The following is a 55631-nucleotide window of genomic DNA, read 5'->3' on the forward strand; positions in this document are numbered from 1 at the left end:
GGAGCGCGGCTATCTGGTGCGCCGGGCCAAGGCCCTGCGCGCCACGCGGCTCGGCAGCGCCCTGATCGCCTCGCTGCCCGACGCGGTGGGTCGCCCCGAACGCACGGCGCTCTGGGAGCAGCGCCTGGGCAGCATCGCCGACGCCGGTGATGACCCGGCTCCCTTCCTGGCCTCCCTGGTGACCGACCTGCATGGGCTGCTCTCCTCCGCCGATGCCGGCCGCCTGCGCCAGGCCCTGGCGAACGCCCGCGGCGAGGAACCGGCGCCCGCCGGCCGCCCGTCGGCGAGACGCCGAGGCAGCACCGCCCGGCGCCGAGGGACGGGGACGGGCAGCAGCCGCCCGACCCGCAGGAGGCGTTCCTCATGACCGAACTGAATCGCCACTGGGTCGTCGGCCCCGGCGCCCTGGGCCGGTTGATCGCCCTTCGCCTGGCGACCCGAGCAAGCGAGGGCGTGGAGGTCGCGCTGCTGGGGCGGCGACGGCTGGCCGCCACTCAGACCCTGGTGACCCCCGAAGGGACATCGCTGACCCGGGCGCTGACGATGGCGACGGTCGATGCCCCGCCGCCTCGCCCCCCGGACGTGGTGCACCTGGTCACCAAGGCCTACGCCGCCGACGCGGCCCACCGGACCCTGGCCGCCCACCTGCCCCCGGGCACGCCCCTGGTGCTGTGGCAGAACGGCTTCGACTGCCAGCCGCGACTCACCGAGCGCCATGCCGGTCCGGTGCTGTGCGCCACCACCACCGAGGGCGCCTTCGTGGCAAGCGACGACCGGGTGGTCCATGCCGGCCATGGCCAGACCCTGGTCGGCGCCCTCGACGGCGGACACCGGGCCCTGGCCGATGCGCTTGCCCGCCGACTCGACGGGGCGGGGCTTCCCGCCCGGGCGGTGGGCGACATTCACGCTCGTCTCTGGCAGAAACTTGCCGTGAATGCCGCCATCAATCCGCTGGTGGCGCGCTTTCGCATCCGCAATGGCCAGCTGCGCGACCGCCCCTTCCGGCCGATGGTGGAGGCGGTAATCGTCGAGGTCGCCGGGATCATGGCGGCGGAGGGCGTCGCCCCGCCGGAGGGCGAGGGGCTGGACGGCTGGCGAGTCCTGGTTTGGCGGGTCGTGGCCGGCACGGCAAACAATCGCGCCTCGATGCTGCAGGACGTGCTGGCCGGCCGACCCACCGAACATCGGGCGATCCTCGGCCCGCTGCTTGCGGCCGCGGCGCGACATGGGCAGGAGGTTCCGCAGATCGCCGCGCTGCAGGCCGAGCTGTGCGGCCTGGCCACGAACCTGGCAGCCCCCGCCTCCCCTTGCTAACCTGACAGGATCACACCAATTACGCAGCAGCCCTGCCACCGCCCGGTGGCAGCAGGCCGACGCAAGGACAGGGAACATGAAACCGGGTCCCACCCTCGCCGCCCTGGTGGCCGGTCTGGCGATCGCCTCGTCACCGCTCGCCGCTGCCGACGAAACCCCCGCCTACGCGGGCCAGAACACCGACCTGATGCACCTCGACAACGGCATGGTGGTCGATGGTCGAGACATCGAGACGCCGGACGGCTACACCTCCGGCTTCCGGCTCATCGCCGGCTTCAATCCCCTGCGCCTGCCTCGCCTCGACCTCGGCGCCGAATTCAGCTATCGCGAGAGCGACGAGGTGCCGACCCGCCTCGGCGACCAGCAGATGCTCCTCAACACCGTCAGCCTGGGCGGCAGCCTGGTGGCCGGCGTGCGCCTCGGCCATCTCGGCCTCTACGCCAAGTCTGGCCTGGTCGGCTGGGAGGGCGACCCGGTGATGCCCGGCCAGGACGTCGCGCGCAGCGGCACGACCCGGGTCCAGGGCCTGGGCGCCCGGCTACAGTTCGACCGGCTGGTGAGCCGCCTGGAGTTCGAGGAGTTCGACGCCCCCGACATGGCCCACCTGAACCTGGTGACCGCCTCGCTGCATTTTCCCTTCTAGCGTCAAGCCAGCCTACTTCCATAATGAAAGGAGCAAGCCAAGGGTTTCCTTGAGACTTGCTCCTTGAAGCCTGCGGCTGTCCGACGGCCCTACCCCGTGTTGCGCAGCCCGGCGGCGATGCCCGCCATGGTGACCATCAGCGCCCGTGACAGGTCGGCGCTGATCGCCCCGTCGGCATCCCGGTTGCGCTGCAGCAGCTCGGCCTGCAGGCCGTGCAGCGGGTCGATGTAGGGATTGCGCACCTCGATGGCCTGGCGGATCAGCGGCGTGTTCTCCAGCAGCTCCTGCTGCTGCAGGATCGACAGCACCACCTCGTGCAGGCGGGAGAAGCGCCCCCGCAGCCGCTCGCCGAGCGCCTTGAGCGACGGCTCGTCCACCAGGCGATGCTCGTAGTAGGCGGCGATGCCCACGTCGGCCTTGGCCAGCAGCATCTCCAGCATGTCCAGGTAGGTGCCGAAGAAGGGCCAGTTGTCGCGCATCTCCTGCAGCACCTCGAGGCCACCCTCCCCCTCCAGGCGGGTGGCGAAGGCCTCGCCGCTGCCCAGCCAGGCCGGCAGCATCAGGCGGATCTGGGTCCAGGCGAAGATCCAGGGGATCGCGCGCAGGGTCTCCACGCCGCCGTCCTGGCGCCGCTTGGTGGGCCGCGAGCCCAGCGGCAGGCGCCCCAGCGAGCCCTCCGGCGTCACCGAGCGGAAGTAGGGCACGAAGTCGGGATCCTCGCGCACCACGCCCACGTAGGCGCGGTGGGCCACCTCGGCCAGCCGGTCCATCTCCTCGCGCCAGTGGGGCTCCGGGGCCGGCGGTGGCAGCAGGGTCGCCTCGAGTACCGCGCAGGCGTAGATCTCCATGGAGCGCAGCGCGATCTCCGGCTGCCCGAACTTGAAGCGGATCATCTCGCCCTGCTCGGTCACCCGGAGGCTGCCGTTCACCGACCCCGGCGGCTGGGAGAGGATGGCCGCGTGGGCCGGGCCGCCGCCCCGCCCCACGGTGCCGCCGCGGCCGTGGAACAGCGTCAGGTCGACGCCGTGGCGGTCGCACACCTCGACCAGGGTCTCCTGGGCCCGGTACTGCGCCCAGGCGGCGGCCAGCTGGCCGGCATCCTTGGCGGAGTCGGAGTAGCCGATCATCACCTCCTGGCGATCCCCGGTGAGCGCACGGTAGCCGGGCAGCGCCAGCAGCCGATCGATCACCTCGCCGGCATGGTTGAGGTCGTCGAGGGTCTCGAAGAGCGGCGCGATGGGCAGGGTGACGCGGCCCCCCACCTCCTTCATCAGCAGCGCCACGGCCAGCACGTCGGACGGCTCCCCGGCCATGGAGATGATGTAGGTGCCCAGCGCCTCGGGCTGTTCGCTGGCGATCACCCGAAAGGTGTCGATCACCTCGCGGGACTCGGTGGAGCACTCCCAGCGGCGCGGGATCAGCGGGCGCCGCGAGGCGAGCTCCTCGAGCAGGAACTGCTGGCGCTGCTCCTCGCTCCAGTCGCGATAGTGGCCGAGCCCCAGGCAGTCGGTGAGCTCCTCCATCACCTGGGCGTGGCGGCTCGCCTCCTGGCGCAGGTCGAGCTTGGTCAGGGTCACGCCGAATACCGCCACCCGGCGCAGGGTGTCGAGCAGGGCCCCGTTGGCAATGGTGTCCAGGCCCACGTCGCACAGCGAGCGGTAGCAGGTCAGCAGCGGCGCGTAGAGCTGGTCGCGGCTCTCGATGATCGGGCCGTCGTCGAAGCTGCGCCCCTCGAGGCACGCCTTGGCCCAGTCACGGGTCGCCTCGACCCGCGCCAGCAGGCGCTTGATCAGTTCCCGGTAGGGCTCGGCCACATCGCCCACCTCGGCCCTGAGGGCGCTGTTGGCCTTCCACATGGAGAGCTCGGCCTTGAGCTGCTCGAGATCGCGCAGGTAGAGGTCGGCGGCCATCCAGCGGCCCAGCAGCAGCACCTCGCGGGTCACCCGGGCGGTGACGTTGGGGTTGCCGTCGCGATCGCCTCCCATCCAGGAGGCGAAGCGGATCGGCGCGGCATCCAGCGGCAGGCGCTCGCCGGCGGTCTCCAGCAGCAGGTTGTCCAGGTCGCGATGGAAGTCGGGCACCGCCTGCCACAGGGAATTCTCGATCACCGCGAATCCCCACTTGGCCTCGTCCACCGGGGTGGGCCGCTCGTGGCGGATCTCGTCGGTGTGCCAGGCCTGGCTGATCAGCTCCTCCAGGCGACCCTGGGCGCGCAGGCCGCGCTCCGGGTAGTCGCCGGAGGACTCGATGGCGGTGAGGCAGTCGTCGATGGCGTCGTACTTCTGGATCAGGGTGCGACGGATGACCTCGGTGGGGTGGGCGGTCAGCACCAGCTCGACCCGCATCCCGGCCAGGGTCTCGACCAGCTTGCGCGGGGCATTGCCGGCCTCGCGGGCGCGCTCGAGCAGCTCCGAGAGGACTGGCTGCGACCCCGGCCGGTAGTCCTCGACGCGGCGGAAGCGCGCCCGGTAGTGCTGCTCGGCGATGTTGGCCAGGTTGAGGAACTGGTTGAAGGCGCGAGTCACCGGCAGCAGGTCGCGATCCGGCAGCCGACGCAGGTAGTCGATCAGCTCGCGCTGGCTCGCCTCGTCGCCCTGGCGGCCGCGCTTGGCCAGGCCGCGGATGGTCTCGATCTTGTCGACGAAACCGCGGCCCAGGTCATCGGCGATGGTGCGCCCCAGGCTGTCGCCCAGGATGCGGACGTTGTCGCGCAGCGATTCGTGCAGGTCGTGGCTCATGACCGCGTCTCTCCGGCAGCCTCTCCGCCATCGGCGGAGCGGGAAGTGGATGGGGGTTCAGCAGGGCTGGGCTCGCGGCCCTTGGCGGCCTGCCAGTGGTGCTCCATGGCCTCGAGGCCCGCCTCGTGGAGGGGGACCCCCTCGGCGCCCAGTGCGGCCTCCACGTGGCGGAAGCGGCGCTCGAACTTGGCGTTGGTCGCGCGCAGGCACTGCTCGGGGTCGGCCTTGAGGGTGCGCGCCAGGTTGGTCACGGCGAACAGCAGGTCGCCCACCTCCTCGGCGGCATGGTCCCGGTCGCCCTCGGCCAGCGCCTGCTCGACCTCGCCGAGCTCCTCGCGGATCTTGGCGATGACGCCGCGGGCGTCGGGCCAGTCGAAGCCGACCCGAGCGGCACGCTTGGAGAGCTTGGCCGCCCGGGAGAGCGCCGGCAGGGTGCGCGGGACATCGTCCAGCACCGAGTGCGGTGCCTCATCGGAAGCCCGGGCGGCACGCTCCTCGGCCTTGAGGCTCTCCCACCGCGAATGCACCTGGCGGCTCTCGATCTCCTCGGCGGAGACGCCCGGCGGGCGCCGCGAGGCCAGGCTGCCGTCGGGAAACACGTGGGGGTGGCGGCGCAGCATCTTGGCGGTAAGGGTATCGACGACGTCATGGAAGTCGAAGCGGCCCTCCTCCTCGCCGAACCGGGCGTAGTAGACCACCTGGAAGAGCAGGTCTCCGAGCTCCCCGGGAAGCTCGTCCCAGGCGCGCCGCTCGATGGCATCGGCCACCTCGAAGGCCTCCTCGAGGGTATGGGGCACGATGGAGTTCCAGTCCTGCTTCAGGTCCCAGGGACAGCCCTGCTCGGGGTCGCGCAGCACCGCCATCAGTTCGAGCAGGTCGGCGAGGTCATGGCGGCGGCTCATGAGGCCTTCCCCCTGCGCTTGCCGGGCTTGCCGCCGCTGCGCAGCCGGCGCACCTCGATGACGTTGGAGAGCTGCTGGATGCGCGAGAAGAGCCGACCCAGGGTCTCCAGGCCATCCACCTCCACGGTGATCGCCATGCGGGCGATGCCGTCATCGGTATCGGTGAGGGTATTGACCGCCAGCACGTTGACCTTCTCGTTGCCGAGCACGCCGGTGACGTCGCGCAGCAGGCCGGAGCGGTCCCAGGCCTGAACCTCGATATCGACCGGGTACTGGGTGCGGGCCCGCTCGCCCCACTCCACTTCGATGATCCGCTGGGGCTCGTCGAGGCGCAGCTGCAGGATGTTGGGGCAGTCCTGGCGGTGCACGGTCACGCCGCGGCCCTGGGTGATGAAGCCGACGATGGGCTCACCCGGCACCGGGTGGCAGCAGTTGGCCATGCTGGTCTTGAGGTTGCCGACCCCCAGCACGGTGATGTCCGACCCGCTCCCCTTGCCGGGGGCACGCCGCGGCTTGGCCAGCAGCCGGTCGAGCTGCTCCTGGTCGTCACTCTCGCCGAACAGCTGCTGGGCCTGGTGCAGCACCTGGCCGATGCGCAGGTCGCCGGCCCCGAGCGCCGCATACATGTCCTCGGCGCCGGTGTAGTTGACCTTGCGGGCGAGGGTCTCCAGGTCCATGCCCTCCACATCCAGCCGCTTCATCTCGCGCTCGAACAGCGCGCGCCCCTCCTCGACGTTCTGGTCGCGGGCCTGGTGCTTGAACCAGGCCTGGATCTTGGCCCGCGCCCGGGAGGTGCGCACATAGCCGAGGCTCGGGTTGAGCCAGTCGCGGCTGGGGCCGCCCTTGCTGGCGGTGAGGATCTCCACCTGCTGGCCGGTCTTGAGCTTGTAGGTGAGCGGCACGATGCGGCCGTTGACCTTGGCGCCGCGGCAGCGGTGGCCCACCTCGGTGTGCACCCGGTAGGCGAAGTCGATGGGTGTGGCGACCCGGGGCAGGTCGATGACGTGGCCGTCCGGGGTGAAGACATAGATGCGGTCCGGGGCGACATCGCTCGAGAGCCCCTCGCGGATGTCGCCGAAGTCGCCGACCTCCTCCTGCCACTCGAGCACCTGGCGCAGCCAGGCGATCTTCTCCTCGTAGCTGGTGCTCTTGGCCTTGGTGTCGTGGCCCTTGTAGCGCCAGTGGGCACAGACGCCGAGCTCGGCCTCGTCGTGCATGGCGAAGGTGCGGATCTGGATCTCCAGCACCTTGTTCTCGGGGCCGATCACCGCGGTGTGCAGCGACTGGTAGCCGTTCTTCTTGGGGTTGGCGATGTAGTCGTCGAACTCGTTGGGCACGTGGTGCCAACGCGAGTGGACCAGGCCCAGCATGGTGTAGCAGTCGGCCACCTCCGGCACCAGGATGCGCACCGCGCGGATGTCATGGACCTGGGAGAAGTCGATCCGCTTGCGCTTCATCTTGCGCCAGATCGAGTAGATGTGCTTGGCGCGGCCATCGACGTCGTAGCGGGTGATGCCCTGGGCCTCGAGCAGGCCCTTGAGGGTCTCTACCACCTCGGCGATGTAGCGGTCGCGATCGAGGCGCTTCTCGGCCAGCTGGCGGGCGATCGCCTTGTACTCGTCCTCGTGGAGGTAGCGGAAGGAGAGGTCCTCCAGCTCCCACTTGAGGTGCCCGATGCCCAGCCGGTGCGCCAGGGGGGCATAGATGTCGAACACCTCGCGGGCCACGCGCAGACGCTTCTCGCGGGGAGCGTCCTTGACCTGGCGCAGGGCGCAGGTGCGCTCGGCGATCTTGATCAGGGCGACGCGCACGTCGTCGATCATGGTCACCAGCATCTTGCGCAGGTTGTCCTGCTGGTCGTGCTGGCCCATCTCGTGGCTGGGGGTCTGGGAGGCGCTGATCGCCGCCATCTGCAGCACGCCGTCGATCAGCGCGGCGACCTCCTCGCCGAACTGCTTGCCCACCGCGGGAAGCTCGATCAATCCCTCGCGCACGGCCCGGTAGAGCACCGCCGCCTCCAGGGTGGCCTGGTCGAGCCTCAGTTCGCCGAGGATGTCGGCCATCTCCAGGCCCATGCGGAAGCTGGAGCCGTCGGCCAGCCAGCTGCGGTGGGGACGGTCGGCGTCGCGCTCCAGCCGCTCGGCCAGGCGACAGGCCTCGCGCAGCGCCTCGGGGTCGCGCAGCTTGACGTCCTCCTGCAGACGCGCGATCCACAGGTCGATATCGACACGCCCCGTCTCGGTGAGGGGCTGGTCCTCACGGACTTTAACCATCGGGTGACGCTCCTTGCGGCGGCTGCCCGGTCCGCGGGTGCACGAACAGCAGCATCGATTCCAGGTGTGACGTATGCACGAACATGTCGGCCACGGCGATGCGCGCGAGCCGGTAACCGCCATGCACAAGGTGTGCCGCATCCCGGGCCAGGGTCGCCGGGTCACAGGAGACGTACAGCACACGGGAAACGGGCGAGGCGACCAGCGCCCGGCAGGCCGCCTCGGCCCCCTCGCGGGGCGGGTCCAGCACCACCGTGGCCGGAGAGGTCTCCGCCAGCAGCGACGCCACGGCCCGGGGCTGCCCCAGGTCGGCCTGGCGGGCGTCCACCTGCAGGGCGTGCGCCGGCGAATTGGCGCGGGCATTGGCCGCCAGCCGCTCGACCATGGCCGGGCTGCCTTCCACCGCCGTCACGGCGGCACCGACGGAGGCCAGCGGGAGGCTGAAGTTGCCGACTCCGGCGAAGAGGTCCAGCAGGGGCGACCCCGCCAGCCCGTCCAGCCACGAGAGGGCCGTGGCGATCATCATCCGGTTGACCTCGGCGTTGGCCTGCAGGAAGTCCCCGGGGGCGAAGCCGAGCGTCAGCTCACCGGCGGCGCCCGGCACCCGGCAGGTCAGCGACGGCGCCGGGGTGAGCCACGTCAGCGACGGCGACTCACGGCCCAGCCAGCGGGCCAGGTGCAGGTCATGCCGGGCGGCGAAGGCCTGCCAGCGCCGGCGGTCGGCCTCGTGCTCCTTGAGCTGGCGGACCACCAGCACGCGCCCCTGGTCGCTGGCGAGCAGCTCCAGGTGGCCGACCCGACGGGGCGCCTCGAGCGCTGCCAGCTGCTGGTGCAGCGGCGCCAGCAGGGCGTCGAGCTCCGGCACCAGGATGGTGCAGTCGGTGATGTCCACCAGGCGGTGGGTGTGGCGGGCACGAAAGCCCAGATGGACCCGCCCCTCGGCGTCGACCTTGACCCCGAGGCGCGCACGTCGACGGTAGCCCTCGCCGGCACCGGCCAGCCGCTGCGGCTCCCCGGGGGCCTCGACGCCCTGCCTGGCGAGCAGGTCGACCAGCACTTCGGCCTTGTGGCGGCGCTGGGCCGCCATGGACAGGTGCTGGAGGTCGCAGCCGCCGCAGCGCCCGAAGTGATTGCAGGGCGGCGCGACTCGCTCCGGCGAGGCCTCGACGATCGCGCGCACGTGGCCCTCGTCGAAGCGCTTGCGGTGGCGATGGATCGCCACCTCGAGTCGCTCGCCGGGCAGCCCGCCCTCGACGAACAGCGCCTTGCCGTCCGCCCCATGGGCCAGGCCGCGCCCGTCGTGGGCCAGCCGCTCGATGGTGACCCGGTCGTCGTCGGCCGGTGGCACCGGTGCGCCGCCGGTCGGCGCTGCCTGGCGCCGCTGCAGACCGGAGACGCCGGAGCGCTCCCGCCGCGGGCGCCGCTTGCCCAGCATGGCCATATCAGGCTCCCGGGGCGAACAGGCCGGTGGAGAGGTAACGGTCGCCGCGGTCACAGACGATGAAGGCGATGACCGCGTTCTCGACCTCCTCGGCCACCCGCAGGGCGCCGGCCAGGGCGCCGCCCGACGAGACGCCGGCGAGTATGCCCTCCTCGCGGGCCAGGCGGCGCATGTGCTCCTCCGCCTCGCGCTGGCCGATGTCCAGCACCCGGTCGACCCGGGAGGCCTCGAAGATGCTCGGCAGGTACTCCGCCGGCCAGCGCCGGATCCCGGCGATGCTGGCACCGTCCTCGGGCTGCAGGCCGATGATCTGCACCTCGGGGTTGCGCTCCTTGAGCGCCCGGGAGACCCCCATGATGGTGCCGGTGGTACCCATGGAGCTGATGAAATGGGTCACCCGGCCGCCGGTCTGCTCCCAGATCTCCGGGCCGGTGCCGCGGTAGTGGGCCAGGGGGTTGTCGGGATTGGCGAACTGGTCAAGCCGCTTGCCCTCGCCGCGGGCCAGCATCGCCTCGGCCACGTCGCGGGCCTCCTCCATGCCGCCGCTCTTGCTCACGGTGATCAGCTCGGCACCGAAGGCGGCCATGGCCTGCTTGCGCTCCTCCGAGGCGTTCTCGGGCATGATCAGCACCATCCGGTAGCCCTTGATGGCGGCAGCCATGGCCAGGGCGATACCGGTATTGCCGGAGGTCGCCTCGACCAGGGTGTCCCCGGGGCGAATCTCACCGCGGGCCTCGGCCTGCTCGAGCATGGAGAGGGCCGGGCGGTCCTTCACCGAACCGGCGGGGTTGTTGCCCTCGAGCTTGGCCAGCAGCACGTTGTTGCGGCCGGCGGCGATGCGCTTGAGGCGGACCAGCGGCGTATTGCCGACGACCTCCTCGATGGTCGGGAAATGCATGCAACCTTCCTTGTGGAAACGTCTTTTCTCCATTATATCCGTGCCGAACCGGGGTGGACAGGCATCCTCGCCCGCTGTGTCATACTGTGGCCGAACCGACGCCGAAGAGCCCGCCGATGTCACTCAAGATCCGCCTGATGCTGACCATCCTGGTGCTGCCGCTACTGCTGCTGGCCGGCACCCTCGTCGCCTCCCTCGCCCAGCAGAAGGCGACCCATGAGGCGCTGCTGCGGGAGCGGCTGACGGACGCCGCCGCGCTGCTGGCGCCTCCCCTCGGCGAGGCGCTGCAGGCCGGGGATGTCGCTCACCTCGAGGACGTTGCCAAACGGCTGCTGCGCCTCGACGAGGTGCATGCCCTGGGGCTGCTGGATGACCGGGGGGAGACGCGCCTCGAGCTGGGCCACCTGCGGGCCCTGCCGCCCGCGCCACGCGATGCGGCGACCCACCTGGAGAGCGACGGCACCCGCTGGCGACTCCAGACGCCGCTGCCCGGCGATCAGCCCGCCTGGCTGGTGCTGGACGTGGATGCCGGCTCCCTGCTGCTGGCCCACTACCGCCGGATGGGGATCGCCGGGGTCCTGCTGACGGTGGCGGGTTTCGGCCTGCTGCTGGTGGCCAGTGCCACACTGAGGCGCCTGCGTCGGCCCCTGGCCGATGCCGATACGGCGCTGGGCCGGCTGGCCCGCGGCGGCACCCCGGCACCCCTGCCCCCCTCGCCGCCCGAGCTGGCCGGCCTGACCGAGCGGGTCAATGCGGTGGCGAACCACCTGGCCCAGGTCCGCATCGAGATGCAGCGCCAGGTCGAACAGGCCACCGCCGAGCTCCAGGAGTCCATGGAGACCATCGAGGTGCAGAACATCGATCTCGACATGGCCCATCGGCGGGCCGTGGAGGCCAACCGCGTCAAGTCGGAGTTCCTCGCCAACATGAGCCACGAGATCCGCACGCCGCTCAATGGCATCGTCGGCTTCTGCCGGCTGCTGGGCCGCTCCTCCCTGGATCCGCGCCAGCGGGAATGGCTGGACCACGTCCAGCGCGCCTGCAACAACCTGCTGATGCTGGTCAACGACGTGCTGGACTTCTCCAAGCTGGAGGCCGGCCGCCTGGAGCTTGAGCAACGCCCCGTGGACATGGTGGCCCTGGTGGACGAGGTGCTGGGCCTCCAGGCACCCCAGGCCCACCAGAAGGAGCTGCAGCTGCTCGGGCTGGTCTATGACGATGTCCCCGCCTCGCTGACCGGGGACCCGTTGCGGATCCGCCAGATACTCACCAACCTGGTCAATAACGCGGTCAAGTTCACCGAGCATGGCGAGGTGATCGTGCGGGTGATGGTGGACCAGGCCGAACCCGGCCGAGTCACCCTGAGGGTCAGCGTCACTGACACCGGCATCGGCCTCTCGCCGGAGCGGCAGCGCCGCCTCTTCCATGCCTTCCAGCAGGCCGAGCCCAGCCACTCGCGCGAGTTCGGCGGCACCGGGCTGGGGCTGACCATCTGTCGCCAGCTGGTCGAGCAGATGGGCGGCAAGATCGGTGTGGAGAGCACCCCCGGCAGCGGCAGCTCCTTCGCCTTCACCCTGCCGCTGGAGGGCAGCGAGGAGGAGCGTCGGCCGGAGCTCTCCCTGGCCGGTGAGCGGGTGCTGATCGAGGAGCCCCATCCGGCCACCCATCGCGCCATGCGCCACCTGTTCGGCCGCTGGGGGGCCCAGCCGGTGGACGGCCCGCTGGACAACGCCCCGGGCCGCGGGCCGGCGCTGCTGGTGGCCAGCCTGCCCGCCGCGCCCCTGGCGCCGGCGGAGATGCAGGCCTGGCAGCAGCGCCTGGACGACCTGGGCTGCCCTGCTCTGCTGCTGGTCAATGCCAGCCCGCTGGACCTGCCGAGCCTGAGCCTGCCCCATGGGGGCGAGATCCTCAGCAAGCCCCTGTCGCGCACGACCCTCGTCCAGGCCGTTCGGCAATGGCTGGGGCCGGCCACCCTGATCCCGACGTCGGAAGGCACCGAGCCCGCCGCCCCGTCGCCGGTGAAGCTGCTGGCCGTGGATGACACCGAGTCGAACCGCCTGCTGCTGCGCGAGCTGATCCGGCGCCCGGGGATCGAGGTCGACCTGGCGGCCAGCGGCGAGGAAGCCCTGGGTATCGCCCGCGGGCAGCACTATGATCTGGTGCTGATGGACATCCGCATGCCCGGCATGGACGGCATCGAGACGACCCGGGCCCTGCGGCGACTGGACGACACCTGGGCCCGGACCCCGATCGTCGCCGTCACCGCCCATGTCCTCGAGGAGGAGCGCCGCCGACTCCGGGCCAGCGGGCTGGACGAGGTGCTGGTCAAGCCGGTGGACGGCGACGACCTGGCCACCCTGCTGGCCCATCACCTGGGGCCGGGGCTCCTCCCCCCGCCGGACGGGGGCGAGGCGCCCGATGAGGCCCGGGAGGAGGACGAACTGCCGACGGTGGACATGGCGCTGGGGACACGGCTGGCCGGCGGCCGCGAGGGGCTGGCAAGGGAGCTGTTGACGCGGCTCGCCGCCTCGCTGCCGGAGAGCGAGGCGGCGATCCGGGCGGCCCTGGAGGCCCGGGAGGACACCGCGCTGCTCGACGCCATCCATGCCCTCAACGGCGCCTGCCGCTACTGCGGCGCCCCGCGCCTGGGACTGATCGCCGAGACCCTGGAGACCCGCCTGCGCTCGCGGGGGCGCCAGGCCGTCCTGCCGCTGCTCGATGACCTCTTCGCGGCCATGGCCGCCCTGCGGGACTGGGCCACGCAGGAGGAGACTCAGCCCTCCAGCACCACGAAGGCGATCGCCAGCGCCTCCTCGTCGGAGATCGACAGGTGAACTGCCCGCACCCCCGCGGCCATGGCCAGTTCGTGAGCCTTGCCGGCGAGCACCAGTGACGGCCGACCCAGGGCATCGTTGACGACCTGGATCTCGGTCCAGCGCATGCCGCGGCGCAGCCCGGTCCCCAGCGCCTTGACGAAGGCCTCCTTGGCGGCGAAGCGCTTGGCCAGGAAGGCGGCCGGGGCCGGGTGATCGCGGAAGCGATCTAGCTCCACCTCCCCCAGCAGGCGCAGGGCGAAGCGCTCGCCATGGCGCGCCATGGCGCGCTCGAAACGTGCTACCCGCGCGATGTCGGTGCCGATGCCGAGGATCATGGCTCAGTGCGGATGATCATGGTCGTGATCGTGGGCTTCCAGCGCCGCCACGAACCCCGCCTCCTGGCCGGCGATGGCCAGGCGCTTCATCTCGGCCACGGCCTCCTTGAGCCCCACGAACAGCGCCCGCGCGATGATCGCGTGGCCGATATTCAGCTCGTGGAGGCCGGGAATGGCCGCGATGGCCTCGACGTTGTGGTAGTTCAGGCCATGGCCGGCATTCACGGTGAGCCCCAGCTCCAGCGCCATCTCGGCCGCGGCGGCGAGACGGGCATGTTCCCTGGCCGCCGCCTCGCCGGTGGCCTCGGCATAGGCGCCGGTGTGCAGTTCGACCACCGCGGCCCCGGCCTCCGCCGCGGCCTCGATCTGCTCGGGCACGGGGTCGATGAACAGCGACACCTCACAGCCGGCCTCGGCGAGGCGCTGGCAGGCAGCCTGGATGGCCTCGAAGCCGCTCACCACGTCCAGCCCGCCCTCGGTGGTCAGCTCCTCGCGCTTCTCCGGCACCAGGCAGACGTGGGCCGGGCGTACCGCCTCGGCCAGGGCGATCATCTCCTCGGTGACCGCCATCTCGAGGTTCATGCGGGTGTTGAGCACCTCGGCCAGCAGCCGGACATCGCGCTCCTGGATATGGCGGCGATCCTCGCGCAGGTGCACGGTGATGCCGTCGGCACCCGCCTCCTCGGCGAGCAGCGCGGCCTGGACGGGATCCGGATAGCGGGTACCGCGCGCCTGGCGCAGGGTGGCGATATGGTCGATGTTGACGCCGAGCAGGAGTCGGGGGGGATGCATGGCGGGCTCCGGGTCAAGGGGCAAGGAATCAAGGAATCAAGAAACAAGGTTAAGCGCCAAGCAGCCAAGCAGCCAAGCGGCAAGGCCCTCACGGCTACTGCCTGGCTTCCTCGTGGTCTCGACGGCGCTGGGCAAGCTGGCGCATCAGCTCGCGGGAGCGCAGTGGGCGTGCGCCCAGCAGCGGGGCCAGCGCCGCGCGGGTCACCGCCTTGGCGGGGCCGGCGAGCCCCGGCTCGCCCCAGTCGCCGGCGGCCAGCAGGCGCAGGGTGCGGCCATCCAGGCCAGGCTCTCCGGGCAGAAAGGCCCGGCTGCCGGCGTCGAGGACATAGCGACGCTGGGGGTCCAGGGCACGACCGTCGGGCTCGCTGAAGCGCGGCAGCGCGTCCAGGGCATCGAGCAGCGCCACCTCCAGGCGGCGCAGCGCCGCGGCGCGCCCTTCCGGCCGCGGCAGCGCCTCGAGCAGGGCCCCGTAGAAGGCGAACACCTCGGGGACCGGCAGCTCCACCGGCAGCGTGCGGGTCAGCAGCTCGTTGGCATAGAGGCCGCACAGCAGCCCCTCGCCGGCCAGCAGCGCAGCACCGCCGCGACTCTCCATCAGGCGCAGACGCTTGAGCTCGCCACTGCCGGTCCAGGTGACGTGCAGCGGCGCGAAGGGCTGCAGACGGCCCCGCGAACGGCTACCGGGGCGCTGAACCCCCTGGGCCACCGCCCTCACCCGGCCCTGCGCCAGGGTGAGCAGGTCGACCAGTGCACTGGTCTCGCGGTAGGGCCGCTTGTGGAGCAGGAATGCCGGTTCAGGGGTCATTCAGTCGAGGTCATAGCCCAGGCTCTTCAGCGCCCGCTCGTCGTCGGACCAGCCGCGCTTGACCTTGACCCACAGGTTGAGCATCACCTTGGCGCCCAGGGCCCGCTCCATGTCGAGGCGCGCCTCGCGGCCGATGCTCTTGATGCGCTCGCCGTTCTCGCCGATCAGGATCTTCTTCTGCCCCTGGCGCTCCACCAGGATCAGGGCGCTGATGTGCACCACCCGCCCCTCGTCGCGGAACTCCTCGATCTCCACGGTCATCTGGTAGGGGAGCTCGTCGCCGAGCTGGCGCATCACCTTCTCGCGTACCAGCTCGGCGGCCAGGAAGCGCTGGCTCCTGTCGGTGACCTGGTCCTCGGGGAAGAAGTGGACGCTCTCGGGCAGGTGCCTGGCCACCTCGGCCTCCAGCTCCGGCACGTTGGTCCCGTGCTTGGCGGAGATCGGCACGATGGCGGCGAAGTCGCGGCGCGCCCCGACCTCCTCGAGCCAGGGCAGCAGGCTGGCCTTGTCCTGCAAGCGATCGACCTTGTTCACCGCCAGGATCACCGGGGCCTTAACGTGCTCGAGACGCTGCAGCACCACCTGGTCCTCGTCGGTCCAGCGGGTCCGGTCGATGAGAAACACCACGCAGTCGACGTCGCGCAGGGCCTGGGTCGCCGCCTGGTTCATGAAACGGTTGATCGCCTTGTTGCGATCCTTCGCCATGATGTGGATACCGGGGGTGTCCACATAGATGAACTGCACCTCGCCCTCGGTCTTGATGCCCGTCACCTGGTGACGGGTGGTCTGGGGACGTCGGGAGGTGATCGAGATCTTCTGGCCGAGGATCCGGTTCATCAGTGTCGACTTGCCGACGTTGGGACGGCCGACGATGGCCACGAAGCCGCAGGTCGTGCTCATGGGCGTGCCCCCTGTGGGTTTACCTTGCCGGGCTCGAGCCGGGCCAGTGCCTGCTCGGCGGCCTGCTGCTCGGCATGGCGACGGCTGGCGCCGACCCCGGTGGTGTGCTGATCCAGCATCTCGACGTGGCACTCCACGGTGAAGGTCTGGGCGTGGGCCTCGCCCTCCACGGTGACCACCTCGTAGCGCGGCAGCGGCGCCTGGCGAGACTGCAGGAACTCCTGCAGGCGTGTCTTGGGATCCTTCTGGGTGTCCTGGAGGGTGATGCCTTCCAGTCGTTCGGCATACCAGGAGAGGACACGGGCCCGCACGGTCTCCATGCCGGCATCCAGGTAGATGGCGCCGATTACCGCCTCCACGGCATCCGCGAGGATCGACTCGCGGCGATGGCCGCCGCTCTTCATCTCGCCCGAGCCCAGGCGCAGGTGGTCGCCGAAGCCCATCTCGCGGGCCAGCTCGGCCAGGGTCTGCCCCTTGACCAGGCGGGCACGCAGCCGCGACAGCTGGCCTTCCCGGGCCTCCGGGAAGCGCTGGAACAGCGCCTCGGCGATCACGAAGTTGACGATTGAGTCGCCGAGAAACTCGAGTCGTTCGTTGTTCTGGCCGCCGAAGCTGCGATGGGTCATGGCCAGCTCCAGCAGGGCTGGGTCGCTGAAGGCATGGCCGATTCGTCGGCTGAAGGCGTTGAGGGAGTGGCTCACGAAATTCCTGTTATCTGATGACTGAGGGGCCGCTGTCGGGGTAACGGACCAGGCCCGCCACCGGGTGGCAGGCCCGGCAGGGCCGAGGGGCCGGAGACCGCGGGGTCAGTGGATGCGGCGCATCTGGGTGAAGCTGGGAAGTCCACCGTCCCAGTGCATCCACACGGCGAAGGCGCGCCCGACGATGTTCTCCTCCGGCACGAAGCCCCAGTAGCGGCTGTCGTTGGAGTGGTCGCGGTTGTCGCCCATGGTGAAGTAGTGGCCTTCTGGCACTACTACCTCGCGCATCTGCGGGCCCGGGTCACGGGGATTATTGTAGATGCGGTGCTCCACCGCGCCCAGCCGTTCGGCCAGCAGCAGCTCGCCGGGAGCGCCCCCGGGCGCCTCCTCGAGCAGCGACTTCGGCACCGCCTCGCCGTTCACGTAGAGCTGCTTGCCCTCGTAGCGGATGCGGTCGCCGGGCAGGCCGACGACCCGCTTGATGAAGTTGACCGACGGCTCGCTGGGGAAGCGGAACACCATGACGTCCCCGCGCTCGGGCTCGTTGAACTCGACGATGCGCGTGTGCACCACCGGCAGGCGCAGGCCGTAGGTGAACTTGTTGACCAGGATGAAATCCCCGACCTCGAGCGTCGGGCGCATCGAGCCGGAGGGGATCTGGAAGGGTTCGACGATGAAGCTCCTGAGCACCAGCACCACCAGCAGCACCGGAAAGAAGGAGCGCGAGTAGTCGACCGGCCACGGCTCCTTGAGCACCTTCTCCCGGGCGCGCTCGTCGAGGCCCTCGGTGGTGCCGGCCTCGACCGTCACCAGGTTGCGCCGACGCGCCGGACGCCACCAGACAAGGTCCAGCAGCCAGATGAAGCCGGTGACGGCAACCGCCACCACCAGCAGCAGAGAGAAGTCCATGCGGTTTTCCGTCCCTAGCGTTTTGAATCGGAGCCCTGCGGCTCAGTCATTGACCTTGAGCACGGCGAGGAAGGCATCCTGGGGAATCTCCACCCGGCCGACCTGCTTCATGCGCTTCTTGCCCGCCTTCTGCTTCTCGAGCAGCTTCTTCTTGCGGCTGACGTCGCCGCCGTAGCACTTGGCGGTGACGTTCTTGCGCAGCGCCTTCACGGTGGAGCGCGCCACCACCTGACCGCCGATGGCCGCCTGTATGGCCACGTCGAACATCTGGCGCGGGATCAGCTCCTTCATCTTCTCGACCAGCAGGCGGCCGCGGCCATGGGCGTGGTCGCGGTGGATGATCACCGCCAGGGCATCGACCTTGTCGCCGTTGATCAGCACGTCGAGGCGGACCAGCTTGGCGGCCTGGAAGCGCTCGAAGCTGTAGTCCAGGGAGGCATAGCCCTTGGAGATGGACTTCAGGCGGTCGAAGAAGTCCATCACCACCTCGCTCATGGGCAGCTCGTAGGTGAGCTGGATCTGGCTGCCGAGGAACTGCATGTCGAGCTGGGTGCCGCGACGGTTCTCGCACTCCATGATCACGTTGCCGACGAACTCCTGGGGTACCAGGATGCTGGCGCGCACGATGGGCTCGCGCATCTCCTCCACGTCGGCCATGTCGGGCAGCTTGGAGGGGTTGGAGACATACATCAGCTCGCCGTTCTTCATGGCCAGCTCGTAGACCACGGTGGGTGCCGTGGTCAGCAGGTCCAGGTTGTACTCGCGCTCCAGGCGCTCCTGGATGATCTCCATGTGCAGGGTGCCGAGGAAGCCGACCCGGAAGCCGAAGCCCAGCGCGTCGGAGTTCTCCGGCTCGTACTCCAGGGAGGCATCGTTGAGGGCCAGCTTCTCCAGGGCGTCGCGGAAGTCCTCGTAGTCGTCGGCGCTGACCGGGAACATGCCGGCATAGACCTGCGGCTTGACCTTCTGGAAGCCCGGCAGGCGCTCGACATCGGGGGTCTTCGCGTGGGTGATGGTATCCCCCACCGGGGCGCCCTGGATCTCCTTGATGCCGGCGACGATGAAGCCCACCTCGCCAGCCCGCAGGATTCCGGTTTCCTTGCGCAGCGGCGTGAAGATCCCCACCTCGTTGGCCTGCCAGTCGCGACCGGTGGACTTGATGCGGATCTTCTCGCCCTTCTTCAGGGTGCCGTCGAAGATCCGTACCAGGGAGACCACGCCCAGGTAGTTGTCGAACCAGGAGTCAATGATCAGCGCCTGCAGCGGGGCATCGGGGTCGCCCTTGGGCGGCGGGATGTCGCGCACCAGGCGCTCCAGGAGCGCATCGATGCCCATGCCGCTCTTGGCCGAGACCTGGCAGGCATCGGTGGCGTCGAGGCCGATGATCTCCTCGATCTCGTGGGCGACCTTGTCCGGGTCGGCCTGGGGCAGGTCCATCTTGTTGAGCACCGGCAGCACTTCGAGGCCCTGCTCGATGGCGGTGTAGCAGTTGGCCACCGACTGCGCCTCGACGCCCTGGGCGGCATCCACCACCAGCAGCGCCCCTTCACAGGCATAGAGGGAGCGCGAGACCTCGTAGGAGAAGTCCACGTGCCCCGGGGTGTCGATGAAGTTGAGCTGGTAGGTGTTGCCGTCCTGGGCGTGGTAGTCCAGGGTCACCGACTGCGCCTTGATGGTGATGCCGCGCTCCCGCTCCAGGTCCATGGAGTCGAGCACCTGCTCCTTGAGCTCGCGCTCGGTCAGGCCACCGCAGTTCTGGATCAGGCGGTCAGCCAGGGTCGACTTGCCATGGTCGATGTGGGCGATGATCGAGAAGTTGCGGATATGCTTGAGCTTGTCGGATGAGGTGTCTTGGGACATCGAGTGATTTCTGCCTGCTGGGTTCGGGCCGGGGCCGGGCAACGTCGGAGATGCCGCCATGGGCCGGGAATGGGCGCCATTGTACCGGCATGCGCCGGCCAGATACAGCAACCCGACGGCAGGGGCCGTCGGGTTGCAGGCCGGACGCAGGCGGGAGTCAGTCGCCGGCGAGGCGCAGGGCCACGAACAGCGAGCGCCCGTCGCGGAACAGGCGCACCGGCACGGCGCGGTCGTTGGGCAGGTCATCGACCAGCGACATCAGTTCGCCGGCGCTGGAGACAGCCCGATGGTCGATGCTGACCAGCACGTCGCCGGGACGGATGCCGGCGGCGGCAGCGGCACCGCCAGGGTCGACGTCACGGACCCGCACGCCGCCCTCGATGCCGAGCTGCTCGCGCTCGGCGCCCTCCAGCTCACCCACCGCAATGCCCAGGCGCGCCTGACGGCTCTCCTGGGGGCGGCTGGCGGTGGCCTGCTCGGCGTCCGGCCAGTCGCCCAGGGTCACGGAGAGCTGGCGGCGCTCGCCGTCGCGCATCAGCTCGAGCGCCACCTCGCTGCCCGGGCTGGTGCGGCCGATCAGCCGCGGCAGGGTGCTGGAGTCGTGGACCCGGGCACCATCGACCTCGAGGATCACATCGCCGGCGCGCAGGCCGTCTCGGGCCGCCGGACCCTCCGGGTCCAGGTCGGCGATCAGCGCCCCGCTGGGGCTGTCCATGCCGAAGGACTCGGCCAGGTCGCGGGACACCGGCTGGATCATCACGCCCAGCCAGCCGCGGCGCACCTGCCCGTCGTCACGCAGCTGGTCGGCCACGTCCATGGCCACGTTGATGGGAATGGCAAACGACAGGCCCATGAAGCCGCCGCTGCGGGTGAAGATCTGCGAGTTGATGCCGATCACCTCGCCCTCCAGGTTGAACAGCGGCCCCCCGGAGTTGCCCGGGTTGATGGCCACGTCGGTCTGGATGAAGGGCACGTAGGCGTCCCGCGGCAGGGTACGGTCGATGGCGCTGATGATGCCGGCGGTCACCGAGTGGTCGAAGCCGAAGGGGGAGCCGATGGCGGCGACCCATTCGCCGACCCTCAGGGTATCCGAGTCGCCCATGGCCAGGGTGGGCAGGTCGTCGGCATCCACCTTGAGCAGCGCCACGTCGGTACGCTCGTCGGCGCCTACCAGCTCAGCCGAGAGTTCGCGGCGGTCGTTGAAACGCACCAGGATCTCGTCGGCGGCCTCGACCACATGGGCGTTGGTGAGGATGTAGCCGTCGGCGCTGATGATGAAGCCGGAGCCCAGCGACTGCCGCTCCTGGGGCCGGCCGGGGGCCGGAGCGCCGCCGGGCGGCATCGGGAACCGGTCGCCGAAGAAGTGGCGGAAGATCTCCGGGATCTCCTGCTCGCCGAACCCCTGGAAGGGGTTGTCGCGGCTCTGTACCACCCGGGTGGTGGAGATGTTGACGACGCCAGGGGCGGCCTCCTCCACCAGAGCGGTGAAGTCGGGCAGCTCCCGCGCCATGGCCGACTGCCAGGCCAGCAGGGAGGCGGCCAGCAGCATCCACAGGGAGAGGGTTCGGGTCATGCGCTTCATGGAAAACTCCTGCGAATGGTCCAGGGAATGGCGTATCGGTCAGTCATCACCGGCGCCGGGGGATCACGCCCGCCAAGTCGGGCAAACCATGGGGTCGTAGGGAGGTAGGTGGCGTCCCGGCAGCGGAGTTCCAAGCCCCCCGAGGAGCCTGACGGCCGGCAGCACGCCGACGCCGGATCATCGGGCCGCCGCCTCGCTATCGCCGCGCCACTCCAGGGTGTCGGCAACGCGCAGCAGCACCCGAGGCGGGAGCTCGCCCATCACCACCACCTGGCGAGCCTGCCCGCCGAGGTCGCGATGCCGGACGGCGGCATGGGACACCCCGAGGCGGTGGAGGCCCGGCGCCAGCAGCTCGACCTCCTCGACCGGTGACACGAAGAGACTGAGGGTCGAGAGGCCATCGCTGTAGAGCCGGTGCGCCACCTGGTCGCCGTGGCGGGCGCTGCGCGTGTCCACCGGCTGGGGAGTGAAACCGGCGGGCAGCCAGCCGATCCGCCAGGGGTCATCGGGCGGCTGGCGGCGGCGGTCGAGGGTGATGACGCCCTCGTGGAGCCGGGGGGGCTGGAGCTCGGTAAGCTGGAAGGTCTCGACCACACGCCCCGTCTCGTCGAGCAGGGTCTGCTTGAGCGGCAGGCCGGTGGCCGCATCGAGCCACAGGCGATGGCCGAAGCGCAGACTGTCGAGGGGCGAGATCTCCAGGCGACGGGCGCGTCGATTGGCGATGCGCTCCTCGCCACCCAGCTGCAGGCGGTAGAGGCTGTCGAGGTGGGCGGCGATGCCGACCGGCGAGGCCGGCGCATCGCCACCCTCCCCCGCCCAGCTCAGCCGTCCGATGCGGCCCCGCCGCTCGAAGACCATGGGCGGCCCGTCGAGGAAGCGGGCCACCCCCCGCTCCACGCCATCACGAATATCATGGGAGAGCGCCAGGGTCCTGACACCGTCATGGCCGATGCGCACCGCATTGGCCTCGAAGACATAGCAGTGACCGGCCCAGAGGCTGAGTTCGAACCACTCCAGGGCCGACTCGGGCGAGGGGCGCTCCTGTAGCTCGCGGCAGTCGAAGCTGTCACCGGCAGGGACGTCCTCGGCCGCCAGGGCCTGGAGGGCGGGGCCGGCGAGCAGCCAGCCCGCGGCCATCAGGAGGGTCCATCGGGGGCGGATCAACCGCTTCATCGGCTCCGCTCCCCTGTCAGCGCTGGCCCAGGTTGTCGCCACCGGAGGCGCGCAGCAGCGGCATCCAGGCATCACCGCTGCGATAGGCAGAGCCCTCGGCATGGCGATCCAGGTAGGACTGCAGCAGCCGGGCCTGCTCCTCGTCGGCGAGCAGCGACTGCCGGTGGCCGGGCGCCATGAACATGGGAGGCTCGGCACCCGCTCCGACGGTCATCAGGCCCGAACCGCCGCCCGTCTGGGGCAGCTGGAACAGCGGCAGGTCGACCAGCGAGGGGCGCGACGCGTCGCCGCCGGCATTCGCCGGGGAGGCCGAGGCGGGGCTGGCTTGGCCGGCCGGCACGCTGCCGGCGATCTCCGATTCGCCAACGCCGGGTGTGCCGCCCCCCGGCACGCCACCGGAGTAGAACTGCACCCCGGTGATCACCATCAGCGACACCGCCGCGGCGATCCCGGCACTGCGGGCCAGCGGCAGGGAGCGCCGGGGAGCCGCAGGGGCCTCCTCCAGCCGCGGGCCGGGCTCCTCCTGCAGGCGAGCCATGATGCCGGCGGAGAGATCGGCCGAGACATCCACGTCCGGCTCGCGGCGCATCAGACTACGCATCAGATGGTAGCGTCGCCACGCCTCGGCGGCGTCCGGCTCGTCCTCGAGCGACTTGAGTACCCGGCGCAACTCGAGCTCATCACCTTCGTTGTCCATCAGGGCAGAAAGCGATTCCCGTGCGTTCTGACTCATTCTTCACACCTCACAGTGGCAAGGCGCCCCGCCTTGCGTCCGTTGACAGCCTGGTATCGGCATTCCCGGCCCGAGCCGGGAATGACGACACCCGAGATCCACCGGCGGCGGATCGATCACTGCTTCTGACGTCACTGACGCCGGACAGTTCAGCAAAACGTCAAAAACCTTGCAGCCGGCTCCCGCCGGCTGACTCACTCCTCCACCGCCTCGCGATTGCGGGCCGTGGTCACCAGCGGCTGGATATGCTGATCGACGGCCTCCCGAGCGCGGAAGATCCGCGAGCGTACCGTGCCCACCGGGCACTGCATGATGTTGGCGATATCCTCGTAGGAGAGTCCCTCGAGCTCGCGCAGGGTGATCGCCGTGCGCAGGTCATCCGGCAGGTTGTCGATCGCCTCGTAGACCGCGGCCTCGAGCTGGTCGCGGGCCATCGCCGCCTCCGGTGTCTCGGTGTCCGCCAGGCGCCCGCTGTGGTCGACGATCTCGGCGTCGACGATATCGAGGTCGCTGCCCGGCGGCCGGCGCCCCCGAGAGACCAGGTGGTTCTTGGCGGTATTGATGGCGATACGGTACATCCAGGTGTAGAAGGCGCTCTCGGCGCGAAACTTGCCCAGCGCCCGGTAGGCCTTGATGAAGGCCTCCTGGGCCACGTCCTGCACTTCAGCATGGTCGTGAACATAGCGCCCGATCAGTCCGATGATCTTGTGCTGGTACTTCCTTACCAGCAGGTCGAAGGCGCGGGTATCACCCTTCTGGGCGCGCTCGACGAGCTGCTGGTCGGTCTCCCTGGTGCCCATTCACACCCTCCCCGCCGGGAGGCGGAAGCAAGGGGCGGGCCGTCTCGCATGGACGGGTAGAACGTGCCTGACGATGAAATGCATAGCGTCAACCTGAAGCCCTGGGGCAGCTGAAAGTCGAAGGCCGTAGCCGGAGTCGCACAAGTGTTCCCGTTTCTCGCCCATCCATCAAGCCGAACCCTGCCGAAATACGCCCGCGCTGGGACAGCCGAGGGCCCGGCGGGTTCCCCCGCGATTGATTTTTCCTCCCCCCGCGGGTGATAGTAGGCCCCACTATTATTCGCCATCAGCGCAGACACGACACAGGTAGCACAATGTCAGAGCAGCAGGTCCATAACCTCAACGTCCTGGCCCAGGACGTCCTGATCACTCCCGAGGCCCTCAAGCAGGAGGTCCCCCTCACCGAGGCCGCCGAGCGCACCGTGATCGAGGGTCGCGAGACCATCCAGCGCATCCTCGACGGCGAGGACCCGCGCCTGCTGGTGGTGGTGGGCCCCTGCTCCATCCACGACGTGGATGCCGCCCTGGACTATGCGCGCCGCCTGCGCCGCCTGGCCGACGAGGTCAAGGAGAGCCTCTACATCGTGATGCGCGTCTACTTCGAGAAGCCGCGCACCACCGTGGGCTGGAAGGGACTGATCAACGACCCCCACCTCAACGGCTCCTTCGAGATCGAGGAGGGCCTGCATATCGCCCGCCGCCTGCTGGTGGACCTGGCCGAGATGGGCCTGCCGCTGGCCACCGAGGCGCTGGACCCGATCTCGCCGCAGTACCTGCAGGACTGCATCAGCTGGTCGGCGATCGGCGCCCGCACCACCGAGTCCCAGACCCACCGCGAGATGGCCTCCGGCCTCTCCTGCCCGGTGGGCTTCAAGAACGGCACCGACGGCAGCCTCGACGTGGCCGTCAACGCCCTGCAGTCGGTCTCCCATCCGCATAACTTCCTGGGCATCGACCAGGCGGGCCAGGTGGCGATCATCCGTACCCGCGGCAACGCCTACGGCCACGTGGTGCTGCGTGGCGGCAACGGCAAGCCGAACTATGACAGCGTCAGCGTGGCCCTGGCCGAGCAGGAGCTGCGCAAGGGCGGCGTCAAGCCCAACATCATGATCGACTGCTCCCACGCCAACTCCAACAAGGACCCGGCGCTGCAGCCCCTGGTGCTGGAGAACGTCACCAACCAGATCCTCGAGGGGAACCGCTCGATCATCGGCCTGATGGTGGAATCCAACATCGGCTGGGGCAACCAGAAGGTCCCCGAGGACCACAGCCAGCTGAAGTACGGCGTCTCCATCACCGATGCCTGCATCGACTGGGACACCACGGTGAATGCCTTCAGGGAGATGGACCAGAAGCTCGCCCCGGTGCTGGCCGCCCGCGCCCGGGCCGCCTGAACCGAGCCCCCGAAAAACGCTAAAGGCCCGCCGATCGGCGGGCCTTTAGCGTTTCAGGGAGGCTGTCGAGGGCCGGCGGCGCCGGGGTCGGATCAGGCCTCGGGGACGCCGTCGATCTCGCGCACGAAGGGCGGCAGCGCATCGAGCAGCGCCCGGCCGTAGCGCCGGGTCAGCACCCGGCGATCGAGCAGGGTGATGCGCCCGCTGTCGGCCTCCTTGCGGATCAGCCGGCCGCAGGCCTGGACCAGCTTGATGGAGGCATCCGGCACGCTGATGCGCATGAAGGGGTTGCCGCCGCGACTCTCGATCCATTCGGCCAGCGTCGCCCCCACCGGGTCGTCGGGCACCGCGAAGGGCAGCCGGGTGATCACCACGTGGGTGAGGTAGTCGCCGGGCAGGTCGATGCCCTCGGCGAAGCTCGCCAGGCCGAAGATGATGCTGCCCTCCCCGGCATCGACCCGCGCCCGGTGGCGGGTGATCAGCTCGCGCTTGGGCAGCCGGTCCTGGGCCAGCACCCGCCCGGCCAGGGCCTTCGGCAGCGCCTTCTCCACCGCCCGCAGCTGCGCCCGGGACGAGAACAGCATCAGTACCGCCTCCTTCTCCCCCAGCCCCCGGACGAAGTCGACGATGGCTCGCTCGTGCCCCTCGCGATCGGCGGGGTCGACGGCCTCGCGCGGCACGCTGAGCACCGCCCGGGAGTAGTCGAAGGGGCTGGGCAGGCGCTGGTAGCGGTAGCGGTTGGCCAGCCCCGCACGCTCCTGCAGGCGCTCGAAGCGCCCCAGCGCCGTCAGTGTGGCCGAGGTGACCACAGCGCCGAAGGTGGCCCCCCACAGGCTCTTCGCCAGGGTGTGGGCCGCCGAGACGGGGCTCGCCGAGAAGGTCAGCTCGGGGTCGGCACCGAAGCGCTCCAGGGTCAGCCAGCGCGCCCGGGGCGGCTCGCCCTCGGGGTCGCCTTCGGCGAACGCCTGCCACAGGGCGTGGGCCTCCAGCGCCCGGCCGTGGAGCAGTGCCACCAGCGGCAACCACGCCTCGGCCTGCTCCCGGGGCAGCCCGGTGTGCTTGTCGGGGTCGAGGCTCTCGCGCAGGATGTCGGCCATGCTCTCCAGGGTGCGGGAGAGCTCGGCGAAGATCACCAGCAGGGCCCCGGCCAGCTCGCGCAGCGCCTCCGGGGCGCGGCCCATCTCGAAGCGATGCTGGCGCCCCTCCTCGCCATCGGCGAGCCCCTCGGGGCGCCCAGCCAGCTGGTGGCCCCGGGCAAAGGCCTCGCCGAGCTTCGGCTCCAGCGCCTCGATCGCCTGGGGCAGGCCGGCCAGCAGCCGCGCCAGGGTCGGCTGCACGGCCAGCGCCTGGTTCAGTTCGGTCAGCGACTTCTTCAGGGTCCGCAGCCAGCGCAGCGCGCCACCCACCGCGAAGCGGTGGGTGAAGTGGTTGAGCGCCTTGTCCGGCAGGTGGTGCCCCTCGTCGAAGACATGGATGCAGTCCCCCGGGTCAGGCAGCACCACCCCGCCGCCCAGGGAGAGGTCGGCCAGCACCAGATCGTGGTTGGCGACGATCACGTCGGCGGTGTCGAGGTCGCGGCGCGCGCGGAAGAAGGCGCAGGCGCCGAAGTGGCCACAGCGGCGGTTGGTGCACTGGCGGTGATCCACGGTGAGTCGCCGCCAGTGGGCATCCTCGATGGCCTCAGGCCAGCTGTCGCGATCACCGGCCCAGCGGCCATTGCCGTAGGCCTCACCCAGCGACGCCACCAGCGCCTGGAAGTCGTCGCCACCGCTGTCCAGGGCCTGCTCGAAGAGCGACAGGGTGGGATTCTCCTCGCCGCCGTCGAGGGCCTGGTCCAGGCGAGCCACGCAGACGTAGCGGCCGCGCCCCTTGGCCAGGGCGTAGTCGAAGTCGATGCCGCTATGGGCCTTGAGGGCCGGCAGGTCCTGGTGGAGGACCTGCTCCTGCAGGGCCACGGTGGCCGTGGCCACCACCAGGCGCTTGCCGCGGGCCTTGGCCACCGGCAGCGCGGCCAGCAGGTAGGCCAGGGTCTTGCCGGTGCCGGTGCCCGCCTCGAGCACGCAGACATGCTCGTCGCTGACGCGCCTGCCGGCCTCGTCGGCCTCGATGCCGGCCAGGGTGCGGGCGATCTCGGCGATCATCAGCCGCTGGCCGTAGCGGGGGGTGAGGTCGAGGCCCTCGAGCACGCGGCGATAGGCGGCCTGGATCTCGCCCTTCAGGGCCTCGTCGAGCATGGGGTCAGAGCAGGCCTTCCGGCGGATGCTCGCAGGGCAGCTTGTCGCCGATGAAGCGCTCGATCTCGGGCAGCGAGAAGGCGTCTTCCTCGCCGACGAAGCTGATCGACACCCCCTTGGCGCCGGCACGCCCGGTGCGGCCGATGCGGTGGACGTAGTCCTCCGGGTCTTCCGGCAGAGTGTAGTTGATCACGTGGCTGACGTCCTCGATGTGGATCCCGCGGCCGGCCACGTCGGTGGCGACCAGCACCTGGATCTCGCCTTCGCGGAACTGCTCCAGGGTCTTGATGCGCTGGTTCTGGGGCACGTCGCCGGAGAGCATGGCGGCATTGATGCCGGCCTTGCGCAGCAGTTCGTCGAGCTTGCGCACCAGGTCGCGACGGTTGCCGAAGACCATCACCCGGTCGAAGCTCTCCTGCTTGAGCAAGTTGACCAGCAGGCGCTGCTTGTCCTCGTCACCGACCAGGTAGACGCGCTGGTCGATGTCGGCGGCGTTCTCCACCGTGACCGCGATATCGACATGGGTCGGCTCATGGGTCCACTGGCTGGCCAGGTTGAGGATGTCCTCGGTGAAGGTGGCCGAGAAGAGGAAGGTCTGGCGCTCCTCCTTCTTCGGCGTGTGGCGGATGATCCGTTTGACGTCGGGGATGAAGCCCATGGAGAGCATGCGGTCGGCCTCGTCCAGCACCAGCACCTCGACCTGGGTGAGGTCGACGTCACGCTTCTGGTGGAAGTCGAGCAGCCGTCCGGGCGTGGCCACCAGAACGTCGAGGCGGCCGCCGAGGCTCTCGCGCTGCTTCTGGTAGTCCATGCCGCCGACCACGCTGGCCACCTTGAGGTCGGTGAAGCGCGCCAGTGCCTTGGCGTCCTTCTCGATCTGCAGGGCCAGCTCGCGGGTCGGGGCGACGATCAGCGCCCGCGGTGCGCCGGTCTTCTGGCCGTTGGGCGCCTCCTCCTCGAGGAAGTAGGCGAGGATCGAGATCAGGAAGGCGGCCGTCTTGCCGGTGCCGGTCTGGGCCTTGCCGACCACGTCGCCACCCAGCAGGGTGTGGGTCAGCGCCTCGGCCTGGATCGGCGTGCAGTACTCGAAGCCCAGGGCATGGATGGCCCGCATCAGCGGCAGCGGCAGATCGAAGTCATGGAAGCGCCACTTGCCCGCCACGGCAGGCACCTGAAACTGACGCAGGTCCCAGCCGGACGACTGGCGACGGCGCGGCTTGCGACGACGGCGCTTGGGCTTGCGATCCTGGGCCGGTGCGTTGATCTGTTCCGACTCGCTCATAGGCTTGCTGTCTAGTCCGTTTCGGTGGATAGGAGGCATGACACGATCGCCCATTGTAACAGCCTACGGCGCCAAGGGCGCGTCTCGTGCGCGCAGGCGCCTGTGGCGACGGCCGCCGGACTGGTAGAATGCCCGCCAGACCAGAGGAGTTGTTTCCATGACCCGTCGCAAGAAGACCCGCTCGCTGGCCGACAAGGTGCAGATCCGCACCGGCCGGCGCAAGGACTACAAGAAGTGGCGCCACGAGAACCCCGATCAGGTGACCTCGTCGACCCGCTACACCCAGAAGAAGCGCCAGCAGCGCAAGATCCAGGCGGCCCGCAAGCTGGCGCGCCAGGAGGCCGGCCAGAGCATCGCCATCCACCCCGAGCAGGGCCGCGACACGGGGAGCTCGGAGCAGTGATGCGGCTGGTCTCCTTCAACATCAACGGCATCCGCGCCCGGCTCCACCAGCTGGAGGCCCTGGTCAACGCCTCGCGTCCGGCGGTGATCGGCCTGCAGGAGACCAAGGTCCAGGACAGCGAGTTTCCCCGCGAGGCCGTGGAGGCGCTGGGCTACCGGGTGTTCTTTCACGGCCAGAAGGGACACTACGGCGTGGCGCTGATGGTCGACCCCGCCCAGTGCGGCGAGCCCGAGTGGGTGCGGCTGGGCTTCCCCGACGATGGCGACGAGGCCCAGCGCCGCATGATCGGCGCGTGCGTGCGCCCGGGTGGCGGCGAGCCGCTGACGGTGTGGAACGGCTACTTCCCCCAGGGCGAGAATGTCGAGCACCCGCTGAAGTTTCCCCACAAGCGCGAGTTCTACGCCCAGCTCAGGCGGCTGCTGGAGGGCCAGCATCGCCCCGACGAGCGCCTGGTGGTGATGGGCGACTTCAACATCTCCCCCGCGGACATCGACATCGGCATCGGCGAGGTCAACCGCAAGCGCTGGCTGCGCGACGGCAAGACCAGCTTCCAACCGGTGGAGCGCGAATGGCTCGACGGCATCAAGGCCTGGGGCCTGGTCGACAGCTACCGGGTCCGCCACCCGGCGGTCGACGACCGCTTCAGCTGGTTCGACTACCGTTCGAAGGGCTTCGATCGCGACCCGAAGCGCGGCCTGCGCATCGACCATATCCTGGTCACCGCGCCGCTGGCCGAGAAGGTGACCGAGGCCGGCATCGACTACCACCTGCGCGGCATGGAGCGGCCCTCCGACCACGCCCCGGTATGGACCGACTTCGCACTGTGAGCCGGTGAGAAGGGTCGACCCATGGGCCAGCGCGGCCGTTTGGACCGGGCGGGATGAGCCCCTATAGTAGGTCTCCTGCCCGCCACCCCAGGGATCGCCCCCATGCCCGACACGCGCCTCGACGCCTTCCGCCTCTCGCCCCTTCCCGAGATCCACTTCGGCCGCCAGGCCATCCACCGCCTGCCGGCGCTGATCGCCCTGCACGGCCGGCGCCTGCTGCTGGTCACCGGCCGCCGCTCCTTCATCGACTCGCCCCGCTGGCCGACCCTTCGCTCGGCGCTGGCCGAGCAGGGACTGAGCTGGGCCCAGGTCAGCATCGACGGGGAGCCCTCGCCCCGCCAGGTGGACGAGATCGTGGCGGCGCATCGCGACGGGGGCATCGACGCCGTGGTGGCCATCGGCGGCGGCAGCGCCTTGGATGCCGGCAAGGCCGTGGCCGGGCTGCTGCGCACCGGGACCTCGGTCATGGATCACCTAGAGGGCGTCGGCCGGGGCCTGCCCTACCCCGGGCCCGCGGCACCGCTGATCGCCGTCCCCACCACCGCGGGGACCGGTAGCGAGGCCACCCGCAATGCGGTGCTGAGCGAGCGGGGGCCGGGCGGCTTCAAGAAGTCGTTCCGGGACGACCAGCTGATGCCCCGAGTCGCCCTGGTCGACCCGGACCTGCTGGCCGGCTGTCCCGCCGACCAGCTGGCCGCCAACGCCATGGATGCCTTCACCCAGCTGCTGGAGTCCTATGTCTCGGCGGGCGCCAGCCCGCCCACCGACGCGCTGGCCTGGTCCGGGATGGAGGCCTTCCACCAGGCCCTCTGGACCGCCCTGGACGACGATCCCGACCGCGCCATGGAGGGCTACCCGGGGCTCGCCTACGCCTCGCTGATGTCCGGCATCACCCTGGCCCAGGCGGGGCTGGGGTCGGTGCACGGCCTGGCCTCGCCGCTGGGCGCCCTCTTCCCGATTCCCCACGGCGTGGTATGCGGCACCCTGCTGGCCGAGGCCACCGCGCTTAACATCGCGGCACTGCGCGAGCGCGATGAGGCCCCCGGGGCCCTGGCCAGGTATGCCCGCGTGGGCCGCCTGCTCGCCGACTCGCCCGAGCTGGGTGAGCAGGCGGCCTGCAACGCCCTCGTAGCGACCCTGCGCGACTGGACCCGCCGCCTGTCGATGCCGCGACTTGGCGCGTTCGGCATGACCCCCGCCGACCTGGAACGAGTGGTGGCCGGCGCACGCGGCGGCAGCATGAAGACCAACCCGCTGGTACTCAGCGATGAAGAACTGACCGCCCTGCTGGCCAGCCGCCTCTGAGAGAGCGCCCACGGCATCAGCGCAGCCGGAACTCCAGGCGCTGCCGCGCCCGGCGCAGGCGGCCATCCGCCTCGAAGCGCCATGCCGCCACGGCCGACTCGGCGGCCTCCTCGAAGGCCCGGCGCGGCCGGGCCTCCACCACCCGGATGCTCGAGGGATCGACGCGACCATCGGGCTGGATCAGGAACTCCAGTTCCACATGGCCCTCCAGTCCGCGGCGCTGGGCGCGACGCGGATAGCTAGGCGGCACCCGGCTGACCGGGACGGCCTCTCCCACCTCTACCGGCACCTGGCTGGCATCGCCCTGCGACCCGGCCGCCTCGGCGTCGGGGGCCGACGCGACAGCCGGCTCGGCGACGGGCGCCGACTCGCCTGGCGCCCGGGCCGCTGGCTCGGGCCTTGGCTGCGGTTCGGGCCTTGGCTGCGGTTCGGGCCTTGGCTGCGGTTCGGGCTCGGGCTGCGGCTCGGGCTGAAGTTCGGGCTCGGGCTGAGGTTCGGGTTCGGGTTCCGGTTCCGGCTCCGGCTCCGGCTCCGGCTCCGGCTCCGGCTCCGGCTCCGGCAGGCGAATCTCCGCGGGCCGCCGGGTCAAGGGGTCGGGCTCGGCGGCGGAAACGGGCGGCCCGGCCTCGGGTGCCTCCGGGGCATCCGACTCGGCGGGCTCCGAGTCCTCCGCCACCGAAGCCAGCCTTATCGGCATCGCCGGGTCCAGCCGCTCGACCGCCTCCCGCGGCGGCGCTACCAGCAGGGCCAGCAGCCAGAAGAGCCCCAGTGCCATGGCGCCACCACCCAGCAGCGAGAGCAGCGTGCGGGTCATGGGCCGCCTCGGGTGGCTGCCACCGCCATCTCCTCCACCCCCGCCTCGCGGAGGCGATCCATCACCTCGATCAGCAGGCCGGTGGTGGCCTGGCGATCGGCCTGGATCACTACCCCGCCGTCATCGCCGAGCAGGGCGGCCACCGCCTCCCCGACCCGATGGGCATCCACCGGACGGCCGTCGACCCAGACGGCCCCCTCGGGGGTGATCGCCACCATCAGCTGAGCGTCGGGCCGGGGGCTCGCCGCGCTGGACTCGGGACGCTGGATTTCCACCCCGCTCTCCTTGATGAAGCTGGTGGTGACGATGAAGAAGATCAGCATGATGAAGACCACGTCCAGCATCGGGGTCAGGTTGACCTCGCCGGCGTCGCCCTCGGCGGCGAGATTGCGGCGTCTACGCATGGGTTTCCTCCACGGCCCGAGCCAGGCGGTCATGCAGCCGCTGGTCCTCGCGCCGGATGATCTGTTCCAGACGGCTGGTGAAGAGCAGTCCCACCACCGCCACCGCCATGCCGGCGAGGGTCGGCAGGGTGGCCCGCGATACGCCATCGGCCATGGCCCGGGCCTGGCCGGTCTCGGTGAGCGCCAGGCTGTCGAACACTGCGATCATGCCGGTCACGGTGCCGAGCAGCCCCAGCAGCGGACAGAGTGCCACCAGCAGCCTGAGCCAGGGCAGCGGCCGGCGCAGCCGGGCAATCAGCTCCCGGGTCCAGGCCTCGCGAAGCGTCAGGCTGCTCCAGCTCAGGTGGTCGCCACGTGCGGCCCAGCGGCGGAGCAGCGCTCGGCGGGCGCGGCGGTAGCCGAGGCGAAAGAACAGCACACGCTCCAGTGCCAGGCTGAACAGCAGGGTCGCCACCAGGGCGATCACTACCAGAATGGCACCGCCGGCCTCGACCAGCCGCTCCAGGGGCTCAAGCCAGAGCGGCAGCACGGTGGCCACTCCCGTTCGCGGTCGTCGCGGCGCTGCCGCGCTGCTCCAGCCGCTCGGCCAGGGCCGCACTGGCCTGTCCCTCCACCACCCCGGCCAGGTGGCGGCTGCGACCAGCCAGGGCGGTATGGGCAAACAGCAGCGGCACGGCGGTGACCAGGCCCAGCACGGTGGTGACCAGCGCCTGGCTGATCCCGCCGGCCATCAGCTGGGGGTCGCCGGTACCGAAGACGGTGATCGCCTGGAAGGTGACGATCATGCCGGTGACGGTGCCCAGCAGGCCCAGCAGCGGCGCCACGGCGGCGAGCAGCTTGACCAGTGGCTGGCCCCGCTCGAGGCGCGGCAGTTCGGCCAGCACCGCCTCGTCGAGGCGGGCCTCGAGCGCCTCCGGCACGGGATCATCGGGAAGGGACTCGAAACGCGCGAGGACTCTCCCCAGGGGGTTGTCGTCGCGCAGCCGTGCCAGGTCGCGGCGCTGGCGGCGCATCGTCCAGCTGACACGCAGCAGGTAGCCGTACTGCAGGAGCGCCACCAGCAGGCCGATGCCCCCCAGGCCCACCACCACGTAGCCCACGGCGCCGCCCTGGTGGAAGCGCTCGACCAGGCTAGGTCGCTGGGCCAGGGCCTCGATCACCTGGCCACCGGTGGGATCCAGCGCCAGGGTCTCGCCCTCGCCGGCCTGGAAGGCGATGAGGCTTCCGGCCACCTCGGGCGGGGTCCGGGCCAGGGTGGCGAGGCTCGACTCATCGGCACCACGCTGCAGCAGTTCGCCGTCGCTGAAGGCGAGCAGGTCACCCAGGCGAACCCCCTCCCGTGAGGTGATCTGGCCCCCGGCATCGGCCACCGGCGCGGTGAAGCGCACGGCGCGACCGGTCTCGGCGGTCAGGGCCATCAGCGCATCGCCCAGGCCCTCCAGGTGCTCGCGGGTCAGCACCTCGGCCTCGTCCAGCCGCGGCGGCAGCGCCGTGCCCCCCACCGTCAGCCAGCTGTCGGCCAGGGCATCGCGAAGTTCGCCGCTGTGGCGGACCAGCACTCCGAGCACCGCCGCCAGGTCGTCGCCCGCCTCGCCCTGGCGAGCCTCCAGCTCGGCGCGCCGTTCGGCCAGCGTCGCCTCACGGGCCTGAAGGGCCGCATGACGCGTCGCGGCCTCGGCATGGGCCGCGCGCGCCTCGTCCAGGGCCGCCTCCAGGGCCTCGTCGTCCTCCAGCAGCCCTTCCAGGCGCGCCAGCTCCCGGGCCTCGGCCGCCTGTCGCTCGGCGCGCAGCGTTTCCGGCGGCTCGACCTCTCCCCAGGCCTGGCTGCCCGGCACCAGCAGCAGGGCCATGGCCAGCACGCCACACCATCCTTGCCAGCGGGTCATGGCAGTACCTCCCGGTCGGATGCCGAGGACGCGGCCAGCGAGACGGAGAGCGGCAGGTGCAACAGCTCGGGAGCACGCCGATCCCGGGCGATGTGCAGCCCATGGCGCAGCTGGCGACGCGCCGGCTCGTCCAGCGCCACCCAGCGCCCCTCCTCGGCACGCCAGACCCCACCCTGGCGACTGTCGGGCGTCAGGTAGTAGAGGCCGATCCGGCCCAGGCGCAGGAACTCTACCTCGCGGCGCGTCTCGCCCTCCTCCAGGGTGCCTCGCCAGGCGTCGAACTCGCGACCGTAGTCGAGCTCGGTCCGCCAGGCGGCCAGAACTGACGCCAGGCGCTCGGCCGCCGACGCGTCGGGGTCGCCCATGCTCCTCTCGAGGCTGGCCGCCCGAGCCCGCCGCTCCTCGACCAGGAACGGCAGGTCCCGGTCAACCCAGCGCGCCAGGCGCTCCACCAGGCGGCGCTGCAGATCGGGCAGCGCCTCGCGGGTCTCGCCCAGGGTCGCCAGAGCCGCCTCGCGGCGGTCCAGGGCCTCGGCCTGGCGTTCGAGCCGCGGAGCCAGCTCGTCACTGCGGGCACTCAGCTGGCGCGTCTCCCGCTCCAGCCGGCGCAGCTCCTCGAGCCGCTCGCGCACGTCATCATCGGCGGCCTCGATCCGCGACTCCAGCTCGGCCTGGGTGCGCTGGCCCTCTGCCTGCTGCTGCAACGCGTCGGCACTGGCCGGCGCGACCAGCAGGCAGAGGGCCACCCCCCACAGCAGCGACCTTGGACGTATCTCCACGGATTGACTCCCCTGGTGGTAGAAAAAGGTGGTAGGAAAAGGTGTTCGGTAAATGCCGCTGTCGGCAGCGGCATGACGATGCCACGAATGATAACAATTATCAATCGTGGCGTGGTGAACATCGCGCCCTGCCTCCGGGGCAGGGGATGAGGCTCCCCTGATACGCAAAGGGCCCCGCCATGAGCGGGGCCCTTTGCCATGCGGAGGGTGCCCGGCCGGGCACCCTCATTGCAGCCATGCGGTGTCGGTGGTTCAGCCGGTGGCCTGCTGGTAGCGCCGCTCGACCTCGTCCCAGTCGACCACGTTGAAGAACGCGGCGACATAGTCCGGGCGCTTGTTCTGGTACTTCAGGTAGTAGGCGTGTTCCCAGACATCCAGCCCCAGCACCGGCGTGTTGCCCTGGGAGATCGGGCTGTCCTGGTTGAGGGTGTTCTCCACCACCAGTTTCCCTTCCGGCGTGACGCTCAGCCAGGCCCAACCGCTGCCGAACCGGCCCAGTGCCGCCTTGGTGAAGGCGTCCTTGAAGGCGTCGAAGCCCCCCAGATCGGCCTCGATCGCCTCCGCGACCTTGCCCTTGGGCGAGCCACCGCCGTTGGGCGACATCATCTGCCAGAACATCGAGTGGTTGGAGTGGCCACCGCCGTTGTTGATCACCGCCTGGCGCTTTTCCTCGGGGACCCGATCCAGGCTGGCGAGCAGTTCGTCCACCGGAACCTCCTCGAGGCCGGTGCCCTCCAGGGCGCCGTTGAGGTTGTTGATGTAGGTCTGGTGGTGCCGGGAGTGGTGGATCTCCATGGTCATCGCATCGATGTGCGGCTCAAGGGCATCATAGCCGTAGGGCAGCTCGGGTAGTGTATGCGGCATAGTGACTCCTCCGTGAATGGACTTAACGAGGCAGTCGCCTCGTGACCTCAACTACACAGGATGGCAGACACGGGCGTGTGACGCTAATAATTCCCGTTATCGCTGATATAGACGGGGGTTATGGCCCATCCCCCGACACAACGACGCCGGCACCATCCGGTGCCGGCGTCTTGCCCCCATGACACGTGGGGAGGCGTTAGCTTGCTCTCGAGCTCCGGCAGGGCCTCGAAGAGATCGGCTACCAGGCCGCAAATGTGGAGAGCGTCTTATCAGAGCACTTAAGGGAAGATCCCTATCGTCGTTACAGCTTGCTCTCGAGCTCCGGCAGGGCCTCGAAGAGATCCGCCACTAACCCGTAGTCGGCGACCTGGAAGATCGGCGCCTCCTCGTCCTTGTTGATCGCCACGATCACCTTGGAGTCCTTCATGCCGGCCAGGTGCTGGATGGCACCCGAGATGCCCACGGCGATGTAGAGGTCCGGGGCGACGATCTTGCCGGTCTGGCCCACCTGCATGTCGTTGGGCACGAAGCCGGCATCCACCGCGGCCCGGGACGCACCGATGGCCGCACCCAGCTTGTCGGCGATGCCGTCCAGCAACTTGAAGTTCTCGCCGTTGCCCATGCCGCGGCCGCCGGAGATCACGACCTTGGCCGCACCCAGCTCGGGACGATCGGACTGGGCCAGCTCTTCCTTGACGAAGGTGGACAGGGCGTTGTCGGCGACGAAGTCGACGGCCTCCACGCTGGCGGAACCGCCCTCGCCCACCGCGTCGAAGCCGGTGGTGCGCACGGTGATCACCTTGAGGGTGTCCTCGCTCTGCACCGTGGCGATGGCGTTGCCGGCGTAGATCGGGCGCTTGAAGGTATCGGCAGACTCAACGGCAATGATCTCGGAGATCTGCGCCACGTCCTTGAGTGCGGCGACACGGGGCAGCACGTTCTTGCCGGTGGTGGAGGCACAGGCCAGCACGTGGCTGTAGTCCGCGGCAAGCTCCGCGATCAGCGCCGCGGTGGGCTCGGCCAGCAGATGGGCATAGGCGGCGTGGTCGGCCACGCGAACGCGGGAGACGCCGTCGAGCTTGGCGGCGGCCTCGGCGATCGCGGAGACGCCCTCGCCTGCCACCAGCACGTCGATATCGCCGCCGATCTGCTGGGCGGCCGCGACCACATGGGCGGTGGCGCCGGCCAGGGCGCCGTCGTGATGTTCGGCGAGTACCAGGATGCTCATGAGATCCGCTCCTTTCAAAGCACTTTGGCTTCGTTCTTCAGTTTGTCGACCAGCTCATCCACGGAGCCCACCTTGACGCCGCCCTGGCGCTCGGCCGGCGGCTCGACCTTGAGCAGCTTGACCTTCGAGGCCACCTCAACGCCGAGATCCGCCGGGCTCTTGACGTCCAGCGGCTTCTTCTTGGCCTTCATGATGTCGGGCAGCTTGGCGTAGCGCGGCTCGTTCAGGCGCAGGTCGGTGGTGACGATGGCGGGCAGGGTCAGCTCGATGGTCTGCAGGCCGCCGTCGATCTCGCGGGTCACCTGTGCCTTGTCGTTCTCGATGACGACCTCCGAGGCGAAGGTGCCCTGGGGCAGGCCGGTCAGGGCCGCCAGCATCTGGCCGGTCTGGTTGTTGTCGGTGTCGATGGCCTGCTTGCCGAGGATCACCAGGCCCGGCTGCTCCTCTTCCACCAGCTTGGCCAGCGCCTTGGCGGCGCCCAGCGACTCGACGCGCTCGTCGGTCTCGACGTGGATGGCGCGATCGGCACCCAGCGCCAGGGCGGTACGCAGCTGCTCCTGGGCGGCCTTGGGACCGATGGTCACCGCGACGATCTCGGTCGCCACGCCCTTCTCCTTCAGGCGCACCGCCTCTTCCACGGCGATCTCGCAGAAGGGGTTCATGGCCATCTTGACGTTGGTGAGGTCGACGTCGGAGTTATCCGGCTTGACCCGGATCTTGACGTTGTAGTCGATGACGCGTTTGACCGCGACGAGTACTTTCATGGTGTCCTCGCTTGGTTTCTGGTGCGGCAGTGCCATCCGCACCCTACTGAAACGGGCCGCATAGAACGGCGCGGCATGCCCTTATACGTTTCATGCGAGCGTTTGATAGGCGCCGCATCGAAAAACCTTGTCAATGTGCCACAGGCGGCCCCATGGCAACAATCCCACTATCGGCTCCCCTCTCGGCACGGAGCGCATCGAAGGGGTGACCTGAGTCGGCTATTATGCCTATCATGGAGACAGGCAAGAAGCAAACGACCGTTTTAATTGCTATCGACGTTGGTGGCAGGCCATCGGCGGTGATGCGAGGGAGGAGATGCAGGTGGAACAGGTAGAACGCGATTCGATGGAATTCGATGTGGTCATCGTCGGCGCCGGGCCTTCTGGCCTTGCCGCGGCGTGCCGACTGATGCAGCAGGCCAATGAGGCCGAGCAGGAGCTGACGGTGTGCGTGGTGGAGAAGGGCTCCGAGGTAGGCGCCCATATCCTCTCCGGCGCGGTCTTCGAGCCCCGCGCCCTGGCCGAGCTCTTCCCCGACTGGGAGGAGCGCGGCGCCCCGCTGACCACCCCGGCGACCCGCGACGAGGTCTACCTGCTCAAGGACGCCGAGAAGGCCCAGAAGCTGCCCAACGCCCTGGTGCCGAAGAGCATGCATAACACCGGTGGCGACATGCCGCGCTATGTGATCAGCGCCGGCAACCTCTGCCGCTGGCTGGCCGAGCAGGCCGAGGGGCTGGGGGTGGAGATCTTCCCCGGCTTCGCCGCCCAGGAGGCGATCGTCGAGGAGGGGGTGGTCAAGGGCATCCTGATCGGCGACATGGGCGTGGGCGCCGACGGCGAGCCCAAGGACAGCTACATGCCGGGCATGGAGCTGCGCGCGAAATACACCCTGTTCGCCGAGGGCGCCCGGGGCCATATCGGCAAGCGCCTGATCCAGCAGTACGACCTCGCCGAGGGCCGCGACCCCCAGCACTACGGCATCGGCCTGAAGGAGCTGTGGGACGTCCCCGCCGAGCAGCACGAGCCGGGCCTGGTACTGCACGGCTCCGGCTGGCCCCTGGACAGCAAGACCCACGGCGGCTGGTTCCTCTACCACGGCGACAACCAGCAGGTCATGGTCGGCCTGATCATGGACCTCTCCTACCAGAACCCCTGGCTCTCGCCCTTCGACGAGTTCCAGCGCATGAAGCACCACCCGGTGCTGGCCAAGCACCTGGAGGGCGGCAAGCGCGTCGCCTACGGCGCCCGGGCCATCGTCAAGGGGGGCCTCAACTGCCTGCCGAAGATGACCTTCCCGGGTGGCCTCTTGATCGGCTGCGATGCCGGGACCCTGAACTTCGCCAAGATCAAGGGGCTGCACACCGCCATGAAGTCTGGCCTGGTGGCCGGCGAGGCGGTCTTCGAAGCCATTGCGGCAGGCGACGAGGGTGGAAAGGAACTGACCGCCTTCACCGAGAAGTGGGAGGCGAGCTGGGCCTGGGCCGAGCTCAAGGAGAGCGCCAGCTTCGGCCCGGCGATCCACAAGTACGGCACCATCGGCGGTGGCGCCTACAACTTCGCCAACCAGCTGCTGGGCGGCAAGTTGCCCAACGTCCACGACACTACCCCGGACCACGCGGCCCTCAAGCCCGCCGCCGAGTGCGAGAAGATCGACTACCCGAAGCCCGACGGCAAGCTCTCCTTCGACAAGCTCTCCTCGGTGTTCCTGTCGAACACCAACCACGAGGAGGACCAGCCCTGTCACCTGAAGCTGGCGGACCCGGAGTTGCCGATCCGCGACAATCTGCCCGAGTACGCCGAGCCGGCAAGCCGCTACTGCCCGGCCGGGGTCTACGAGGTGGTCGAGGACGACGACGGCAAGCCGAAGTTCCAGATCAACTTCCAGAACTGCGTGCACTGCAAGACCTGCGACATCAAGGACCCGGCCCAGAACATCACCTGGGTGGCGCCGGAGGGCGGCGGCGGGCCGAACTATCCGAATATGTAAGCTGCAAGCTGCAAGAAGACCGGATGAGGTGCTCAAGGGGCAGGCCACCAAAGGCCTGCCCCTTTTTTTCCTTGTCCGAAGGCAGCGGGGGGGCTTGCTGCTTGATCCTTGTGGCTTGCAGCTCCGGGCGCAGCCCGGCGTCAGTCGCCGGTGGCCACCGGCCGCGCCGGATCGCGGATCCACTCGCTCCAGGAGCCCGGGTAGAGCCGCGGCAGGGGGCGGCCGGCCACGGCGTAGGCCAGGATGGTATGGCAGGCGGTGACGCCGGAGCCGCAGTAGGCGACGGCCTCCTCGGCCTCGGGCAGCTCCGCGGCGAGCCGTGAGGGCGACTTGAAGCGCCCCTCCGCCGTCAGGTTGTCCGCCGAGGGCCGGCAGACCGCCCCGGGGATATGCCCCGCCACCGGGTCGATGGGCTCCGCCTCGCCGCGGAAGCGCTCACGGGAGCGGGCGTCCACCTTGAGGGCGCGCCCCGAGAAGACCTGGTCGGCGTCCACCCGCCGCGTGTCATCGAAGACCGGCGTCCAGTCGCTGGGCCGCAGCGGGGAGCGGTCCCCCTCGGCCAGCTCTCCCCCCGCGCCCAGCCAGGCCTTGAGGCCGCCATCGAGCAGCCTGACGTCGGGGTGCCCGGCCCAGCAGGCAATCATCCACCAGGCGCGCGCCGCCGCCAGCTGTCCCCCCATGTCGTCGTAGACCACCACCGGCAGCTCGGGGGTGATGCCGAGCCGCTGCAGGGTGGCGGTAAAGGCCGCGGTCGACGGCAGCGGATGGCGACCGCCCTGCCCCGGCGGTGCCGCCAGGTCGCGATCCAGGTCCAGATGGACGCTGCCCGGCAGGTGGGCCGCCCACCAGAGGCCGTGGCCGGCATCCGGGTCACCGAGGCGCGCGCGGCAGTCGAGCAGACGGGGGGGCCGCGCGCCCTCCAGGGCATCGGCCAGTTCGGTGGCGGTGATCAGGGGCGTGCTCATGCGGGTTCTCCTGCGATCAGTTCGATGGGGGCGCGCCGCGCGATCAGCCGCCGCCGGCCGGCATGCCGGAAGCGGACCTCGATCACCGGGTTGGCCGGGTCGCCCTCCACCAGGTGGATCTCGCCCTCGCCGAACACGGCATGGCGCAGCCACTGGCCGACGCTGAAGCCGGCATAGGGCGCGGTGGGCTCGGCGACCTCGTCCCGGGAGAGGGCCGCCAGCGGCAGGCTCTCGCCCAGGGCCTCGAGATAGCGGCCCACCAGGTCGGGGCAGGCCACGGCCAGGGGGCCGTCCTCGGTCGCGCCGGCCGCGAGGCGTCGGCGGACGCGCTCGGCGTCCTGCCAGGCGCTCTCGGCGATGAACCGGCTGGGGCGATGATCACCGCCGTCGTGGAGCAGCAGCAGCCGCTCGCGGGCCCGGGTGATGGCCACGTAGAAGAGCCGTCGCTCCTCCTCGAGGCGCTGCGGCGACAGGGGGTTGTCGCGGCTGTAGTGGGGAAAGTCCTCCTCGTTGGCGCCCGCCAGCACCACCAGCGGCCACTCCAGTCCCTTGGCGCCATGGACGGTGGTGATCAGCACCCCGTCCTCGCGGTTCTCCACCGGGCGGCGCAGCAGCTCGATGAAGGCGTCCGGGTCGTTGCCGAGTTCTGCGGCCTGCTCGAGCAGCACGTCGAGCAGGCGCACGTCCTCCTCCCCCTTGTCGCGGCGCGCCGCGGCGCGCTTGAGCACCTTCTCTGCCTCCACCGCCTCGACCACGTGGGCGAGCAGCCGCGCCGGCGGCCAGGCGGCGAGACGCGGCAGCTCGCAGAGCAGCGCCCAGCGCCGCTTCAGGGTGCGCTTCTGGTGGGGCCTGAGCCCCTCGAGCAGCGGGTCGTGACGCTCGGGCCAGCGCTGGGTCTCGGCCAGGCGCGTGGCCAGGGCCACCAGGCGCTCGCGGGCCACGAAGGGGGTCGGCTGACCCAGCAGCAGGGCCAGGTGGGCGGGGTCGGCGAGCAGCGCCGGGGTCCGCGCCAGCATCAGGTAGCCGGCCAGCGCCTGGACCAGCGGCAGGCGGAAGACGAAGCGATCCTCCCGAGCCAGCCGGAACGGGATGCCCTCGCGCAGCAGCGCCAGCTGCAGCGGCACGGAGAGCGCCCAGCTGCGCACCAGCACACAGGCCTCGTCGAGCCGGCGCCCCTCGTGCTGCCAGGCGGCCAGCGCCTCCAGCAGGCCGCGGCTGCCCTGGCCCAGGCCCAGTGAGGTATCGGGATTGCCGGGAGCGGCCACGCAGAGCTGGTCGGGGCGGCGGCGGTTGGCGGCGATGGCATGGTTCGCCGACAGCGCCAGGGCATGGCCATGCCGGAAGGTGGTGGAGAGCGGGTAGTCGACCGCCTCGCCGAAGGTGGCGGTGAAGCGCTCGAGCATGGTGTCGGGGTGGGCGCCGCGCCACTCGTAGATGCACTGGTTGGCATCGCCGACCGCCATCACCGCGGCATCCCGGCCCGCCAGCAGCGCCAGCAGGCGCTGCTGGGCGACGTTGATGTCCTGGTATTCGTCGATGATCACGTGGTCGAGGAACCCCTGGACCCGGGCACGCAGGCCGGCGTCGGCTTCCAGGGCACGCAGCGGGCGATAGAGCAGGTCCGAATAGCTCATCAGGCCATGCTCGGCGAGCAGCGCCTCGGCGTGGTCGAAGGCGGCCACGAAGTGGTCGGTCTCCTCGCCGAAGTCGAGCCGCTCGAAGAGCGTCGCCGGCGGCACCATCTCGGCCTTCACCAGCGCACAGAAGTGGGCCAGGGCCTCGAGGCGCTCGGCGTCCAGCGCCGACTCGCGCGGCTCGGCCACCTCCGCCAGGGCCCGCTGGGTCGCCTGGCGCAGCAGCCTCTCCAGCTGCCAGTCGGCGGTCAGCAGCTCACGGGGGGCCAGCGCCCCCCAGCGGGTCATGGTGGCGGTCAACCGGTGGCCCAGGGAGTGGAAGGTGCGAACGTCGGGCAGCGGCTGGCCAGGCGGGGCCATGGCTGCCAGCCGCGCCTGGAAGTCCTCGCGGGCCGAGCGGTTGAACATCAGCACTAGCAGGCGCGACGGCGGCACGCCCTGCTCGAGCAGGGTTAGCACCCGCGCCACCATGGTGGTGGTCTTCCCCGAGCCGGCCACGGCGGCGACCCGGGCGTGGCCGGCACCGTGCGCGACGACGGCCCGCTGCTCCTCGGTAAGCCTCACGAGGCCTCGCCGTCCGCGCCCCCGGCCGCCAGCCGGCCGAGGGGCTGCCAGGCGCCATCGCTCACGAGGCCCAGCTCCTCGCCGCCGTCGGGCAGCGCTCGGCTCTCGGCCGCCTCCACCAGGCGGTAGTAGACGTTGCGCCCCAGCCGCGCGGAGAGCCCGAAGCGCACCGGCACCTCGGGGATCGTCTCGCCGGCCGGGGTCTCGCTCGGCGTCAGCCGACGGGCCTCGTCCAGCACCAGCCGGTCGCCGACGTTGGTGGTCAGCCACCAGCAGCCGCTGTCGTCGCGCTCGGCGTCGACGATCAGGAAGGGGCGATCCTCTACGCGGATGCGCTGCAGCTCGGCGGGCGTCACCAGGGCATAGCCGCCGTCGGCCTCGCGGCGCAGGATGGTGGAGAGCAGCCGCACCAGGCGGGGCCGGGCGATGGCGACGCCCTCGTGGATCCAGCGGCCATCGGCGGCGATCACCAGGTCCATGCGTCCCTGGCGGTCGGGGTGCCAGCGGTCCACGGGCGGGATCTCACCCTCGGGGTCGATCTGGGCCAGCAGCGGGTCGAGATGCATGGTGCGCCCTCCTCCGGGCCGCGGAAGACAGGATGATGAGGGAAGCTTAGACCAGCCCGGCGTCGCGCAGGGAGTCGCGCACCCCGGCTGGCGCCTCGGGCACCGCGGCCCGGAACAGCCGGTAGAAGTTGGCGGTGGTCTGCATGGCGACCTCCTCCACGCTGATGCCGCGCTCGGTGGCGATGCACTCGGCCACCTCCACCACCCAGGCGGGCTCGTTGGGCTTGCCACGGTGGGGCACCGGTGCCAGGTAGGGGCTGTCGGTCTCGATCAGCAGGCGATCCAGCGGCACCCGGCGGGCCACCTCGCGCAGCGCCTCGGCATTGCGGAAGGTGACGATGCCGGAGAGCGAGATGAAGAAGCCGTGGCGGACCGCCTCGCGGGCCATCTCCAGGTCCTCGGTGAAGCAGTGCAGCACGCCGCCGATGGCCGGGTCGGTGTGCTCGCGGATCAACGCGAGGGTCTCCTCGCGGGCCTCGCGGGTGTGGATGATCACCGGCAGTTCGAGCTCGGTCGCCGCGATCAGCTGACGGCGAAAGCGCTCGCGCTGCACCTCCCGGGAGGGCACCGACTCGGGGGCCTTCTCCAGATAGTGGTAGTCCAGGCCGCACTCGCCGATGGCCACGGCGCCGAAGCACTCGGCGGTCTCCCTGATCGCCTCGACCGTCGGCTCCTCGGCCACCCGGTGCAGCGGGTGCACCCCGGCGGAGATCACCACGTCGTCGTGCTCGCGGGCGATGGCGGCGATGCCCGGCACCTCTTCGAGGGTGACGCCGATGGCCAGGAACTGGCGGACGCCACGCTGCCGGGCGGCGGCCAGGGTCGCAGCGAGGTCGCCGTCGTGGGTGCGAGGGTCGAGGCGGTCGAGATGGCAGTGGGAGTCGACAAACATGCAGAAAAATACCAGGGACAGAAGAAAGTTACCGCTCAATGGCGGCGAATGGCGTCAATCGGCGCTCGGCGCTCGGCGCTCGGCGCTCGGCGCTCGGCGCTCGGCGCTCGGCGCTCGGCGCTCGGCGCTCGGCGCTCGGCGCTCCTAGAGCGTATAGGTCGGCGCCCCCTTGTCCAGGTGGCCGGCCAGCAGGTTCTCGATGCGATCCCGCACCGCCTGGTCACCGGCGCTGAAGTGGATGCCGACGCCGGGCATGCGCCGGCCGCTGACGCCCTCGGGAGAGACCCACACCACCTGCCCGGTGACCGGCACCCGGTCGCTCTCGCCGGGCAGGGTCAGCAGCAGGTAGATCTCCTGGCCCAGCTCGTAGCGCTCGCGGGTCGGCACGAAGATGCCGCCCCGCTCGAGCGATGGCATGTAGGCCGAGAGCAGGGTCTGGACGTCCTGGATGTTCAGCGACAGCGCCTTCTGGGCAGCCATGGGAATATCTCCTCGCTCAAGAGCGCAGCAGCGCGGACCAGCGCACCAGCCAGGCTTCCAGCACCAGCTGGGGGTTGGGGTTGCCACCCGAGGCCAGCAGGCGGCGCTGTTCCCGGGCGTAGTCGAGCAGGCGGAACCAGTCGCGCACCCGGGCGTTCTTGACCGCCTGCCGGTAGAGCGGCAGCAGGTCCGGGTTACGCAGCGACGGGGCCCGCTCCGGGCTCTCGCCGGAGAGCCCCAGGCGGATCAGGTCCTCCAGCCAGGCGATACCGTACCACAGTATCGCCTCGGTGGACTGGCGCTCGAGGCGCGCCGCCTCGGCCACCGGCTCCGCCCCCCGCACCAGCGCCTCGAAGGTCTCCACGAGCTGCTGACGCAGCGCCCGGGATTCCGGCTCGGCCCGGTCGAGCGCGGCCAGCGGCAGCCCGCCGGCGACACGCCACCAGAAGCGCGCCTCCTCCTCGCCGCCCAGCCGTTCGGTCAGCCAGGGCAGGCACGCCTCCGGCGGCGGCGGGGCCAAGCTCCAGTGCTGGCAGCGCGAGCGGATGGTGGGCAGCATGCGCGAGGGGATGTCGGCGAGCAGCACGAACAGGGTTCGCCCGCCGGGCTCCTCCAGGCTCTTGAGCAGGGCGTTGGCGGCGGCGACGTTCATGGTCTCCGCCGGGGCGATCAGGATCACCCGATAGCCGCCCTGCTGGGCGGTCTGGGCGACGAAGGCGTTGACCTCGCGGATGGGGTCGATGCGGATCTGGCGTTTGCCCTCCTCCGGCTCGACGCGCAGCAGGTCCGGGTGGTAACCCGAGGCCAGCATCCGGCAGCCGTGGCAGCGGCCGCAGGCGGCCTCGCCGGGAGCGGCACAGAGCACCCGGGCGATCAGGGCATCGGCCAGCGAGCGCTTGCCCACGCCCCGCGGCCCGGAGATCAGCAGGGCGTGGGGCAGCCGCCCGGCATCCATCAGCCTGGTCAGCTCGCCGAAGCGTGCGTGCAGCCAGGGCAGCGGCAGCCCCGGGGCCTCCACGACCGGCCTCGCCTCGTTCACTGCCATTCCGCCACCCGCTCGGCCAGGGTCGCCCGGATCTGTTCGCCCACGGCCGCCAGTTCCCGGGAGGCATCGATCACCGCGATGCGCCCGGGCGCCGCGGCGGCCCGGGCCAGGTAGGCGTCGCGAACGGCGGCGAAGAAGTCGGCGCGCTCGCGCTCGAAGCGATCTCGCTCGCCCCCCCGCGCCTCGACCCGCCGCTGGGCCGCCTCCACGGGCATGTCCAGCAGCAGGGTCAGGTCGGGTTCGAGCCCCTGCTGGACGAAGCGTTCCAGCTCGGCGATGCGTGGAGCGGGAATGCCGCGCCCGCCGCCCTGGTAGGCAAAGGTGGCGTCGGTGAAGCGGTCGCACACCACCCAGGCGCCCCGCTCGAGGGCCGGGCGAACCACCCGGGCCAGGTGCTGGGCACGGGCGGCGAACACCAGCAGCAGCTCCGCATCGTCGTCCAGCGGCTCGTCGCCGGCGGGGTCGAGCAGCAGCGCCCGGATCGCCTCGGCGCGGGGCGTGCCCCCCGGCTCGCGGGTCTGGACCACCTCGAGGCCCCGGGCCTCCAGCCAGTCGACCACCCGGGCCAGGTTGGTGGACTTGCCCACCCCCTCGCCCCCTTCCAGGGTGATAAAGCGTCCGCGCTCGGCCATCTGCGTCTCCTTACTGGCGATTGCGGATATACCGATTGACCGCGTTGTTGTGCTCGCGCAGCGTCCGCGAGAAGTGGTGGGTGCCGTCGCCACGGGACACGAAGTAGAGGGTCTCGCCGGGCAGCGGGTCCACCGCGGCCTCGAGGGACGCCCGGCCCGGCATGGCGATGGGTGTCGGCGGCATCCCGTCGATCACGTAGGTATTGTAGGGCGTGGCCTCGCGGAGGTCGGCCCGGGTGATCCGCCCCTCATAGCGCTCGCCCATGCCGTAGATCACCGTGGGATCGGTCTGCAGGCGCATGCCGCGCTCCATCCGCCGCTTGAAGACGCCGGCGATCTCGCGGCGCTCCTCCGGGGCGCCGGTCTCCCGCTCGATCAGCGAGGCCATGATCAGCGCCTCGTAGGGCGTCTCGATGGTGAGGTCGTCGACCCGCGAGGCCCACACCTCCTCGAGGATTCGCTCCATGCGGGAGAGCGCCTGGCGCAGGATCTCCAGGTCGCTCACGCCCTTGTGGTAGCGGTAGGTGTCGGGGAAGAACCAGCCCTCGGGATGCACTCCCTCGCGGTCGAGCAGCGCCATCACCTCCTCGTCGGATAGCCCCTCGGTGCGCGTCTCCAGCTTGGGCGCCGCCTCGAGCAGGTCGCGCATCTGGCGGAAGGTCCAGCCCTCGGGGATGGTCAGCGGGTAGGTGACGACCCGGTCGCTGCCCAGCAGGGCGATCATCTCGCGCCCGCTCATGCCGGGTTCCAGCATGTATTCGCCGGCACGCAGGCTCGGGACTGCGTCGGGCTCGAGCCGCGTGAGCAGCCGGAAGGCCCAGTCGTCGGCAATCACCCCGCGCTCGGCCAGGTCGGCCACCACGCGGTTGTATCCGGCACCGCGGGGCACCTCGTAGAGGGTCGGCTCGTCCACGGCGATGGGCGCGGCGAGCCGCGACTCCCAGTAGCGATGGCCGGCGAACAGCGCCGCGCCGGCCAGGAGGGCCAGCACCAGCAGGATCTTCACCACACGCAGCATCGGTGTCCTCGTCGTCTCATCTCAGGTCAGGTCGGGAAGGGGGTAGCCCAGCAGGCGATGGGCCTCGGCCTGGAAGGCGCGGTGGCTGGCGGACAGCCGCCAGCGGAGGAGCGGCCTGCCGGTCGCGTCGTCGAGGCGAGTCACCGGCCAGACGCCCTGCACGGAGTTGCCGAGCCAGACCGCCTCGGCCGCCTCGAGCGCCTCCGGCAGGATATCGACCTCGCGGACCTCCAGGCGTTCGATGAGCGCCTCGCGCAGGGTGCCGGCCACGCCACAGCGGTCCAGTCGCGGGGTTTCCAGGAGACCGGCGCGCCGCCAGAAGAGGTTCATGGCGGTGGCCTCCACCAGGCGGCCGTCGCTGTCGCAGAGCAGCCCCTCGGCCACCTCGTCGTCGTCCCACTCCGCGCGCGCCAGGACATTCTCCAGCCGGTTGAGGTGCTTGAGGCCGGCCAGCCGCGGCTGGATCCCGAGGCGCAGGGCACAGTGGCGCACCCTGACCCCTTCCTGCCAGCGCGCCACGGCGGGCGTAAAGGGGGCCAGCTGCCAGCGCAGCCGCGGCTCAGGGGTCGCCGGGGCACGATAGCCACGCCCGCCGCTGCCGCGGGTCAGCATCAGCTTGAGCACCGCCAGGCCCGGCGGCGCCTCGGCCAGGGGAGCGGCGAGGCGGTGCTCCGCGGGCAGCGGCAGGCCCAGCACATGGCAGCCACGGGCCAGGCGCGCCAGGTGCTCGTCCCACAGCCGCGGCCGGCCGTCGCGCACCAGCACGGTCTCGAACAGGCCATCGCCATAGGCCGCACCGCGGTCGTCGAGGGGCCAGGCCTCCCCGGAGACAGCCCCCCTCACCTCGGGCCCTTCCGCCTCATGGCTCACGCCCGCGTGAAGACCAGGGTGCCGTTGGTGCCGCCGAAGCCGAAGGAGTTGGAGAGTGCCACGTCGATCTTCATCTCGCGGGCAGTGTGCGGGACATAGTCGAGGCGGCAGCCCTCCTGGGGGTTGTCCAGGTTGATGGTGGGCGGCGCCACCTGGTCGCGGATCGCCAGCACGCAGAACACCGCCTCCACCGCGCCGGCCGCGCCCAGCAGGTGGCCGATCATCGACTTGGTGGAGCTCACCGCCACGGACCTTGCCGCCTCGCCCATCACCCGCTCGACGGCCAGGCTCTCCGCCAGGTCACCGGCCGGCGTCGAGGTGCCGTGGGCGTTGATGTAGTCGATGGCCGAGGCATCGATGCCGGCATCGCGCACGGCATTGGCCATGGAGAGTGCCGCGCCGCTGCCGTCCTCGGGCGGAGAGGTCATGTGGTAGGCATCGTCGCTCATGCCGAAGCCGCTGAGCTCCGCATAGATGGTCGCGCCGCGCGCCTTCGCGTGCTCGTACTCCTCCAGCACCATGACGCCCGCCCCGTCGGAGAGCACGAAGCCATCGCGGTCCCGATCCCAGGGCCGGCTGGCCGCCTGGGGATCGTCGTTGCGCGTGGAGAGCGCCCGGGCCGCGGAAAAGCCGCCGAGGCCCAGCGGAGTGGTGGCCATCTCGGCACCGCCGCAGATCATCACGTCGGCATCCCCGTAGGCGATGGTCCGCGCGCTGTAGCCGATGTTGTGGGTCCCGGTGGTGCAGGCGGTGGTGATGGCGATGTTGGGGCCCCGGAACCCGTGCTGGATCGCCAGGTTGCCGGAGATCATGTTGATGATCGAGCCGGGCACGAAGAAGGGCGAGATGCGCCGCGGGCCGCTCTTGAGCATGACGCTGTGGTTGTGTTCGATCATCGGCAGGCCGCCGATCCCGGAGCCGATCGCCACGCCGATGCGGCCGGCATTCTCCTCGGTGCAGGCGAGCCCCGAATCTTCGATGGCCTGGGCACCCGCGGCCATGCCGTACTGGATGAACAGGTCCATCTTGCGGGCTTCCTTGGGATTCAGGTAGGGACTGATGTCGAAGTCCTTGACGGAACCCCCGAAGCGCGTGTTGAAGCCGCTGACATCGAAGTGCTCGAGGGGGGCAATGCCGCTCTTGCCGGCCACGATGTTCGACCAGCTCTCGTCCACGGTATTTCCCACCGGCGTGACCAGGCCGAGCCCGGTCACCACAACCCTTCTACGAGCCATCAGCTTTCCTCCAGACATCCTCAATGACACGACTCCGACCCGAGGGAGCCGTCGTGTGCGCGCATTATACCGAGTCTCCCCGTCGCGTGCCGCCCTGACAAGCCCATGGCCGGCCGGCCTGCCGACGAAAAAGCCGCCTCACAGGGCGGCTCTTTTCCGGGGACGAGCCCCGAGCGTCAGCAAGCGGTATCGACCGCCACCAGCTTACTGGTGGGCGTTGACGTAGTCGATGGCTTCCTGAACGGTGGTGATCTTCTCGGCTTCCTCGTCGGGAATCTCGGTGTCGAACTCTTCCTCGAGCGCCATCACCAGCTCGACGGTATCCAGGGAATCGGCGCCGAGGTCCTCGGTGAAGGAAGAGGAGTTCTGAATATCTTCTTCCTTGACGTTCAGACGCTCGGCCACAACCTTCTTAACGCGCTCTTCGATGGTGCTCATTATGACGTACTCCAGTCGTTCACGTTGGCCGTTCAGATGTCCAGCCGTTTTAAGTTCCAGATCCGCAAGCCGGAAGCTGCGGGGTAGTTTATAGACGCCCCGGGGCCGGCGCAACCGCCGGACCCGGCGGGTCTCAACGCATGTTCATGCCGCCATTGACGTGCAGGATCTCGCCGGTGATGTAGCCGGCGGTCTCGCCGGTGAGGAAGCCCACCGCCGCGGCGATCTCCTCCGGCTGGCCGAGACGCGCCAGGGGAATCTGGCCGAGCAGCACCTTGTGTTGCTCCTCCGGCAGCGCCTCGGTCATGTCGGTGGCGATGAAGCCGGGTGCCACCGCATTGACGGTGATGGCACGGGAGGCCACCTCGCGGGCCAGTGCCCGGGTGAAGCCCTCCATCCCCGCCTTGGCGGCAGCATAGTTGGTCTGCCCCAGGTTGCCCATGCTGGCCACCACCGAGCTGATGCTGACGATGCGGCCGAAACGCGCCCGGGTCATGCCCCGCAGGCAGGCCTTGCTGACGCGGTAGACCGACTTGAGATTGGTGTCGACCACCGCATCCCACTCGTCTTCCTTCATGCGCATCAGCAGGTTGTCCCGGGTGATGCCGGCGTTGTTGACCAGGATGGTCGGGGCGCCGAACTCCTCGGTGATCGCCTTGACCAGGGCGTCGACGCTGGCCTGGTCGGTCACGTCGAGCCGCCGCCCGGCCCCTTCGATCCCCTGGGCCTTGAGGTCGGCATCGATCCTCTCGGCACCGGCGTCGCTGGTGGCCGTGCCGATCACGATACGCCCCTGGCGCCCCAGCTCATGGGCGATGGCCCGGCCGATGCCGCGGCTGGCACCGGTGATCAGGGCGACTCTGGTTTCGGTAGTCATGGTGGTTCCGCCTTCGTCCTGGTGAGGGAAATCAGCCGTTGGCTGACGACTGGCCGGCCGCGTCCCGGGCCAGCTCGAGGGCCGCATCCAGGCTGTCGGGATCGTTGACCGCCAGCCCCTTGCTGCCCCGCGCGATCCGTTTGTTGAGACCGGTGAGCACCTTGCCCGGGCCACACTCGATGAACACCTCGGCGCCGCGCTCGACCATCGCCTCGACGCAGGCGGTCCAGCGGACCGGGCGATAGAGCTGCTCGATCAGGCGGGTACGCAGGGTCTCGACATCGGCGTGGGCCTGGGCGTCGACGTTCTGGATCACGGTGTAGCGCGGGGCCCGCAGCGCCACCTCGTCCATGGCGGCGGCCAGTCGCTCGGCGGCCGGCTCCATCAGCGCGCAGTGGGAGGGCACCGAGACAGGCAGCGGCATGGCACGCTTGGCTCCCGCCTCCTGGCAGGCGGCGATGGCACGCTCCACGGCCGCCTTGCCGCCGGCGATCACCACCTGACCGGGAGCATTGTAGTTGACGGCGGAGACCACCTCGCCCTGGGCGGCCTCGGCACAGGCCTTCTCGACCACGGCGTCGTCGAGGCCGAGGATCGCCGCCATGGCGCCCTCACCCACCGGTACCGCCTCCTGCATCGCCTCGCCGCGCAACTTCACCAGGCGCACGCCCTGGGCGAAGGGGAGCGCCCCGGCACAGACCATGGCGCTGTACTCGCCGAGGCTGTGCCCGGCCATGGCGCCTGGGCGGGGACCTTCCAGCTCCTGCCAGACCCGCCAGATCGCCACGCTGGCACTGAGCAGCGCCGGCTGGGTACAGGCGGTGGCGTTGAGGGCCTCCTCGGGTCCCTCCTGGACTACCTGCCAGAGGTCGTAGCCGAGGGCGTCGGAGGCCTCCTCGAAGGTGGTACGCACCACGCTGTAGCGTTCCGCCAGTTCCCGCAGCATGCCCATCTGCTGGGAACCCTGCCCGGGGAACACGAGGGCGAGGGGTTGGGTCATGTCAATCACCTATGCTCTTGTTGGCTTTCATCGTCACCGGTGCTTCCCGGCGCGAGGACTCGAGGTCCGCTGTCGATTCGACCGCCGCGGTCGGCCGAATCGATAGCGGGCCGTCGCGGCACCAGCTCCGCCGCCAGATGTCTCGGCAGGTCACGACTGACCTCCTGGACCGCCCGCTGTACCGCATAGTGGAAACCGGTCGCATCGGCACTGCCGTGGCTCTTCACCACGATGCCGGCCAGGCCCAGCAGGCTGGCGCCATTGTAGCGCACCGGATCCAGCTCGCTCCTGAGCCGACGCAGCGCCGGCCTCGCCAGCGCTCCCACCAGCCGACTGCTCCAGTGGGCCTCGAAGGTGGCCTGCACCCGCTCGACCAGCATGCGCGCCAGGCCCTCACTGGCCTTGAGCACCGCATTGCCGACGAAGCCGTCGCAGACCACCACGTCCACGCGGCCACTGAAGACCCCGTCGCCCTCCACGAAGCCCTGGTAGGCGAGGTGGGGCAGCCCGCGCAGCCGGGCATCCGCCTCGCGGACGCTGACCGTGCCCTTGGTCCCCTCGAGCCCGACATTGAGCAGGGCGACCCGGGGCGCGGCAAGCCCATCCACGTGGCGCGCCATCAGCTCGCCCATCAGCGCGAAGTCCACCAGGCGCTCCGCCGAGGCCTCGACGTTGGCCCCCAGGTCCAGCAGGTAGCAGCGCCCCTGCTGGCGGGTGGGGATGGCCGTGCTGATCGCCGGCCTGGGGATGCCGGCCACCGTCCCCAGAGCGCGCCGGGCCAGGGCCATCAGGGCGCCGGTATTGCCGGCACTGACCCCGGCCGCCGCCTCCCCGGCAGCGACACAGGCCAGCATCCTGGCCATGCTGGAGTCCTGGCCGTGACGCAGCGCATCGGAGGGGCGCACGCCCTGGTCGATGACCCGCGGGGCATCGACGACCTCCAGACGCGAACCGGCCGCGGCGAGCCGCCGCGGCAGGCAGGAGATCTCGTCTTCCAGCGTTCGGCGCACGCCGAACAACCGGATCTCGAGACGGGAATCCTGAATGACGGCACTGGCCGCCCCTTGCACGGGAGCGCGGGGACCGAGGTCACCGCCCATCGCATCGATGGCGATTCTCACGACAGGGTCAGCGGCCAGGCGTCACCGCAGGGCGCGCCGTCGCCTCAGGCGTCGACGACCTTGCGGCCACGGTAGAAGCCGTCGGGGGAGACGTGGTGACGCAGGTGGGTGGTACCGGTCTCCTTGTCCTGGGAGAGGGCCGGTGCGCTCAGCGCGTCGTGGCTACGACGCATGCCGCGCTTGGAACGGGTCTTGCGGTTCTGTTGAACTGCCATGGGATGTCACTCCAGAGTGCAATCGATGATGAATCAGGATTTGCCCTTGAGGCGCTTGAGCACCTCGAACGGGCTCGCAGCGGGCTCACGGGATGCCGCGGCATCCGCCCCGCTGGTCAGCTGGTCGCGAGAGACCTCACAGTCGGCCTCGTCGTGGTAAACCACCTGGGGCAGACTGAGGATCAGTTCATCCTCGACCACCGTCAGCAGGTTCAGCTGTTCGTTTTCCACCAGCACCGGCTCGTGGGTGCTCGGCAGCTCGGCTGCCAGAGCGTCGCTGGTGACCATGCCCAGCAGGAACTCGCTCGCCACGCGCTGCGCCATCGGCGAGAGGCAGCGGCGACAGGGCAGCTGCAGCTCGGCCTCCAGGCGGCCGTGGATCACCCGGCGCCCCTGGGCGTCGATGGCGAAGTCGAGCCAGACACGACAGTCGCCGCTCTGGGGGCCGACCTCGTCGGCGAGACGCGCGAAATCATCGAGGGACATCAGTCCTTCGAGGTGCTCGGCGCGGGCGGCGAGCCGGTAGGGCTCGACCCTGCTGGGGAGTCGTGTGGTCAACATAGGCGCGCAATGATAGGCACTCCCCCTGCCCCTGTCAAAGCCGCCGTGGCGCAATCGCGCCTGCGCCGGCTGGCGACGGCACTGCCCGCCCCCTCTCCGGTATCGTCCAGCGGCGCGTCGACTTCATGTTACGCTGCGCCCGTCACCCCGGTCAGGAAACATGCCCATGCCACGTCTCGTTCTTGCCTCCGGATCGCGCTGGCGGCGCCAGCTGCTCGACCGCCTGGAAATCCCCTACGCCTGGGAGAGCCCCGATATCGACGAGACTCCCCGCCCGGCGGAGAGCCCGGAGGCCCTGGTGCATCGACTGGCGCTCGCCAAGGCCGAGCGGCTGGCCGACGACTGGCCCGACCACCTGATCATCGGCTCGGACCAGGTCGCCCTGTTCGAGGGCGAGATCCTCGGCAAGCCCGGCGACGCGGCCACCGCCCGCGCCAACCTGGCGCGCTTCTCCGGGCACCGCGTGCGCTTCCTCACCGGCCTGGCGTTAGTGGATACCCGCCTGGGTCGCCACCGCGTCTGCCACGAGCGCTACGACGTGGTGTTCCGCCGGCTCGGCGACGAGGAGATCGCTCGCTACGTGGCGAAGGAACAGCCCCTGGACAGCGCCGGGAGCTTCCGCATGGAGGGGCTGGGCATCGCCCTGTTCGAACGACTGGAAGGCGACGACCCCAACACCCTGATCGGCCTGCCGCTGATCCGCCTCTGCGCCCTGCTTCGCGAGGCAGGCCTGGATCCGCTAGGGTAGCTGGTAGCGCAGCGGCGAGTCGGCGCGGGGCACCCCCAGCCACTCCATGGCGACGCGGCCGAACTGCCGGGTGAAGCGCTCGAAGGGATCGAGTCGCGGGGTGTAGTCGCGCACCCTCGCCTCCTCCAGCCGCTCTCGCGCGAGCCCGTCCAGGCTGCCGATGGCATCGATCAGGCCCAGCTCGACGGCCTGCTCGCCGCTCCATACCAGCCCGCTGAACAGCCGCTCGTCATCGACCAGGCGGTCGCCACGCCCCTCGCGGACGGCGGCGATGAACTGGTCATGGGTCGTCTCCAGCACCGACTGCCAGAACTCGCGCTGCTCGGGCGCCAGTTCCGAGAAGGGATCGAGGAAGGCCTTGTTGTCGCCGGCAGCGAAGACCCGGCGCTCCACGCCCAGCCGCTCGATCGCCTCCTCGAAGCCGAAGCTGGCCGAGATCACCCCGATGGAGCCCACCAGGCTGGCCGGGGCGGCGACGATCTCGTCGGCGGCCGCGGCGATATAGTAGGCCCCGCTGGCGCCCACGTCCTCGATCACCGCGATGATCGGCTTGTCGCCCTCGGCGCGCAGCCGCATGATCTCGTCGAAGATCCGCTGGGACTGCACCGGGCTGCCCCCGGGGCTGTCGATCTGCAGCACCACCGCGGCACTCTCCTCGGCTTCCCAGGCGCGCCTGAGGCCGGTGGTGATCCGCTCGGCACTGGCCGGCGAGTCGGCGTCGATCACGCCCTTCACCTTGACCAGCCCCAGGTGGGGGCCGGCCGGGGCGCTGACACCGGGGCCGGCGAGGAACCCATAAAGGCTGGCCGACAGCGACGCCAGGATCAGCGCCACCAAGAGGAAGCGGAAGAACAGCTTCCAGCGCCGGGAGCGGCGCTGCTCGGCCAGCACCCCGCCGACCCAACGGTCCATCATCTCCAGCTGGGCCAGGCGCTGCCGCTCGCGCAGGGTCTCGGCATCCTCGGCCGGAGGGGGCTGCGTGGC

The 55631-nt window shown here is 70.3% G+C and carries 53 protein-coding genes (2 of these 53 cut by a window edge); 10 read left to right on the plus strand and 43 right to left on the minus strand.

Annotation, left to right across the window (positions count from 1 at the left end):
* The 3 genes from NFC98_RS11230 to NFC98_RS11240 all read left to right on the plus strand — a co-directional run.
* Positions 1–367, plus strand: the end of a protein-coding gene (locus NFC98_RS11230; RefSeq protein WP_254275071.1) for a DNA topoisomerase III. 1574 nt of this gene lie to the left of the window's left edge; only the last 367 of its 1941 coding nucleotides appear in the window; the start codon falls outside the window, past its left edge; the stop codon is at positions 365–367.
* Positions 364–1314, plus strand: coding sequence for a ketopantoate reductase family protein (locus NFC98_RS11235; RefSeq protein WP_254275072.1), 951 nt, complete (start codon positions 364–366; stop codon positions 1312–1314). Before NFC98_RS11230 ends, NFC98_RS11235 begins: the two co-directional genes overlap by 4 nt.
* Positions 1315–1390: 76 nt before the next feature.
* Positions 1391–1957 carry a hypothetical protein gene (locus tag NFC98_RS11240; RefSeq protein ID WP_254275073.1) on the plus strand — a complete coding sequence of 189 codons (567 nt, stop codon included), beginning with the start codon at positions 1391–1393 and terminating at the stop codon, positions 1955–1957.
* Positions 1958–2046: 89 nt separating this feature from the next.
* Here NFC98_RS11240 and ppc read toward each other — a convergent pair whose 3' ends face one another.
* The 5 genes from ppc to cysM are packed head-to-tail and all read right to left on the minus strand — an operon-like array spanning position 2047 to position 10209.
* On the minus strand, positions 2047–4695 hold the full coding sequence (gene ppc / locus NFC98_RS11245; RefSeq protein ID WP_254275074.1) for a phosphoenolpyruvate carboxylase: 2649 nt from the start codon (positions 4693–4695) through the stop codon (positions 2047–2049).
* Positions 4692–5597 carry a nucleoside triphosphate pyrophosphohydrolase gene (mazG, locus tag NFC98_RS11250; protein ID WP_254275075.1) on the minus strand — a complete coding sequence of 302 codons (906 nt, stop codon included), beginning with the start codon at positions 5595–5597 and terminating at the stop codon, positions 4692–4694. Before mazG ends, ppc begins: the two co-directional genes overlap by 4 nt.
* Positions 5594–7870 carry a GTP diphosphokinase gene (gene relA, locus NFC98_RS11255; RefSeq protein WP_254275076.1) on the minus strand — a complete coding sequence of 759 codons (2277 nt, stop codon included), beginning with the start codon at positions 7868–7870 and terminating at the stop codon, positions 5594–5596. Before relA ends, mazG begins: the two co-directional genes overlap by 4 nt.
* On the minus strand, positions 7863–9311 hold the full coding sequence (locus NFC98_RS11260; RefSeq protein ID WP_254275077.1) for a TRAM domain-containing protein: 1449 nt from the start codon (positions 9309–9311) through the stop codon (positions 7863–7865). Before NFC98_RS11260 ends, relA begins: the two co-directional genes overlap by 8 nt.
* 1 nt (position 9312) lies before the next feature.
* Positions 9313–10209: a cysteine synthase CysM gene (gene cysM, locus NFC98_RS11265; protein ID WP_254275078.1), complete on the minus strand. Its 897-nt coding sequence runs from the start codon at positions 10207–10209 to the stop codon at positions 9313–9315.
* Positions 10210–10325: 116 nt separating this feature from the next.
* Between cysM and NFC98_RS11270 the strand changes: the two genes are divergently transcribed.
* Positions 10326–13043, plus strand: coding sequence for an ATP-binding protein (locus NFC98_RS11270; protein ID WP_254275079.1), 2718 nt, complete (start codon positions 10326–10328; stop codon positions 13041–13043).
* Here the strand turns inward: NFC98_RS11270 and acpS are convergent.
* From acpS to rpoE, 11 genes are all read right to left on the minus strand, one after another.
* The gene (acpS, locus tag NFC98_RS11275; RefSeq protein ID WP_254275080.1) at positions 12983–13360 is read right to left on the minus strand and encodes a holo-ACP synthase; all 378 of its coding nucleotides are present in this window, start codon (positions 13358–13360) and stop codon (positions 12983–12985) included. The genes NFC98_RS11270 and acpS overlap by 61 nt on opposite strands.
* Positions 13361–13363: 3 nt before the next feature.
* Entirely contained in the window at positions 13364–14152 is a 789-nt protein-coding gene (gene pdxJ / locus NFC98_RS11280; protein WP_254275081.1) for a pyridoxine 5'-phosphate synthase, read from the minus strand.
* Between the two features lie 94 nt (positions 14153–14246).
* Positions 14247–14957 (minus strand): DNA repair protein RecO, encoded by a 711-nt coding sequence (gene recO / locus NFC98_RS11285; RefSeq protein ID WP_254275082.1) that lies wholly within the window; start codon positions 14955–14957, stop codon positions 14247–14249.
* On the minus strand, positions 14958–15857 hold the full coding sequence (era, locus tag NFC98_RS11290; protein WP_183330210.1) for a GTPase Era: 900 nt from the start codon (positions 15855–15857) through the stop codon (positions 14958–14960).
* Positions 15854–16558, minus strand: coding sequence for a ribonuclease III (rnc, locus tag NFC98_RS11295; RefSeq protein WP_254275083.1), 705 nt, complete (start codon positions 16556–16558; stop codon positions 15854–15856). The genes era and rnc overlap by 4 nt, the downstream gene beginning before the upstream one ends.
* A gap of 105 nt (positions 16559–16663) precedes the next feature.
* Positions 16664–17467, minus strand: coding sequence for a signal peptidase I (gene lepB / locus NFC98_RS11300; protein WP_254275084.1), 804 nt, complete (start codon positions 17465–17467; stop codon positions 16664–16666).
* Between the two features lie 42 nt (positions 17468–17509).
* Positions 17510–19327 (minus strand): translation elongation factor 4, encoded by a 1818-nt coding sequence (lepA, locus tag NFC98_RS11305; RefSeq protein WP_183330207.1) that lies wholly within the window; start codon positions 19325–19327, stop codon positions 17510–17512.
* A 157-nt stretch (positions 19328–19484) separates the two neighbouring features.
* Positions 19485–20909: a DegQ family serine endoprotease gene (locus NFC98_RS11310; protein WP_254275085.1), complete on the minus strand. Its 1425-nt coding sequence runs from the start codon at positions 20907–20909 to the stop codon at positions 19485–19487.
* Between the two features lie 177 nt (positions 20910–21086).
* Positions 21087–22082, minus strand: a complete 996-nt coding sequence (locus NFC98_RS11315) for a MucB/RseB C-terminal domain-containing protein (protein WP_254275086.1) — start codon at positions 22080–22082, stop codon at positions 21087–21089.
* Between the two features lie 16 nt (positions 22083–22098).
* Positions 22099–22815: a sigma-E factor negative regulatory protein gene (locus NFC98_RS11320; RefSeq protein ID WP_254275087.1), complete on the minus strand. Its 717-nt coding sequence runs from the start codon at positions 22813–22815 to the stop codon at positions 22099–22101.
* 194 nt (positions 22816–23009) lie between these two features.
* A complete protein-coding gene (gene rpoE, locus NFC98_RS11325) occupies positions 23010–23615 on the minus strand; it encodes an RNA polymerase sigma factor RpoE (protein WP_254275088.1) in 606 nt (201 codons plus the stop codon).
* A 314-nt stretch (positions 23616–23929) separates the two neighbouring features.
* On the opposite strand from rpoE, the gene NFC98_RS11330 reads away from it, so the two are divergent.
* On the plus strand, positions 23930–25009 hold the full coding sequence (locus NFC98_RS11330) for a 3-deoxy-7-phosphoheptulonate synthase (protein ID WP_254275089.1): 1080 nt from the start codon (positions 23930–23932) through the stop codon (positions 25007–25009).
* A gap of 92 nt (positions 25010–25101) precedes the next feature.
* Here NFC98_RS11330 and dinG read toward each other — a convergent pair whose 3' ends face one another.
* Both dinG and rhlB read right to left on the minus strand, forming a co-directional pair.
* The gene (dinG, locus tag NFC98_RS11335) at positions 25102–27243 is read right to left on the minus strand and encodes an ATP-dependent DNA helicase DinG (protein WP_254275090.1); all 2142 of its coding nucleotides are present in this window, start codon (positions 27241–27243) and stop codon (positions 25102–25104) included.
* 4 nt (positions 27244–27247) lie between these two features.
* On the minus strand, positions 27248–28525 hold the full coding sequence (gene rhlB / locus NFC98_RS11340) for an ATP-dependent RNA helicase RhlB (RefSeq protein ID WP_254275091.1): 1278 nt from the start codon (positions 28523–28525) through the stop codon (positions 27248–27250).
* Between the two features lie 157 nt (positions 28526–28682).
* On the opposite strand from rhlB, the gene NFC98_RS11345 reads away from it, so the two are divergent.
* The 3 genes from NFC98_RS11345 (at position 28683) to NFC98_RS11355 (ending at position 31060) form a co-directional block, all read left to right on the plus strand.
* Complete coding sequence (locus NFC98_RS11345) at positions 28683–28928, plus strand: hypothetical protein (RefSeq protein ID WP_254275092.1); 246 nt, start codon at positions 28683–28685, stop codon at positions 28926–28928.
* Entirely contained in the window at positions 28928–29755 is an 828-nt protein-coding gene (gene xthA, locus NFC98_RS11350) for an exodeoxyribonuclease III (protein WP_254275093.1), read from the plus strand. Before NFC98_RS11345 ends, xthA begins: the two co-directional genes overlap by 1 nt.
* A gap of 102 nt (positions 29756–29857) precedes the next feature.
* Entirely contained in the window at positions 29858–31060 is a 1203-nt protein-coding gene (locus tag NFC98_RS11355) for an iron-containing alcohol dehydrogenase (RefSeq protein ID WP_254275094.1), read from the plus strand.
* 16 nt (positions 31061–31076) lie between these two features.
* Here NFC98_RS11355 and NFC98_RS11360 read toward each other — a convergent pair whose 3' ends face one another.
* The 8 genes from NFC98_RS11360 to NFC98_RS11395 all read right to left on the minus strand — a co-directional run bounded on the left by NFC98_RS11360 (position 31077) and on the right by NFC98_RS11395 (position 37799).
* Positions 31077–31874, minus strand: a complete 798-nt coding sequence (locus NFC98_RS11360; protein ID WP_254275095.1) for a TonB family protein — start codon at positions 31872–31874, stop codon at positions 31077–31079.
* Positions 31871–32278: a biopolymer transporter ExbD gene (locus NFC98_RS11365; protein ID WP_254275096.1), complete on the minus strand. Its 408-nt coding sequence runs from the start codon at positions 32276–32278 to the stop codon at positions 31871–31873. Before NFC98_RS11365 ends, NFC98_RS11360 begins: the two co-directional genes overlap by 4 nt.
* Entirely contained in the window at positions 32271–32804 is a 534-nt protein-coding gene (locus NFC98_RS11370; RefSeq protein WP_254277831.1) for a MotA/TolQ/ExbB proton channel family protein, read from the minus strand. Before NFC98_RS11370 ends, NFC98_RS11365 begins: the two co-directional genes overlap by 8 nt.
* Positions 32788–34128, minus strand: a complete 1341-nt coding sequence (locus NFC98_RS11375; RefSeq protein ID WP_254277832.1) for a MotA/TolQ/ExbB proton channel family protein — start codon at positions 34126–34128, stop codon at positions 32788–32790. The genes NFC98_RS11370 and NFC98_RS11375 overlap by 17 nt, the downstream gene beginning before the upstream one ends.
* Positions 34129–34160: 32 nt before the next feature.
* Positions 34161–34943 carry a DUF3450 domain-containing protein gene (locus NFC98_RS11380; RefSeq protein ID WP_254275097.1) on the minus strand — a complete coding sequence of 261 codons (783 nt, stop codon included), beginning with the start codon at positions 34941–34943 and terminating at the stop codon, positions 34161–34163.
* A gap of 252 nt (positions 34944–35195) precedes the next feature.
* The gene (locus NFC98_RS11385) at positions 35196–35807 is read right to left on the minus strand and encodes a superoxide dismutase (RefSeq protein WP_254275098.1); all 612 of its coding nucleotides are present in this window, start codon (positions 35805–35807) and stop codon (positions 35196–35198) included.
* A gap of 301 nt (positions 35808–36108) precedes the next feature.
* On the minus strand, positions 36109–37035 hold the full coding sequence (locus tag NFC98_RS11390; protein ID WP_254275099.1) for an electron transfer flavoprotein subunit alpha/FixB family protein: 927 nt from the start codon (positions 37033–37035) through the stop codon (positions 36109–36111).
* 14 nt (positions 37036–37049) lie between these two features.
* Positions 37050–37799: an electron transfer flavoprotein subunit beta/FixA family protein gene (locus NFC98_RS11395; RefSeq protein WP_254275100.1), complete on the minus strand. Its 750-nt coding sequence runs from the start codon at positions 37797–37799 to the stop codon at positions 37050–37052.
* Positions 37800–38121: 322 nt separating this feature from the next.
* Between NFC98_RS11395 and NFC98_RS11400 the strand changes: the two genes are divergently transcribed.
* Positions 38122–39786: an electron transfer flavoprotein-ubiquinone oxidoreductase gene (locus tag NFC98_RS11400; RefSeq protein ID WP_254275101.1), complete on the plus strand. Its 1665-nt coding sequence runs from the start codon at positions 38122–38124 to the stop codon at positions 39784–39786.
* A gap of 140 nt (positions 39787–39926) precedes the next feature.
* Here the strand turns inward: NFC98_RS11400 and NFC98_RS11405 are convergent, their stop codons facing one another.
* The 16 genes from NFC98_RS11405 to NFC98_RS11480 all read right to left on the minus strand — a co-directional run bounded on the left by NFC98_RS11405 (position 39927) and on the right by NFC98_RS11480 (position 53899).
* Positions 39927–40751: a sulfurtransferase gene (locus NFC98_RS11405; RefSeq protein ID WP_254275102.1), complete on the minus strand. Its 825-nt coding sequence runs from the start codon at positions 40749–40751 to the stop codon at positions 39927–39929.
* Complete coding sequence (locus NFC98_RS11410) at positions 40748–42949, minus strand: ATP-dependent helicase (RefSeq protein WP_254275103.1); 2202 nt, start codon at positions 42947–42949, stop codon at positions 40748–40750. The genes NFC98_RS11405 and NFC98_RS11410 overlap by 4 nt, the downstream gene beginning before the upstream one ends.
* A complete protein-coding gene (locus NFC98_RS11415; protein WP_254275104.1) occupies positions 42946–43515 on the minus strand; it encodes a DUF1285 domain-containing protein in 570 nt (189 codons plus the stop codon). The genes NFC98_RS11410 and NFC98_RS11415 overlap by 4 nt, the downstream gene beginning before the upstream one ends.
* 46 nt (positions 43516–43561) lie before the next feature.
* Complete coding sequence (locus NFC98_RS11420) at positions 43562–44407, minus strand: TatD family hydrolase (protein ID WP_254275105.1); 846 nt, start codon at positions 44405–44407, stop codon at positions 43562–43564.
* Positions 44408–44551: 144 nt separating this feature from the next.
* Positions 44552–44887, minus strand: coding sequence for a PilZ domain-containing protein (locus tag NFC98_RS11425; protein ID WP_183330171.1), 336 nt, complete (start codon positions 44885–44887; stop codon positions 44552–44554).
* 16 nt (positions 44888–44903) lie between these two features.
* Positions 44904–45932: a DNA polymerase III subunit delta' gene (locus NFC98_RS11430; RefSeq protein ID WP_254275106.1), complete on the minus strand. Its 1029-nt coding sequence runs from the start codon at positions 45930–45932 to the stop codon at positions 44904–44906.
* Positions 45923–46564: a dTMP kinase gene (tmk, locus tag NFC98_RS11435; protein ID WP_254275107.1), complete on the minus strand. Its 642-nt coding sequence runs from the start codon at positions 46562–46564 to the stop codon at positions 45923–45925. Before tmk ends, NFC98_RS11430 begins: the two co-directional genes overlap by 10 nt.
* 10 nt (positions 46565–46574) lie before the next feature.
* Entirely contained in the window at positions 46575–47582 is a 1008-nt protein-coding gene (gene mltG / locus NFC98_RS11440) for an endolytic transglycosylase MltG (RefSeq protein ID WP_254275108.1), read from the minus strand.
* A 21-nt stretch (positions 47583–47603) separates the two neighbouring features.
* Positions 47604–48425: an aminodeoxychorismate lyase gene (gene pabC, locus NFC98_RS11445; RefSeq protein ID WP_254275109.1), complete on the minus strand. Its 822-nt coding sequence runs from the start codon at positions 48423–48425 to the stop codon at positions 47604–47606.
* Between the two features lie 23 nt (positions 48426–48448).
* Positions 48449–49687 carry a beta-ketoacyl-ACP synthase II gene (gene fabF / locus NFC98_RS11450; RefSeq protein ID WP_254275110.1) on the minus strand — a complete coding sequence of 413 codons (1239 nt, stop codon included), beginning with the start codon at positions 49685–49687 and terminating at the stop codon, positions 48449–48451.
* Between the two features lie 204 nt (positions 49688–49891).
* Positions 49892–50125: an acyl carrier protein gene (gene acpP / locus NFC98_RS11455; RefSeq protein ID WP_008956801.1), complete on the minus strand. Its 234-nt coding sequence runs from the start codon at positions 50123–50125 to the stop codon at positions 49892–49894.
* Between the two features lie 133 nt (positions 50126–50258).
* On the minus strand, positions 50259–51002 hold the full coding sequence (gene fabG, locus NFC98_RS11460) for a 3-oxoacyl-ACP reductase FabG (protein ID WP_254275111.1): 744 nt from the start codon (positions 51000–51002) through the stop codon (positions 50259–50261).
* Positions 51003–51033: 31 nt separating this feature from the next.
* Complete coding sequence (gene fabD, locus NFC98_RS11465; protein ID WP_254275112.1) at positions 51034–52002, minus strand: ACP S-malonyltransferase; 969 nt, start codon at positions 52000–52002, stop codon at positions 51034–51036.
* Positions 52003–52007: 5 nt separating this feature from the next.
* Complete coding sequence (gene plsX, locus NFC98_RS11470) at positions 52008–53123, minus strand: phosphate acyltransferase PlsX (RefSeq protein WP_254275113.1); 1116 nt, start codon at positions 53121–53123, stop codon at positions 52008–52010.
* 44 nt (positions 53124–53167) lie between these two features.
* Complete coding sequence (gene rpmF / locus NFC98_RS11475) at positions 53168–53338, minus strand: 50S ribosomal protein L32 (protein ID WP_023005526.1); 171 nt, start codon at positions 53336–53338, stop codon at positions 53168–53170.
* Positions 53339–53371: 33 nt separating this feature from the next.
* Entirely contained in the window at positions 53372–53899 is a 528-nt protein-coding gene (locus tag NFC98_RS11480; RefSeq protein ID WP_183330155.1) for a YceD family protein, read from the minus strand.
* A 166-nt stretch (positions 53900–54065) separates the two neighbouring features.
* On the opposite strand from NFC98_RS11480, the gene NFC98_RS11485 reads away from it, so the two are divergent.
* Entirely contained in the window at positions 54066–54647 is a 582-nt protein-coding gene (locus tag NFC98_RS11485) for a nucleoside triphosphate pyrophosphatase (RefSeq protein ID WP_254275114.1), read from the plus strand.
* Here NFC98_RS11485 and sppA read toward each other — a convergent pair.
* Positions 54639–55631, minus strand: partial view of a signal peptide peptidase SppA gene (sppA, locus tag NFC98_RS11490; RefSeq protein WP_254275115.1) — the 3' portion only. It continues 84 nt past the right edge of the window; 993 of the gene's 1077 nt are visible here — the last part of the coding sequence; the start codon falls outside the window, past its right edge; its stop codon occupies positions 54639–54641. The genes NFC98_RS11485 and sppA overlap by 9 nt on opposite strands.

The organism is Halomonas sp. 3H, assembly GCF_024206005.1.
Lineage (GTDB): Bacteria > Pseudomonadota > Gammaproteobacteria > Pseudomonadales > Halomonadaceae > Halomonas > Halomonas campaniensis.

What these genes read in the sequence shown, in the direction of transcription:
- NFC98_RS11235 (WP_254275072.1), top strand. Translation starts at nt 364, where the DNA reads ATGACCGAACTGAATCGCCACTGGGTCGTCGGCCCCGGCGCCCTGGGC.
- NFC98_RS11240 (WP_254275073.1), top strand. Translation starts at nt 1,391, where the DNA reads ATGAAACCGGGTCCCACCCTCGCCGCCCTGGTGGCCGGTCTGGCGATC.
- ppc (WP_254275074.1), bottom strand. Translation starts at nt 4,695, where the DNA reads ATGAGCCACGACCTGCACGAATCGCTGCGCGACAACGTCCGCATCCTG.
- mazG (WP_254275075.1), bottom strand. Translation starts at nt 5,597, where the DNA reads ATGAGCCGCCGCCATGACCTCGCCGACCTGCTCGAACTGATGGCGGTG.
- relA (WP_254275076.1), bottom strand. Translation starts at nt 7,870, where the DNA reads ATGGTTAAAGTCCGTGAGGACCAGCCCCTCACCGAGACGGGGCGTGTC.
- NFC98_RS11260 (WP_254275077.1), bottom strand. Translation starts at nt 9,311, where the DNA reads ATGGCCATGCTGGGCAAGCGGCGCCCGCGGCGGGAGCGCTCCGGCGTC.
- cysM (WP_254275078.1), bottom strand. Translation starts at nt 10,209, where the DNA reads ATGCATTTCCCGACCATCGAGGAGGTCGTCGGCAATACGCCGCTGGTC.
- NFC98_RS11270 (WP_254275079.1), top strand. Translation starts at nt 10,326, where the DNA reads ATGTCACTCAAGATCCGCCTGATGCTGACCATCCTGGTGCTGCCGCTA.
- acpS (WP_254275080.1), bottom strand. Translation starts at nt 13,360, where the DNA reads ATGATCCTCGGCATCGGCACCGACATCGCGCGGGTAGCACGTTTCGAG.
- pdxJ (WP_254275081.1), bottom strand. Translation starts at nt 14,152, where the DNA reads ATGCATCCCCCCCGACTCCTGCTCGGCGTCAACATCGACCATATCGCC.
- recO (WP_254275082.1), bottom strand. Translation starts at nt 14,957, where the DNA reads ATGACCCCTGAACCGGCATTCCTGCTCCACAAGCGGCCCTACCGCGAG.
- era (WP_183330210.1), bottom strand. Translation starts at nt 15,857, where the DNA reads ATGAGCACGACCTGCGGCTTCGTGGCCATCGTCGGCCGTCCCAACGTC.
- lepB (WP_254275084.1), bottom strand. Translation starts at nt 17,467, where the DNA reads ATGGACTTCTCTCTGCTGCTGGTGGTGGCGGTTGCCGTCACCGGCTTC.
- lepA (WP_183330207.1), bottom strand. Translation starts at nt 19,327, where the DNA reads ATGTCCCAAGACACCTCATCCGACAAGCTCAAGCATATCCGCAACTTC.
- NFC98_RS11310 (WP_254275085.1), bottom strand. Translation starts at nt 20,909, where the DNA reads ATGAAGCGCATGACCCGAACCCTCTCCCTGTGGATGCTGCTGGCCGCC.
- NFC98_RS11315 (WP_254275086.1), bottom strand. Translation starts at nt 22,082, where the DNA reads ATGAAGCGGTTGATCCGCCCCCGATGGACCCTCCTGATGGCCGCGGGC.
- NFC98_RS11320 (WP_254275087.1), bottom strand. Translation starts at nt 22,815, where the DNA reads ATGAGTCAGAACGCACGGGAATCGCTTTCTGCCCTGATGGACAACGAA.
- rpoE (WP_254275088.1), bottom strand. Translation starts at nt 23,615, where the DNA reads ATGGGCACCAGGGAGACCGACCAGCAGCTCGTCGAGCGCGCCCAGAAG.
- NFC98_RS11330 (WP_254275089.1), top strand. Translation starts at nt 23,930, where the DNA reads ATGTCAGAGCAGCAGGTCCATAACCTCAACGTCCTGGCCCAGGACGTC.
- dinG (WP_254275090.1), bottom strand. Translation starts at nt 27,243, where the DNA reads ATGCTCGACGAGGCCCTGAAGGGCGAGATCCAGGCCGCCTATCGCCGC.
- rhlB (WP_254275091.1), bottom strand. Translation starts at nt 28,525, where the DNA reads ATGAGCGAGTCGGAACAGATCAACGCACCGGCCCAGGATCGCAAGCCC.
- NFC98_RS11345 (WP_254275092.1), top strand. Translation starts at nt 28,683, where the DNA reads ATGACCCGTCGCAAGAAGACCCGCTCGCTGGCCGACAAGGTGCAGATC.
- xthA (WP_254275093.1), top strand. Translation starts at nt 28,928, where the DNA reads ATGCGGCTGGTCTCCTTCAACATCAACGGCATCCGCGCCCGGCTCCAC.
- NFC98_RS11355 (WP_254275094.1), top strand. Translation starts at nt 29,858, where the DNA reads ATGCCCGACACGCGCCTCGACGCCTTCCGCCTCTCGCCCCTTCCCGAG.
- NFC98_RS11360 (WP_254275095.1), bottom strand. Translation starts at nt 31,874, where the DNA reads ATGACCCGCACGCTGCTCTCGCTGCTGGGTGGTGGCGCCATGGCACTG.
- NFC98_RS11365 (WP_254275096.1), bottom strand. Translation starts at nt 32,278, where the DNA reads ATGCGTAGACGCCGCAATCTCGCCGCCGAGGGCGACGCCGGCGAGGTC.
- NFC98_RS11375 (WP_254277832.1), bottom strand. Translation starts at nt 34,128, where the DNA reads ATGGCCCTGCTGCTGGTGCCGGGCAGCCAGGCCTGGGGAGAGGTCGAG.
- NFC98_RS11385 (WP_254275098.1), bottom strand. Translation starts at nt 35,807, where the DNA reads ATGCCGCATACACTACCCGAGCTGCCCTACGGCTATGATGCCCTTGAG.
- NFC98_RS11390 (WP_254275099.1), bottom strand. Translation starts at nt 37,035, where the DNA reads ATGAGCATCCTGGTACTCGCCGAACATCACGACGGCGCCCTGGCCGGC.
- NFC98_RS11395 (WP_254275100.1), bottom strand. Translation starts at nt 37,799, where the DNA reads ATGAAAGTACTCGTCGCGGTCAAACGCGTCATCGACTACAACGTCAAG.
- NFC98_RS11405 (WP_254275102.1), bottom strand. Translation starts at nt 40,751, where the DNA reads ATGAGCACGCCCCTGATCACCGCCACCGAACTGGCCGATGCCCTGGAG.
- NFC98_RS11415 (WP_254275104.1), bottom strand. Translation starts at nt 43,515, where the DNA reads ATGCATCTCGACCCGCTGCTGGCCCAGATCGACCCCGAGGGTGAGATC.
- NFC98_RS11420 (WP_254275105.1), bottom strand. Translation starts at nt 44,407, where the DNA reads ATGTTTGTCGACTCCCACTGCCATCTCGACCGCCTCGACCCTCGCACC.
- NFC98_RS11425 (WP_183330171.1), bottom strand. Translation starts at nt 44,887, where the DNA reads ATGGCTGCCCAGAAGGCGCTGTCGCTGAACATCCAGGACGTCCAGACC.
- NFC98_RS11430 (WP_254275106.1), bottom strand. Translation starts at nt 45,932, where the DNA reads ATGGCAGTGAACGAGGCGAGGCCGGTCGTGGAGGCCCCGGGGCTGCCG.
- tmk (WP_254275107.1), bottom strand. Translation starts at nt 46,564, where the DNA reads ATGGCCGAGCGCGGACGCTTTATCACCCTGGAAGGGGGCGAGGGGGTG.
- mltG (WP_254275108.1), bottom strand. Translation starts at nt 47,582, where the DNA reads ATGCTGCGTGTGGTGAAGATCCTGCTGGTGCTGGCCCTCCTGGCCGGC.
- fabF (WP_254275110.1), bottom strand. Translation starts at nt 49,687, where the DNA reads ATGGCTCGTAGAAGGGTTGTGGTGACCGGGCTCGGCCTGGTCACGCCG.
- acpP (WP_008956801.1), bottom strand. Translation starts at nt 50,125, where the DNA reads ATGAGCACCATCGAAGAGCGCGTTAAGAAGGTTGTGGCCGAGCGTCTG.
- fabG (WP_254275111.1), bottom strand. Translation starts at nt 51,002, where the DNA reads ATGACTACCGAAACCAGAGTCGCCCTGATCACCGGTGCCAGCCGCGGC.
- fabD (WP_254275112.1), bottom strand. Translation starts at nt 52,002, where the DNA reads ATGACCCAACCCCTCGCCCTCGTGTTCCCCGGGCAGGGTTCCCAGCAG.
- rpmF (WP_023005526.1), bottom strand. Translation starts at nt 53,338, where the DNA reads ATGGCAGTTCAACAGAACCGCAAGACCCGTTCCAAGCGCGGCATGCGT.
- NFC98_RS11480 (WP_183330155.1), bottom strand. Translation starts at nt 53,899, where the DNA reads ATGTTGACCACACGACTCCCCAGCAGGGTCGAGCCCTACCGGCTCGCC.
- NFC98_RS11485 (WP_254275114.1), top strand. Translation starts at nt 54,066, where the DNA reads ATGCCACGTCTCGTTCTTGCCTCCGGATCGCGCTGGCGGCGCCAGCTG.